The organism is Paenibacillus sp. NRS-1781 (genome assembly GCF_050467745.1).
Lineage (GTDB): Bacteria > Bacillota > Bacilli > Paenibacillales > Paenibacillaceae > Paenibacillus > Paenibacillus terrae_A.
In genome coordinates this window covers 1-45,040 of the sequence record NZ_JBITPI010000082.1, presented here as the reverse complement: position 1 = coordinate 45,040, position 45,040 = coordinate 1, and the positions used below count along the sequence as shown (strand labels likewise).

At 47.2% G+C, this 45,040-nt stretch carries 41 protein-coding genes, 1 CRISPR repeat array and 1 other annotated feature; of the genes, 7 read left to right on the top strand and 34 right to left on the bottom strand.

Annotated elements, in window-relative coordinates; all coding sequences use genetic code 11:
- Positions 1–55: 55 nt before the first annotated feature.
- Positions 56–423: direct repeats of the CRISPR family, unit length 32 nt; unit sequence ATTTCAATCCACGCACTCATATAGAGTGCGAC.
- A 244-nt stretch (positions 424–667) separates the two neighbouring features.
- From ACIFO6_RS23530 to ACIFO6_RS23490, 9 genes are all read right to left on the bottom strand, one after another.
- Entirely contained in the window at positions 668–1,477 is an 810-nt protein-coding gene (locus tag ACIFO6_RS23530; protein WP_283655697.1) for an SDR family oxidoreductase, read from the bottom strand.
- A gap of 249 nt (positions 1,478–1,726) precedes the next feature.
- The gene (locus ACIFO6_RS23525) at positions 1,727–2,563 is read right to left on the bottom strand and encodes a hypothetical protein (protein WP_430044406.1); all 837 of its coding nucleotides are present in this window, start codon (positions 2,561–2,563) and stop codon (positions 1,727–1,729) included.
- A 12-nt stretch (positions 2,564–2,575) separates the two neighbouring features.
- Positions 2,576–3,328: a vWA domain-containing protein gene (locus ACIFO6_RS23520; RefSeq protein WP_430044405.1), complete on the bottom strand. Its 753-nt coding sequence runs from the start codon at positions 3,326–3,328 to the stop codon at positions 2,576–2,578.
- A 74-nt stretch (positions 3,329–3,402) separates the two neighbouring features.
- Positions 3,403–5,427 carry a hypothetical protein gene (locus ACIFO6_RS23515; protein WP_430044404.1) on the bottom strand — a complete coding sequence of 675 codons (2,025 nt, stop codon included), beginning with the start codon at positions 5,425–5,427 and terminating at the stop codon, positions 3,403–3,405.
- A 208-nt stretch (positions 5,428–5,635) separates the two neighbouring features.
- Positions 5,636–5,911, bottom strand: a complete 276-nt coding sequence (locus ACIFO6_RS23510; RefSeq protein WP_013309990.1) for a WXG100 family type VII secretion target — start codon at positions 5,909–5,911, stop codon at positions 5,636–5,638.
- A gap of 118 nt (positions 5,912–6,029) precedes the next feature.
- Complete coding sequence (locus tag ACIFO6_RS23505) at positions 6,030–6,566, bottom strand: WXG100 family type VII secretion target (RefSeq protein ID WP_430044402.1); 537 nt, start codon at positions 6,564–6,566, stop codon at positions 6,030–6,032.
- 5 nt (positions 6,567–6,571) lie between these two features.
- On the bottom strand, positions 6,572–7,414 hold the full coding sequence (locus ACIFO6_RS23500; protein WP_430044400.1) for a hypothetical protein: 843 nt from the start codon (positions 7,412–7,414) through the stop codon (positions 6,572–6,574).
- A 16-nt stretch (positions 7,415–7,430) separates the two neighbouring features.
- A complete protein-coding gene (gene essC / locus ACIFO6_RS23495; protein WP_430044399.1) occupies positions 7,431–11,426 on the bottom strand; it encodes a type VII secretion protein EssC in 3,996 nt (1,331 codons plus the stop codon).
- 67 nt (positions 11,427–11,493) lie between these two features.
- On the bottom strand, positions 11,494–11,814 hold the full coding sequence (locus tag ACIFO6_RS23490; protein WP_430044398.1) for a hypothetical protein: 321 nt from the start codon (positions 11,812–11,814) through the stop codon (positions 11,494–11,496).
- A 393-nt stretch (positions 11,815–12,207) separates the two neighbouring features.
- Between ACIFO6_RS23490 and ACIFO6_RS23485 the strand changes: the two genes are divergently transcribed.
- Entirely contained in the window at positions 12,208–12,447 is a 240-nt protein-coding gene (locus ACIFO6_RS23485) for a hypothetical protein (protein WP_081473730.1), read from the top strand.
- Between the two features lie 112 nt (positions 12,448–12,559).
- Here ACIFO6_RS23485 and ACIFO6_RS23480 read toward each other — a convergent pair whose 3' ends face one another.
- The 4 genes from ACIFO6_RS23480 to ACIFO6_RS23465 all read right to left on the bottom strand — a co-directional run bounded on the left by ACIFO6_RS23480 (position 12,560) and on the right by ACIFO6_RS23465 (position 15,676).
- Complete coding sequence (locus ACIFO6_RS23480) at positions 12,560–12,727, bottom strand: hypothetical protein (RefSeq protein ID WP_430044396.1); 168 nt, start codon at positions 12,725–12,727, stop codon at positions 12,560–12,562.
- A gap of 383 nt (positions 12,728–13,110) precedes the next feature.
- On the bottom strand, positions 13,111–13,449 hold the full coding sequence (locus ACIFO6_RS23475) for a L,D-transpeptidase (protein WP_430044393.1): 339 nt from the start codon (positions 13,447–13,449) through the stop codon (positions 13,111–13,113).
- 86 nt (positions 13,450–13,535) lie between these two features.
- Positions 13,536–14,633 (bottom strand): ribosome small subunit-dependent GTPase A, encoded by a 1,098-nt coding sequence (gene rsgA / locus ACIFO6_RS23470; RefSeq protein ID WP_430044392.1) that lies wholly within the window; start codon positions 14,631–14,633, stop codon positions 13,536–13,538.
- A gap of 446 nt (positions 14,634–15,079) precedes the next feature.
- Complete coding sequence (locus ACIFO6_RS23465; RefSeq protein WP_430044389.1) at positions 15,080–15,676, bottom strand: metalloregulator ArsR/SmtB family transcription factor; 597 nt, start codon at positions 15,674–15,676, stop codon at positions 15,080–15,082.
- Between the two features lie 320 nt (positions 15,677–15,996).
- Between ACIFO6_RS23465 and ACIFO6_RS23460 the strand changes: the two genes are divergently transcribed.
- From ACIFO6_RS23460 to ACIFO6_RS23450, 3 genes are all read left to right on the top strand, one after another.
- A complete protein-coding gene (locus tag ACIFO6_RS23460; RefSeq protein ID WP_430044387.1) occupies positions 15,997–16,968 on the top strand; it encodes a YpdA family putative bacillithiol disulfide reductase in 972 nt (323 codons plus the stop codon).
- 22 nt (positions 16,969–16,990) lie between these two features.
- The gene (locus tag ACIFO6_RS23455; RefSeq protein WP_430044385.1) at positions 16,991–17,434 is read left to right on the top strand and encodes a DUF441 domain-containing protein; all 444 of its coding nucleotides are present in this window, start codon (positions 16,991–16,993) and stop codon (positions 17,432–17,434) included.
- 204 nt (positions 17,435–17,638) lie between these two features.
- Positions 17,639–18,151 carry an ADP-heptose synthase gene (locus ACIFO6_RS23450; RefSeq protein WP_430044383.1) on the top strand — a complete coding sequence of 171 codons (513 nt, stop codon included), beginning with the start codon at positions 17,639–17,641 and terminating at the stop codon, positions 18,149–18,151.
- Between the two features lie 133 nt (positions 18,152–18,284).
- Here the strand turns inward: ACIFO6_RS23450 and ACIFO6_RS23445 are convergent, their stop codons facing one another.
- Entirely contained in the window at positions 18,285–18,587 is a 303-nt protein-coding gene (locus tag ACIFO6_RS23445) for a HesB/YadR/YfhF family protein (RefSeq protein ID WP_014281172.1), read from the bottom strand.
- 590 nt (positions 18,588–19,177) lie between these two features.
- On the opposite strand from ACIFO6_RS23445, the gene ACIFO6_RS23440 reads away from it, so the two are divergent.
- On the top strand, positions 19,178–20,935 hold the full coding sequence (locus tag ACIFO6_RS23440) for an ABC transporter ATP-binding protein (RefSeq protein ID WP_430044381.1): 1,758 nt from the start codon (positions 19,178–19,180) through the stop codon (positions 20,933–20,935).
- A complete protein-coding gene (locus ACIFO6_RS23435; RefSeq protein ID WP_430044380.1) occupies positions 20,935–23,127 on the top strand; it encodes an ABC transporter ATP-binding protein in 2,193 nt (730 codons plus the stop codon). Before ACIFO6_RS23440 ends, ACIFO6_RS23435 begins: the two co-directional genes overlap by 1 nt.
- Before the next feature lie 110 nt (positions 23,128–23,237).
- Here ACIFO6_RS23435 and ACIFO6_RS23430 read toward each other — a convergent pair whose 3' ends face one another.
- The 3 genes from ACIFO6_RS23430 to ACIFO6_RS23420 form a co-directional block, all read right to left on the bottom strand.
- Entirely contained in the window at positions 23,238–24,206 is a 969-nt protein-coding gene (locus tag ACIFO6_RS23430) for an S-layer homology domain-containing protein (RefSeq protein ID WP_430044378.1), read from the bottom strand.
- Between the two features lie 105 nt (positions 24,207–24,311).
- Positions 24,312–26,036 (bottom strand): arginine--tRNA ligase, encoded by a 1,725-nt coding sequence (gene argS / locus ACIFO6_RS23425; RefSeq protein WP_430044377.1) that lies wholly within the window; start codon positions 26,034–26,036, stop codon positions 24,312–24,314.
- Between the two features lie 60 nt (positions 26,037–26,096).
- Positions 26,097–26,351, bottom strand: a binding site (T-box leader).
- A gap of 78 nt (positions 26,352–26,429) precedes the next feature.
- Complete coding sequence (locus ACIFO6_RS23420; RefSeq protein ID WP_283655681.1) at positions 26,430–26,759, bottom strand: four-helix bundle copper-binding protein; 330 nt, start codon at positions 26,757–26,759, stop codon at positions 26,430–26,432.
- Between the two features lie 261 nt (positions 26,760–27,020).
- Between ACIFO6_RS23420 and ACIFO6_RS23415 the strand changes: the two genes are divergently transcribed.
- On the top strand, positions 27,021–27,536 hold the full coding sequence (locus ACIFO6_RS23415; protein WP_430044375.1) for a MogA/MoaB family molybdenum cofactor biosynthesis protein: 516 nt from the start codon (positions 27,021–27,023) through the stop codon (positions 27,534–27,536).
- A gap of 70 nt (positions 27,537–27,606) precedes the next feature.
- Here ACIFO6_RS23415 and ACIFO6_RS23410 read toward each other — a convergent pair whose 3' ends face one another.
- The 17 genes from ACIFO6_RS23410 to ACIFO6_RS23330 form a co-directional block, all read right to left on the bottom strand.
- Entirely contained in the window at positions 27,607–29,070 is a 1,464-nt protein-coding gene (locus ACIFO6_RS23410; protein WP_430044414.1) for a nicotinate phosphoribosyltransferase, read from the bottom strand.
- A 119-nt stretch (positions 29,071–29,189) separates the two neighbouring features.
- Positions 29,190–29,756, bottom strand: coding sequence for a cysteine hydrolase family protein (locus ACIFO6_RS23405; RefSeq protein ID WP_430044373.1), 567 nt, complete (start codon positions 29,754–29,756; stop codon positions 29,190–29,192).
- Between the two features lie 67 nt (positions 29,757–29,823).
- Positions 29,824–30,612 (bottom strand): NUDIX domain-containing protein, encoded by a 789-nt coding sequence (locus ACIFO6_RS23400; protein WP_430044372.1) that lies wholly within the window; start codon positions 30,610–30,612, stop codon positions 29,824–29,826.
- A gap of 65 nt (positions 30,613–30,677) precedes the next feature.
- Complete coding sequence (locus ACIFO6_RS23395) at positions 30,678–31,100, bottom strand: PaaI family thioesterase (protein ID WP_430044412.1); 423 nt, start codon at positions 31,098–31,100, stop codon at positions 30,678–30,680.
- 123 nt (positions 31,101–31,223) lie between these two features.
- Positions 31,224–31,676 carry a RicAFT regulatory complex protein RicA family protein gene (locus tag ACIFO6_RS23390; protein ID WP_044644809.1) on the bottom strand — a complete coding sequence of 151 codons (453 nt, stop codon included), beginning with the start codon at positions 31,674–31,676 and terminating at the stop codon, positions 31,224–31,226.
- 83 nt (positions 31,677–31,759) lie between these two features.
- Entirely contained in the window at positions 31,760–33,313 is a 1,554-nt protein-coding gene (gene miaB, locus ACIFO6_RS23385) for a tRNA (N6-isopentenyl adenosine(37)-C2)-methylthiotransferase MiaB (RefSeq protein ID WP_430044370.1), read from the bottom strand.
- Positions 33,314–33,608: 295 nt separating this feature from the next.
- On the bottom strand, positions 33,609–34,181 hold the full coding sequence (gene pduL, locus ACIFO6_RS23380; RefSeq protein ID WP_013309962.1) for a phosphate propanoyltransferase: 573 nt from the start codon (positions 34,179–34,181) through the stop codon (positions 33,609–33,611).
- A gap of 111 nt (positions 34,182–34,292) precedes the next feature.
- Positions 34,293–35,396: a low temperature requirement protein A gene (locus tag ACIFO6_RS23375; protein ID WP_430044368.1), complete on the bottom strand. Its 1,104-nt coding sequence runs from the start codon at positions 35,394–35,396 to the stop codon at positions 34,293–34,295.
- 254 nt (positions 35,397–35,650) lie between these two features.
- On the bottom strand, positions 35,651–36,664 hold the full coding sequence (locus ACIFO6_RS23370) for a dipeptidase (protein WP_430044366.1): 1,014 nt from the start codon (positions 36,662–36,664) through the stop codon (positions 35,651–35,653).
- Between the two features lie 126 nt (positions 36,665–36,790).
- Positions 36,791–37,051, bottom strand: coding sequence for a stage V sporulation protein S (locus ACIFO6_RS23365; protein ID WP_007430104.1), 261 nt, complete (start codon positions 37,049–37,051; stop codon positions 36,791–36,793).
- A 130-nt stretch (positions 37,052–37,181) separates the two neighbouring features.
- The gene (locus ACIFO6_RS23360) at positions 37,182–37,976 is read right to left on the bottom strand and encodes a TIGR00282 family metallophosphoesterase (RefSeq protein ID WP_043922434.1); all 795 of its coding nucleotides are present in this window, start codon (positions 37,974–37,976) and stop codon (positions 37,182–37,184) included.
- Positions 37,977–38,052: 76 nt separating this feature from the next.
- Complete coding sequence (gene rny / locus ACIFO6_RS23355) at positions 38,053–39,597, bottom strand: ribonuclease Y (protein WP_430044410.1); 1,545 nt, start codon at positions 39,595–39,597, stop codon at positions 38,053–38,055.
- Between the two features lie 377 nt (positions 39,598–39,974).
- Positions 39,975–40,724: a regulatory protein RecX gene (locus ACIFO6_RS23350; protein ID WP_430044364.1), complete on the bottom strand. Its 750-nt coding sequence runs from the start codon at positions 40,722–40,724 to the stop codon at positions 39,975–39,977.
- Between the two features lie 195 nt (positions 40,725–40,919).
- Entirely contained in the window at positions 40,920–41,981 is a 1,062-nt protein-coding gene (recA, locus tag ACIFO6_RS23345) for a recombinase RecA (protein ID WP_430044408.1), read from the bottom strand.
- Between the two features lie 246 nt (positions 41,982–42,227).
- A complete protein-coding gene (locus ACIFO6_RS23340) occupies positions 42,228–43,496 on the bottom strand; it encodes a competence/damage-inducible protein A (protein ID WP_430044362.1) in 1,269 nt (422 codons plus the stop codon).
- Between the two features lie 95 nt (positions 43,497–43,591).
- Positions 43,592–44,179, bottom strand: coding sequence for a CDP-diacylglycerol--glycerol-3-phosphate 3-phosphatidyltransferase (gene pgsA, locus ACIFO6_RS23335; RefSeq protein ID WP_430044360.1), 588 nt, complete (start codon positions 44,177–44,179; stop codon positions 43,592–43,594).
- A 208-nt stretch (positions 44,180–44,387) separates the two neighbouring features.
- Positions 44,388–44,879, bottom strand: a complete 492-nt coding sequence (locus ACIFO6_RS23330; protein WP_430044357.1) for a YajQ family cyclic di-GMP-binding protein — start codon at positions 44,877–44,879, stop codon at positions 44,388–44,390.
- Between the last annotated feature and the right edge of the window lie 161 nt (positions 44,880–45,040).

Sequence of the window (45,040 nt, the reverse complement as noted above, 5' to 3'; positions counted from 1 at the left end):
ACTCATATAGAGTGCGACCAATACCAGAGTTAGAAAAGCCCACTTTGTCCTGACGATTTCAATCCACGCACTCATATAGAGTGCGACTATGATCAACGAAACCGAAGCCGTCGAGAATGTAAAATTTCAATCCACGCACTCATATAGAGTGCGACTTTTTTTGTTTTTGTTAATCATATCACCCAAATTATTTCAATCCACGCACTCATATAGAGTGCGACGCGCCTTCACAGGACGCGGAGACTGCCGAAGAATGAATTTCAATCCACGCACTCATATAGAGTGCGACTTGACCTGGGAGCCGAATCAAAGGAACAATTTAATATTTCAATCCACGCACTCATATAGAGTGCGACGAAAAGTGATCCTCATAAAAGATGCGACTGGTCCAATTTCAATCCACGCACTCATATAGAGTGCGACAGCGAAAATACAGCAATTGATACTCTAATGATATCAATTCCATACATTTTAGCAAAAAACGATGCCAAAAAAGCTTGAATCAACCATTGACTTCTACCGAAGTAAGCTGGTTGAATACTTTTCGACAAATTTCGAGGTGCGAAGGACCCGGGGTTTTTATGTGAGCTTCACATTCGCACCTTAACCAAGACGTTACACTCAGGATACCACAAAATATTTTTCCCTCACAGAGAATTCTTTAGTGCTAAAACAATAAGGACTCTGCCCCATCAATCACAATTTGTGCACCGGTGATATGACGCGAATGATCGGAGGCCAGGAACGTTACCAAATCAGCTACCTGCTCGGGTTGCCCGGGACCATCAGCCAGCGGCTGCCCTCCTTCGGGAAACTGAACAGGGATGGTAATCTGCTTTAGCCTTTCGGATTTCTCCGTCGTTTCGTCAATATTGGTCGAGATAGCCCCCGGATAGATGACATTGACACGGATACGGAACTTGGCCAGCTCCAGCGCAGCCATTTTAGCAAATCCGGTTTGACCTGCCTTGGACGTACTGTAGGCTGACATTCCAAAGCTGGTAAAACGCTGATTTCCATTAATAGAGCTGGTAATGATAATGCTGCCGCCACCGTTTTTTTTCAAATGCGGTACGGTATACTTCACCGTCAGAAAAGTACCATCCAGATTCGTAGACAGCGTCTGCCGCCAATCCTCAATGCTCAAATCCTCAATCGGTCCGACAACCCCGTTAATCCCCGCATTGGCAAAAATGATATGCAGCCCGCCAAACAACTCAACCGCTTCCAAGACCGCTTTTTCCACACGCACCGGATCGGCAATATCCACGTCAAAAGCCCGAGCAGCCCCTTCACGTATAGCATTAATCTCTCTCTCCGTCTCTACAATCCGTTCATTACTGACATCAAAAAGTGCGACATTCGCTCCCTCTCTGGCCATTTGAATAGCCGTTGCCTTGCCAATACCAGAACCAGCCCCCGTGATCAGAGCCGTTTTGCCTTCAAAGCGTGCGCCTCCTGCCAGTGTATAGCTCATATGATCGCTCCCTTTCAGTATCCTGTATAATCACAAGATTACCCAAAAAGGGTTACTTTATAATCACCACTTTTGCGCATTTTTTTGTTATTCCTTTGCGATATTTGAGAAAAAGACTAATAAAACATCAATTATCGCAGTATTTCTTCTGCTTTCTTGCTGACCGTTAGTTTCTTTCTATAGTATTCATCCAAAAAGGACGTTTTACAACCATCAGTATGGATGCATAACGTCCTTGTCTTTTTCCGTTTACCACTGCAATTCAATAAATGCAGCATCATCATCAAGCCCTCCGGTATGGGAGGCATCCAGCAAAACCTGTACCTGCTCATCTGGGACAGGCTCACGAATAGGGTCCAAATCGGATAATCCGTCACTATATACCTGTAATCTCATCGGCATATCTGCGGGTATGCTTCTTTCGTACCAATGAGGCTTACCTCCAATCGGCCCACGGCTTGTGGACCAGCGTTCCGCTGTGGAAAAGGTATGATTAAATAATTCGCTGATCTCCTCCGTCCCGTTCCACAGCCGCAATCGTGAATCTCCTTGCCAGGCAAGTCTGAGACGCCCACGGGTGCCGCGCTTTGGCAGTTCGATTTTACCGCAAATATACATCGACTGGCTTCCCTGACGACGTTTATCCTCCAACACCGAACGCATCAAGCCCGATTCATGCTGCAAAGGCTGCCGATCCAGTTCCTCCGCAGCTGTGCCTGCCAACCGTTCGAGGTATAGCCCCAGTTTATCCGCAGACAGCTCCTGCCCCTGTTCCATCCAATCCAGCAAAGAGGAACCCAAATAGCGGGCTGCAAAATCTCCCTGGTAACTAAGTCCGACACCATCACACAGAACAAAACAACAGACAGATTTATGAATACGCACTGCGGCGAAATCCTGTCCGCTTTCACCCATACTGGCAGATTCAGCAGATCTCCCGTAACCGTAACGGCACATAAAACGGCTATGATGAGTCGATAGTGGCTGATCACCCGTCTGAGAGCTGATGTAGGCAAAACGCTGCGCCAGCCGTGCATTTATTCCCTTCCTTTTGCTCGTGGGGAGCAGAGACAGCAGTGGATTCATGCGTTTTCCTCCTTACCGTACAGGCGTTGCGGCCGACATTTGAAAACCGATGGACACCAGTTCTGGACAGGTTCCAGGCAGCATCATAACTGCTCCCTCACCTAGCTGATAATCTGCCTCATACAGCATTTCCCGATAGCTTTCAGGAAGTACAGAAGACATATTACGCAATTTCACAGCATGTTCATCCTGTAACGGCGTATTATGCGTAAGACCTTTCCAGCGGCGGGGGTCCTGAATAGGCGTTTCCAGTAGTCTGTCCGATAAAAATATGTTTTCCACCAGTACATTGCCGTCCGGTACGCTCATACTCATAATACGCTTGGCAATCGGTTCTGGATCATCACCTGTAGAAACACCATCCGTCATATGACAAACCAAAGGCGCAGGGCAATCCTGCATCCCCGGCAGCTCCGTTTGTAAAATACGCTCGGCTTGCAAGAAAGCCTTTGCCGAATCTGAAAAGCGTTTGGGCGTCAAATCGGGCAACGAACCCAGCGCCGCAATTTCATCAATCCCCTTCACACCGTTGAGCAGATCATATACGTCGTCACTATAAGCCAAAATCGCAATCCGATAGCGTGCAGTCAGCCGGTTCCCCTTAGTCGAACGGAAAACCATCTGCCGAATCGCCAGTGATATGGCTTCGTAGACGACATCAATTCGCCGCCGCCCGTCCATAAGCATGTTCATTGACGCGCTAATGTCAATCAGGTAAATGATCAGGGCGGGGGTACGCTGTGAAGCCTGTATGGTATAATTCATCGTTTGCACACGCTCCCCTCAGTTAGCTTCTATCAAACTTCTGCCATTCAATCCATATCTTAAATTATGAATAATTAAATTTTAGGTAGTCTGAAATTCGTATCGCCTAAAAAGTTATAGATAGAGGAAGCGCGATACCCGACTTCGCCTACCGAACGATAATAGGATGGATTACTATCATATAATGCTCTAAAACGATTGGCAAAACCCTTCGCCTTCGCCGTGCTCCCGCCCTCCTGAGAGGCATATGCCTTGTTATACAGGGAAATAAGCTGGAGAACATTTTGTTTGTTACTTGCATGAATGGATGTTTTTTGCTTTTTCTTCGCCTCTGCCGCCGCCTTACGTGCTGTCTCTTCCTGCGCTGCTCGGGCAGCCTGACCCTTTTTCCAAGCCAAATATTTTTCGTACTTTGCCTGCTGATCATACGCTTTTTGCTTTGCCAGTTTGGCGCTTGTCTGCTTGTTTTGTTCCTTTTGAGCGAGGTAGGCTTCATATTTTACCTGCTGAGCTACAAGGGCCTGTTGTTTTTTCTGCTCTTCCTGCTGCTTTTGGGCAGTAAGAGCCTGCTGTTTGGCCTGATGTTCAGCTTCCTGCCGTTGCTTCTCCGTCAGTGCCTTTTGAGCAGCCTCCTGTTCAGCAGCCAGCCTCGCTTCCGCCGCCTTTGCGGCTTCTTCCTGTTTGACTGCCTCGATTTGTCGCTGATTGGACTGATCCGCCAGAATATTCACGGCTGGAATGCCAACGGCCAACAGAACGACAGCCGCCGCCGTTGTGACAATGAACGTTTTGGAGCGAAACCAGGCTGCTGATTTTTCCGGCTGCTCAGGCGGCTTGGGGTTCAACTGCTCCTCCAGCCCCATAATGGCAGCCGATACCTCCACATGCAGAGGGCTGTCGTCTTCTACAAAATGATACAACGACCGATATACCTCCAGGGCCGCAGCAGGCTTGTTTTGCTTCTCCAGTTCACGCGCCTGCCGGAACAGCTTGTCCGTCACCCCACGCTCACCTTGCTCCTGGGCCACCTGGTTCAGTATCGCAGCTTGTTCCGCTTGGAGTGGTGCAACCAAGGAGGCTGCAGCTTCCCCGGACTCACCAGTAGCTAATGCTGCTGCCTCTGTCGCCTTGGTTTCCACCGTGTCTACTTCAACAGGAATCTCTTGCTCGGTAAGTGCATTGAGTACGACCAGCCATTCACCAAAGGTAGGGCAACTGCTCAAATCCTGACTGTCCCAGGCACGGCTAAACAGCTCCACCAGCTTGCTTCCCCAGCGTGATTCCAGCGACTTGCGCAAAATATAATAACGTTCGCAAGGCGTCTGCATTTCATGCTGGTCAAAATAGCTTTCGCCCCATGCTTTATCGACCACCACACGGTCTGACCATCCCAGCATTTCACCGATAATAACGGCCCCTGCAAAACGATCCGCATACGCGCTCCATAACCCGCTGTGAACGGTACGGTGCGCAGCATACCCCGGCGATCCTGCTAATAGAGCATCCGGACGATCCATTTTGGTACTGTACATTTGCTCCACATCGACCCATTCTACAGCTGATGTGCCTTCAGGCAGTTCCACTTCAGAAAAAAACGGAAGCATGACATTCGGCGCAGATAAATCACAGTGCGCCAATCCTTTTTGCTCCATAGCTGAGCCGATCCCTGCCAGCGCTCTGGCCAAAGCCAGACTATCGGAAGCCTCAAGCTGCTGCTGAGCTATGAGGCAATCGAACCATGTTGTCCCATGAATCCATGGCATCAGCACTGCATATAGCAAATCAGGCTGCTCGGCGATCAGACTTCCGTTTCTTTCTGGAGTGAGCACAACACGCTTGCATACCTGCAACCCGGGGATATCCCCGTACGCTTCCATATGCTCTGATTGATAAACCATAGCCGGGATACGGAACTTTGGAAAAAACACTTTAAGGGCTTTAGCCTCATGTGGCACTCCGCTTTTAGCATTCAGCTGGTATACGATCCCCTGCCGCCCTGCTTGAGCATAAGCCAAACCGGGTGCAGCAGGATGCCGCCCAACCACATAGGCTGTGCCGTTTATGATCAATTCGTCTCCCGGATTCGGTTGAAAAGACATGGAACATCCCTCTCCTTACATCGTTCAGTATGCTAGTTTCCTCACCTTATTATATGCAATCTGTGGATGGCAAGAAAACCGGGTGTCCGAAGATCGCCCGGTTTTTTCCTGATAACCACTATACCAAATGTACAAACCACAAGAAATGGTTCATATATATTGCTTCTTCATGGAGTGGTATATTATAAGGTGATGCTTATCTCGCATCTTACTTCGTTTGGTCAACCGTACGGAATTTATTAGCGATAGCCGTCAGTTCTTGGCTGATGCTGTTCAAAGTCGTTACGAAAGCTTGCATTTGTTTGCTGGCTTCCTGAAACTCTTGAAAGAAGCGTTGTTTGGTCATACCTTCCCATTGACCTTCCATGCCTGAGATGGATTGTGTCAAGCTGGAAACGATCTGCTGGCTTTGTTCACCGCTTTGTTTAAATTGATTGGCTACCTGATCGACCTGTTCCGGGGTAATTAAAATACGTCCTGCCATATCATAAGTCCTCCTTGATGATAATAAATGTTTTGTTTAACTGGTTCAAATTGTACTATGTTTATTTAATTTTCCACAAAAGGCGAAGGTCCTAATTATAATAAGTCCCGAGAATCTACTAAGCGACAGGCTGATCCCTAACTATAGCCGGGTCAACAAAATACCATTCCTGCGGATTGCTGGAAGACGCCTGCTTCAAAATATCCTGATTCAGCGTAACTGCATCCGACGACTGTACACCAGCAATGGCATGCACGACAGACTGCGGGTCCGAAATCGGACCGCTTCCTTCTGAAGGTTGCCCGGGCAAAATAGACGGCGACTGCTGATTCGACCAATCCAGCATTGTGACGGGTCGTCCTAATGGCTGGCTCGCAAATGACAGAATTGTATGATGGTTGTGGTCAACAGACTGGAACTGTTCTGCCTTTTGGTTCAATTGTGCACCTGATGTATGGAGGTAAGCATGTATCTGCTCCGACATTCGCTTGGCCTGCATCCAATGATTCAAGACCGTCTCACGTGTAGATACATCCCAATCCATGGATTGTAACGCCTGCTCCAACCCTGCTGTTAACTGTTGAATTTGCTCCGCCGCATGCTGTAGCTGCCCGCTAAGCCCCCGAAGCACATCCGGTTCAACTCGAATGCGCATATCCATCACCCTTCTTCTGTCGCTTCTTCAGTTACTGCTGACTGTCGCAGCCAATTTAATAATAAATCCACAAACTGATCTCTTGATGCCATGGCTGCAATAAGCCAATCTCCGTTCCCATTAGAGCTCATACGAAATATCCAGTTCATCGTTGGACACAGGACAAACGCAACCCGCTGTGATTCCCACTCCCTGCCGTTCCAGACCAGCAATTGCAGTTCTCCTTCAGCTATACGGGAACTCAATGACTGGGCAAGTCTCACAGACCCCTCTGCATCTCCGCTCGCCTTGGTCAGTTTGCTTTTAATCTGAGCAACACTGTCTTCTGCAGATTGCTTGTAAATTTCATGAAATGCCTGCTTGGAGAACATAAGCGCGGGAGATTCAGGCACGAGCCGATCTCCCCAGCCCATTTTATCAATCACTGTCTCGCAAGCCTTCTCCACATTACCCAGATCATACAGGCGGTACTCATCGGGTTCATCAACGGATTTTACTAGCTCCACGACACGCTCGTTTGTGCAATGGAGGTAACCTTCGAACTGCTTACCGCCCCGCGAATAGCGTATATGGCAAGCCCGGTTAGATAATCCCGCGATAGCAACCCTCGAAAAAACGGTAGGGGGCATGGCCAACTCAGTTCCCTCGTCTACCCGCTTTAAATAACCCTTTTCCAGAAGAGAAGCTTTTACCTGCTCCCACTCTTCTGCCAACTCTTCTGCCAGATAGCCCTTAAACGGATCTTCCACCCCAAGCAGTCTGTCAGAACCCAGAACGCCTGCCAGGAAAAACAGTTCCTTCGACTTGAGGGTTATTAACTTCTGCTTGGAAGCTTGAAACGTTAACATTATGAGCCACCTCCCTTCAAACTACAACATGCCATCGGTCACGAATTTCCGTTATCCAATCCTCACAGTTCACTTGCTCTGAGAAGGGAATTGCCGCTTTTATCCTGGTAAATTTGCGTCGTACGTAGTATCCCTGCCCAGGGGGTAGGACTTTTAGGCCACCAGCGGTGGTATTCGCTTCTGAATAGGGGATACGAAAGAACGATAAATCATTCGAATCCAGTGTTCCGAAAAGCATACCGCTTTGACTCGCCTTAACATCATTAAACCAGTCTACGCCAAAGGTTGGGAAATCAGATGGCACGCCCGACAGCACGACATGCACATTGCGATCACGCCCCAACCGTACAATGGCGGAGAGCTGATCCTTTATCGTAAAATCGTTCAATTGCTTGCTTAGCATATCCGCATCATCAATGACCAGCAGCAATTCGGGATCATTCCCCTCCTTGTTCCGCTGTTGAACGATATCATACATTTGCTGTACCAATGGACCAAGCTCTTCCTCGCTTTCAGCAGCAGCCTTGACATGAGGAAGATGCCGCAATCGTGATAGTCCCCCGCCTCCGTAGCGGGTATCGACCGTATAGACTTCCAATTGACTTGGCGATGTGTAATAAGCCAGCGATATGATCCAGCTCATCAGGAAAGAGGTTTTCCCTCCTTCCATAGGACTACCGACGATAAAATTAGGACCTTCCTTGAGATTCAGTAAGAAAGGCTCCAGATCGTCACTCTGTAGCCCTACAGGCACCTCATAAGGAAGCGCGCCCGAAGGCCCGCTCGTCCGGTCCCATTGCTGAAGCAGTTCCGCCAACGGGATTCGCTCGGGCAACGGAAGAATGGCTGGAGCGTTTTTGCCCTTCCATTCCTGTACGATACCAGCTATGTTGCGGCGCAACATAGCTGAACGCTCCGTTTCATCTTCTCCGGGTGAAGGCAACGCCGTCTGGAACTCCAGCGGCGGGATATGCCCTTTGACCAAAGCCCGACCCGGAATTAAAGGCCCCAGTGTTTTGGCTGGTCGTCCTACTGCATAATAATAATCACTCGGGTCAGACATTTCAAAAGAAACAGCGTTCGCAATATTACTGCGGAACTTCTCAAACACATCGGTAATCCGATTCGCTGTAATGATAAATGTAATACCGAGACTGCCACCTTCACGCAAAAGAGATTCCAGCAGCTCATTTTCATCTGGATAAGCATTACGGAAATTAAGGTAGCCATCAATGACTACGATAATTTGTGGCACATCCTCCACAGCAGAACGTCGATAAGAGCTTATTGTTTTGACACCAGTTTCGGAAATCATTTCCATACGTACAGCCACCTGCTTGAACAGATAACGGAACAACCGCTTGATCCGGTCGTCCTCCTCTGCCATCATAACAGCACCGATCTGGGGAAGTTCCCCAAAGTCGCGCATCGTTCGCCCCATATCAATGATGTAACCGTTCCAACGGTTCGCATGAAAGCGCTGAGCCACCGACATTAGCATTGTTTGCAAAAAGGTCGTTTTACCCATTCCCGGCATACCATACACTGCCCAATGACCATGATCCAGTGATGCATAAATCGGCTCCTGTCGCTGGTTCGGCAAATCATCAACCAGACCCATGACCGCCTTCAGCTCTTGAGGCGATGTTGGACTGTCCGTTTCTGCGCATGGAGACAAGTCAGTTAAATCCAGCAATTCAGGCAGCGGTGGAAGCCACGGTCCCTGAAGCCGTTTGATCCCTGCCTTGACAGCTTCTTCTGCAATATAATCAATGAATATCTGAAGCTGTTTGGGAGCTTCTTCCCCTTTTAAGCCTGAGTTTGCCCGTTCGCCGCCAGTCAGCAGCGCTTCACGCTTGCCGTTCAGTCTCACCTCATGAACGGGCAGTGCGGAAGAAATATCACTGTTGCCTACATACGGGGCACCACTCCAGGCAAACTGCATTTCTTCAAACACCTCATCACTGCCGACCTGAAAATACCCTCGTCCCGGCTTCGTGATCCATGCAGCATTCGGTATTTTCAACATATCACGGCTGTCGCCTTCGCTCTGCACCCGTAAGCAGATACGGAACCTAGAGTTACTCCAGATTTTATCGTCCACAACACCAGCAGGCTTTTGGGTCGCCAAAATCAGATGGACACCCAATGTCCGTCCAATGGCGGCAATACTGATTAGCTCATCCATGAACTCGGGTTGATCCCGTTTTAATTGTGCAAATTCATCAATAATAATAACCAGATGAGGCAGCGGTTGTGCGTGCCGCTGCCGGAGCAATCTGTAATATTCATCAATATGCTGCAAATTGCCCGCATCGTTTAATATTTTTTGTCGGCGGACCAGTTCTGCTTTTAGTGATATTTTGGCGCGTTCGATCAGGTTATTGTCCAAATTCGTAATCGTGCCCACCACATGCGGCAAATTGACGAACGTATTGGACATGCCGCCACCCTTGTAGTCAATCAGCATAAACGCAAGATCATGCGGGTGAAACTCAGCAGCAAGGGAAGCTACGATGGACTGAATAACCTCACTCTTCCCTGAACCTGTCGTACCGGCGATCAAACCGTGCGGACCGTGTCCCTGGCGCTCGATTTTATCATGCAGATTAATCATGATCTTCTTGCCGCCTGCCCGCACACCCATAGGTACAGGTAATGTATCAGGATAGCGGTTGCGCCGCCACCGTTCTGACACGTCCAGTTCTTCCACACCCGCTACGCTCATCATATCGAACAGTGGCAGCACAGAGGGAATATCCGAAGCCGAGGAACGCTTCAAGCGAATAGGAGCCATATACCGCGCCAATGCATCTGCTTCCTCTCTCGACAGACGATCAGGTTTAAAACTTTGCTGTTCAACCTCCGGTGACTCCGATTTGCGAGCATATACGCCCTGCTCCTTGGAAGCCTCCACGATAAGCTGACATTGCATCGGCAAAGCTTCCTTTCGGGAAGCCAGAACGATGGTACACGCATCAATTGCCCGTCCGTCCTCCAACAGCAACGGGAGCAGCGGTTCTTCTTCAATGAGCTGGCTATCTGATAAAACAACCACATAACAAGGGACCTCCATCCCTTTTCCATGACGTTCGTTGCGGTTGTTTTTACGGCGGTTCAATCTGGCAAACAGAAAGTCGGCCAATTGATGGGCGCTACTGCTGCGGTCTGACATCATCCGCCCAGTTCTGTCATCGTCCCACACATGCGGAAGCCAACGCATCCAATTCCATTCACTTTCCTCACGCTCATCATAAAAAGAAGCGATTTTCACTTCATCTGGTGAGTGACGGACAGTCACCTGTGCCAGAATCACTCTTAATGCTGCAAGAGTATGCTCTCGCTCTCCAACCAGTCCAACTACCTTGGATTGAAACAGCGGCAAGGCAATGGAAGCAGCATCCACCAGACGAAACTCTTCCCCCAATTCATCCGCAGCTCCCAGCAACGGGTCTCGGTCATAGCCGTCCGGGCGTGGGATTTGCAGCTTGATATGAAACGGAACTTGTCCGGTTCCAATACGCACTTGCAAAAAATCCTCATCTTCCGGCGAACGCTCCCAGAGAGAGCTGCTACGGTTTTTTACGATTTGAGCGCAGATTTGCGGGTCACCGTGAATTTCATATAGCGTGCGAATCTGCTCTTCGCGCTTCAATTCAAGCTCTTCCCGATGCTTCTGGAGCTGTTCCCGATACATCCGGTCACGTTCCTCCAGCTTGCGCTTATACTCCTTCTTATTGCTCAAATACACAAAAAAAGGAATGGTATAGGATGTAAGCATCATGACCACAGTAACCATCTGGAACATCAGGTAGTTACTGTTGCCCATCTTGCCTGTTTTGCTCATATATACGTAAAAACCAATCGTTACCAACGTCATCATTAACGGAATAAGTATAGATATAATGGAAAAAGACGGCTTACTCGGCTCAGCCGGAGGCCGTAAAATCTCCAGCTTCTCCTCTCGGAGCGCCGGTCTTAATCTCGGGGAGCGCTGGTATAATACATTCAAGACAAAAGTCCCCCTTTTTGCTTACTATTTCATTTTACCAAGGTTTCATATAATTTCATGTGTGTATTTACCCATTTTTTTCACTTTGAAACAACGAACGCCGTCCATATACAGGAGCTTCGTCCCGGGTTGTCGAAAAAGCACGCTGAATACGCACCGTACAGCCTTCCCGCAGACCCGCTCCGATCAGCAGTTGGTCGTCATCCACTCTGAACCAAAGCCCCTCCGGGAATTTTGCTTCCATAATATATTGCATTCCTTCTGCCGGAGACTCACCAAAAATACGCACACCCAGCATCAGCTTCAAATGATCTACCGAGTATTCATCAGCCACCTCGATGTCAAACCACTCTGTTTCCTGTCGTCCCGAAAGCACGGTCAGGATCATCTGTCATCCCTCCCGATCCTTAATATAAACAGTAAAGCTCACACAAAGAGCCTATTTTCTATGAAAACATGGCTATCGTAACTGTAGCATCCACCTATTAGACTGTCAATTTGTTACAAAATACCCACTCGCACTATAAAATCATGACTTTAGTTGTATTTTTATATCTTAAAAGAGTCATATGAATCAATAAACTATATTTTCAGAGTTTTGTAGAATTCGCATATACGTCATTTTGTCGATGGGTTAAACCAAATTCGATTGTTTACCAGAGTATTGTGAACACTTTGTAAATTTTTCAGACCTTTATGTTTTTATAAGGTGTTTTTAAGGTAATTTTAAGAAACGGGCTCTACAATAAAGCCATGAAATAACTCAAGCGAGGTGATTTTTGTGAGAACATTAATTACATTTCAAAACAAACGTATTCCCGTATACTTCAACCAAGAAAACAAACAACCTGTACAAAAAACATTAAAACTTCTTAGCAACACTTTGGAGAACAAAATCTCCAGAGGCAAGCGTGCCCTTCAAAAATGTCTTAACTCTTTGATCAGTATAGAAATTGTTGGTTGTGAAGCCATCCTGCATAGCGTTAGTGAAAATGATTCATTGGCACTGTCCCTCTACTAAGAGGGACTTTTTTTTGTTCCGAAATCATAGCAAAAAAGAGAGAGTGACTTTGCACCCTCTCTGTATCAGCGGCTTTGAATCATGATACATGTAACTAGCCGAACCTATCTTTTTATAGCAATCTGCTTATAGTTTTCTTTTGCGATAACCTTTTTTTGCTGCCTCGTTCCAACTGCTGCGCCTTCTCAATTCGTATTCTAAACAGCTCCACTAAATTAGCGCGTGTATGCTCTTCCCGGCAGTTGTCCAGCTTTTTCAGGATAAAACGGTCAATGGACATATGACTCAGGCTCCTTTACAACATGCTACCCCTGCATTTCAAGGGAATGATCAGACTATCCATTTTTAACCATTCCGCTTGTGGTTTAAACATGTAAGCAACCTGTTGGATAAAGTAGGCTGGAACCTTTTATACACTTTGTTGTTGCTGACAATTCTGTCTGCATGCAGCAGAGAAAAAGCCTCTACCCGCAGTATAGCCCAACATGAGGCTGAGGCCCGCGCCTACACTTACCGGCAACCCGAACCAGAATATGTCCTCCCTGGATGAGCGAGCTGCCAATCGCACCCCTGTACATCTACAAAGCGACAGTTATGTCGAAATAACAGGCAATGAAATATAGACAGAAAAACCGTAAAGGTCACAGAGCGGCTTGTCGGTCACTAAGGCTGTATGGTGACCGGCGTGCCAATGCTCACCTTTTCCTGAAGCTCCAGCACATCCTTGTTCTGCATACGTATGCAACCATGCGACACCAGCTTGCCAATGGACCAAGGCTCATTGGTGCCGTGGATGCCATAATGCGGCTTGGACAGCCCCATCCAGAACGCTCCGAAGGGGCCGCCAGGATTGGGCTGTTTGTTGATGATGGTAAATTGTCCATACGGCGTCTGTGTAGCAATTTTACCAATACCGACCGGATAACTAAGTACAGTCCGATCTCCATCTTTTAAATACAGACGACGATCCGACAAACTCACCACAATACTATAATTCGGCATATACTCACCCCTCTACAGGATATGCCGACCACACCGCAGATTCTCTTGTGATTTTTACAAATAACCTTTCTTCATCTCATCTCATCTCACCACTCCACATCACGTCTCCAGCCACTTCGATTACCGACTCGGCCCTGATTTGTGCTTGAACGTTGATCCTTTTTCCGCCGATCTGCTTCTTTACGTGCCTGATACTCCAGCTCCCGCTGCATTTTGCGATAGCTGTTCACCCTAGATTCAGATAGCTCACCACGCTGCACAGCTTCCTCTACCGCACATCCCACTTCTCCCTGATGCTTGCAGTCTGCAAAACGGCATTTTTGTGCCATTTCCGTAATATCCGCGAAGGTATTAGCAACCCCAGTGGAATCATCCCACAGATTCAGTTCACGCATTCCCGGCGTATCCAGCAGAACGGCTTGCTTTAATATGGGGAACAACTGTCGGTGGGTTGTCGTATGGCGCCCCCGACTGTCCTCTTCCCTCACATCCTGTGTAAGCTGAACTTCGGCCCCGGACAGCCAGTTCACAATTGTTGATTTGCCGCTGCCGGATGAGCCTGTCAAGGCAACTGTGCGTCCGGGTTGAAGAAACGCCTCCAACTGCTCTCTCCCTTCGTTCTGCAAAGCGGAAATAACGATGACAGGCACACCAGGCGCAACCCCCTCCGCTTCTGCCACCCGTTCTTCCACATCGAAACAAAGATCGCTTTTGCTCAACACAACGACCGGATCAACCCCACTGTTCCACGCCATAATTAGATACCGCTCCAGCCTGCGCACATTAAAATCGTGATTCAGTGCATTGACGAGAAAGAGGGTATCTACATTAGTCGCAATCAGCTGCTCCTTCGTCTCAAGGCCCGCAGCCTGCCGAGATATCCGGCTTTTACGTGGCAGCACGGCATGAATCACTGCGTCCGAGACTCCATCAGGCAAAGTGACAGCTACCCAATCCCCTACAGCCGGCATTTCCGCCGGATCGACAATAGCATGTCTCAGCTTGCCGGAAACAGCTCCCCAGCGTTCTCCATCCATAGTCATAAGCTTTACTTTTTGACCGTAATCGGCAATCAGACGGGCAGGGCGTACCTGTGTATTTTCTGCGTGTTCTCCAAAGCTTTGCTTCCATTGATCCCAAAAACCGTTCCAGTAATCAGACCAACCGTATTCATGTATGCTCATTGTTCTCCTCCTGTGAATCATCGTTTATTGCTGATGTTAAAAGTTGATGCTTTTTTATTTTCGTGTTACTCGGTGCTTGTAAATGTTCTCTCCCGCGAGCAAAAAACGCAAAAAATCCGCAGGGAAAACCCCTGCGGAGGGTGTATAATTCAAGCCAAGGCTATCCCAAGACCCTAATCATAAAAAAATCCGCAGGGAATCACTCCCTGCGGATTTCATCGGTCTACTGCTCAACCGAATGCCGTGTAAAAACTATACTTATTCCATATAGTCTTCTACTGTGCATCATCCGTGCGGGAGACAACGTCATACTGCTGCTGAACCCATCCATTCATGTTCGTACGCATATAACATCGCCTCCTCCTAAAATTTTTTTAATCATATAAGTCCACAATTCGTCTGTCAAGTATGCCGCAAACCTTTTTTTTAATCCTTTCAAGTTTCTTTTAGCGCACTTGATCCCAGCGTGTCCACATCTCATGTGGATTCAATTCATACATTTCACGTTCCCTGTACATAAACTGATGCATAATCAGCTCACGCCGAATTGTCGCAAAATCCTCATGATACTGCTTAATCCACTCGTTTAGCTCACGTTCAGGATACACGCGGCCCGGCTCCAGCTTTTCTGCCAGCATTTGAAGCACGATCAGCTTTTTCTTGTATTGGAAGGGAATTTGACGCAGCTTGCCGTCCTTGGAAAAAAAATTACGCGAGACTGTCGCTTCCAGCGTTTCATTAACCTCTGACATCTCTTCCTCACCCTCTCCTTTTTCAAAAATAAACCGCACTGTCGCCTCGGCATGCTGCCGGATCAGTTCAGGATTCAGTGTGAAATATAACGTATTCTTATCACGTCGCTCCTTGATTAGCCCCGCCTCACGAAGCTTGGAAGCATGATGCGTGACAGTCGGTTGGGATAAATTCAGTTTTTCCGCCAACGCCTGACCATGCATCTCTCCACGTGACAAGAGCAGCAATATACGCATACGCGTAGGATCGGCAAGCGCTTTATGATAATTTACCATTTTATCCAGTTGCATCGTTAACCCCTCTTTTCATCACTACATATTTTCCGTATGTTTACCGTAAAAATAAAATAAACACATCATAATAGATATATATCTAATTATATGTTTATTAAAAATGTATGTCAATCATATCAATCTTTTACTTCTTTCTGAAAACGGCTGGATATTGTGTACGCATTGCGGTAGGATGATATTACTTGACTTTTGTGCAGAGATTGCATATATTAAATCGTTCCACCTTTTCAATTTTTTTGTGAATTAGCGCTTTGAAACTTCTTACATACTACTGCAAAACTGGCGCTACAGACCAATACAACGGGAGGTTCATCGAGATGCACGACGTAGTCATTATCGGAGGCGGGCCTTGCGGGCTGTCCGCTGCAATCGAATGCAGTCGCAAAGGCTTGCAAACCGTCATTATCGAAAAAAGTAACATTGTTCACTCCATTTTTCTGTACCCGACGAACATGCAGTTTTTCAGCACGGCTGAGCTGCTGGAAATTGGCGATGTCCCGTTTAGTACGCCTAATGACAAGCCTTACCGTCATGAAGCACTGTCGTATTACCGCAAGGTAGCGACACATTATAACCTGAGCGTCCGTCATTACGAGGAAGCAAAAACGATCACACGACAGGATGATGGTACATTTACTGTACATACGGTGAGCAAGCAGGGAATAGCCAAAACGTATTCGTCACGCTATGTCGTCGTGGCTACAGGATATTTTGATCACCCGAACTATTTGGGCATTCCCGGGGAACAATTAGATAAAGTTACTCATTATTTCAGTGAAGCCCATCCCTACACCGGCACGCGGGTCGCAATCATCGGCGGCAGCAATTCTGCGGTGGATGCAGCGATGGAACTCGTACGTGTCGGGGCTTCCATTGACATGGTGTATCGCCGAACCGAGCTGTCTGAATACATTAAGCCGTGGGTTCGTCCACTGTTTGACAGTATGGTGCAAAAAGGGAAAATCACGCTCCATCTGGGCGCCCGCATCACTGAGATTCATCCGGATCATGTAGTGGTCACCCCGTTGGAGACAGCAGCTTTCCGACTCGAAAATGATTTTGTACTGGCACTCACCGGGTTTCACCCGGAACGGAAGCTGCTAGAGTCTGTCGGTGTCCACATGGCTGAGGATCTGGACAAACCGGAATATGATCCTTCCACGATGGAGACCAATATACCGGGTATATATGTGGCGGGTGTCATCGCTTCCGGCAGCAATGCCAACGAGGTGTTCATCGAAACAGGCCGCTGGCACGGTCGCCAAATTGCTGAGCATATTCAAAGCTAAATGAACTAAGGAGAACACATATATGGATTACAGTTCACTCATCCTGCTGGTACTGGCTGGTCTTGGAATTATCAGCGGCAACTCCACCGTCACCATTGCCATGGTCATACTACTGCTACTTCGGGTAACCCATTTTCATACTGCTTTCCCCTGGCTTGAAAAGTATGGCTTGACGATCGGGATCATCATTCTAACCATTGGTGTGATGACCCCTCTGGCCAGCGGTAAAATCAGTATTAGCCAGGTGATGGAGTCCTTCCTGCACTGGAAGTCGCTGCTCGCTATTGCCATTGGCATCCTGGTAGCCTACCTTGGCGGCCGCGGAGTAACCCTGATGTCTGGACAGCCCATCATTGTGACCGGTTTGCTTATTGGAACTGTAATTGGTGTCGCCTTCTTCAAAGGCGTTCCTGTGGGGCCACTCATCGCCGCTGGGCTGCTGTCGCTGTTAATTGGACGCACTTAGGCTTCCCAGCGTATCCTTTGTCTGGCCGCTGGCAGATGCTATCCATAAAAAAACGTATTTGACCAGCGGCAGACATAAGATCGAAAAAGACAGTCAACGTAAAAAACGAATGAACCGGAGCAATCTGCATGAAGGACTGAATTTCAGTCCCACTTTGTGTTATACTCTTATCGCATAATTTGGTAAATGCAGGAGGCCTGACCGATGTCCCGACAATTTGTAACGGAAGCTGTAATGGTTGCCATATATGGCCAACTGCTTACAACTCCCGCCCCTGTGGAATATATAGTGCCTTACACATCGTTGCTGGAGCTATACGAATTTCAGGATAGCACGGAACCGCTCATGGATAATCCTGCGGACGATCAGCATGTGAAGCGAAAGGTAAGCGAACTGATCAGCTATTTTGAGGAACCTTTGAATCAGAAAAAAATCCGGCGTGCGCTTCAGATGCCCTGGGCCAAAAGCTTGCCCATCCTGTTCGACGCCAACACCTCGCTGATCGTCATTAATGCCGTCGATACTGCGCATTACGGAGAATATTTTGATCCAATCGAGACTGAATTGGTGCTAACAGCCCAGCGTGAGGAATTACCTATTTTGACTGATCAACTGGACTGGATTCACCGAATTATTGAAGCTTCCGTTCCTGTACATGTGTACGACATAGATGATTTTGATTTTGCGGTGGATGGTCCGATGCTTAACAACCCTTAACATGCAGCACGCGCGCCCCAAGGACAACAAAGCGGCGGAGTATCACACAGGTTAAACCCCTGTAATGCGATACCCCGCCGCTTTTTCATGTCCCTAAACGGTTAACCTACACGCTATTTCTAACGTTAGAGCTTTAAGACTGCTCTTCCTCGGCATACGTGTAAATAATGTCGTCATGTTCCTCCAGATACTTCACTTCCAGATGATGCCCCTTCAAGTACCAGTAATCCTGATCCTCCATATAAAACGTAATGCCAGCCGCTTCATGTTGTAATACGGGGTGCTGCGGAGGCTCTACGGCAATTCCCAGAGAAAAGCCCGGATGTAACCCGCCGCCCGAACTATAGCGGGCAAAAAAACGGATCGTATCTCCACGGTTCAGACCAAGCTCCTTGATGTACCACTGTGCCGCTGGTTCAGTTACCTGTATGCTCATGCGTTAGCTCATCTCCTTGTACAATTACATCCTGTTAACTATATCATAGCATGATTTAGAATGACCACCAACCACCCCTTACTCAAGTGAAAATCTCCAGCGAGCGATATACATTTTTTTGAAAAAGGTTTGACAATTCACAAAAGACGGTGTTAAGATTCAACCATACGAGATCCATTTTGAAATTAATTACCAAATTGAACGATTACTCAAATGTTCAGAATGAATCCAATTCAAAGAAGAAAGGAGTGCTACCGATGCTAAACATTCATCTCGCCTTTTACCCAACTCTACAAACACAACAACTTCATACCGGAGCATCTCCCCTGACACATCCTTCTGAATTGGGCCATTCACGTTGTATGGTTTAATACGAGTGGCTGCCTGCGTTTGAGCAGTTTTTCAGCGGTGAGTGTGCTGAATATACCTGCGCGCCATATGATATTGAGATTTAAGGCATATCGTCTGCGGACGGTATGCCTTTTTTGCGCCTGTTACCGGATTGAAGCTAGTGGTAGCAAGCCTTATTGTTTATTCAAAATGGTACAACAACTCTCGCATGAGCTTTACATGAAAGGATGGGATTCCTCTTGTTTTCGGTACTCAAAAATTTAAGCTGGTTTTTTAAAAGAGAACGAAGCCGGTACTCGATTGGGCTGTTTATGCTGATCGCCGTTGGCGTTTTGGAGCTGGCTCCTCCTTGGCTGCTAGGCAACGCTATTGATGAGATCGTACGCGGTTCAATTTCATGGTCCTCGCTCTGGCGTTATATTTTTTTCATTTTTGGCATTATTGCCGTCATCTACTACATTACGTACATATGGATGCACAAGCTGTTTGGGGGTGCAAATCTGGTGGAGCGCCTGTTGCGCACACGCTTTATGAATCATCTGCTGCGGATGACACCTCCATTTTTTGAGCGCAATCGTACGGGTGACCTGATGGCTCGTGCTACGAACGACCTTCGCTCCGTCGCTAGTACTGCGGGCTTTGGCATGCTGACGCTAACGGACTCCACAGTTTACCTGAGCGTCGTGCTAGTCGCCATGGGTACCCTGATTAGCTGGAAGCTGACACTGGCGGCGGTCCTGCCGCTGCCATTCATCGCACTGGCAATGAGCATTTACGGCAAAGCCGTTCACGAGCGCTACACGCTGGCACAGGATGCATTTGGCGATATGAACGACCAGGTGCTGGAATCCGTGGCAGGTATCCGGGTTATCCGCGCCTATGTACAGGAACGGATGGATGAAAAACGGTTCGCCGATATTACCGATGACGTATTTCGCAAAAATCTAGCGGTCGCCCGAATGGACGCTCTCTTCGAACCAACGATCCGCTTATGCGTAGGGCTTAGCTATGTGATCGGACTTGGCTATGGTATTTATTTGGTATTTCATAACGATATTACACTGGGCGAGCTGGTATCCTTTAACATGTATCTGGGGATGATGATTTGGCCGATGTTTGCCATTGGCGAACTGATCAACATTATGCAGCGCGGTAGCGCTTCCCTCGATCGGGTGAACGAAACTCTCCATATGGAGCCGGACGTACAGAATGCAGCTCAGCCTGTAACGGTTAACCACCCCGAGTCCATTACGATGAAAGATGTTACCTTCCGCTATCCAACCTCATCTGTTGACAATCTGTTACATGTGAATTTGGAGCTGAAACGTGGGGAAACACTGGGTGTCGTCGGCCGAACAGGCAGCGGGAAATCCACCCTGCTCAAACAGCTACTGCATGAATACCCGACGGGCAGCGGTGACATTTTAATCTCTGGCACTCGGCTGGAGGACATTGCTGTTGAACAACTGCACAGCTGGATCGGCTACGTGCCACAGGAGCAAATTCTGTTTTCCAAATCAGTGCGTGAGAACATCCAGTTCGGTAAACCGCGTGCAGATGATGACGATATCATGGAAGCGATCCGTACCGCAGCCTTTGATCAGGATTTAGGCACCCTGTCCGATGGACTGGACACACTCGTCGGAGAAAAAGGCATAGCACTGTCCGGCGGGCAGAAGCAACGTGTTTCGCTGGCACGCGCCTTTATCGGCGATCCCGATATTCTGGTGCTAGACGATGCACTGTCCGCGGTTGATGCTCGAACAGAAGCACGTATTATTGACAATATCCGGCGTAAGCGCTCGGGTAAAACAACTCTGATCTCCACTCACCGTCTCTCGGCTGTAGAACATGCAGACCGGATCGTCGTGCTGGAGCAAGGACGCATTATTGAGGAAGGAACCCACAGCGAGCTGCTTCAGGCAGATGGATGGTACCGTCAACAGTATGAACGGCAGCAAGTGGAATCTGTTCTGACCTCAGGGGAGGTTTCCTAATGAAATCCAATATCGGCAAAAGACTATTCCAGTATGCCCTGACGAGCAAAGCTGGCTTTATCGCGGCACTCATCGCATTGACTATCGGGGTAGCCGCCGAGCTGGCCGGACCCTTCATCGCCAAAACGATGATCGACGACCATATGCTCGCTATTGAAAAACCATTTTACGAGACAACTAGCGTGGACAGCACCGTAAGCTATGCCGGAACCCATTTCAAGCGTGAAGACCGCTTTGAGACCGGGGAGGCCAAAGGGCGTGAAGCGAGGATTTTACAAGTCGGCAAATCCTTCGTATTTATTGATGGCTCGGTGCAGGTGGCTGACGGTAACCGCTCCTTTGCGAACGGCACGCTGACGGTGACACGCGGCTCCGGCACCTTTCGCTATGATGCCAAGGCTTTGACAGCCGATGAGCTGTATAGCTTTTACAAACCGGAAATGCCCGGTATCTTTCAACTGATTGGCTGGTATTGCTTCTTTCTGGTCATTTCGATCTTTGCCGAATTTGGCAAAACGTACTGGCTGCAATCCTCGGCCAACAAGGTCATTCAAAAGCTTCGGCTTGACCTCTACGCACACATTCAACGGTTGCCAGTTTACTTTTTTGACAATCTGCCCGCAGGTAAGGTCGTATCCCGTGTTACGAATGACACAGAAGCGGTAAAAGATTTATTCGTGGCCGTACTGTCGAACTTCACTTCAGGTATTGTCACGATGGCCGGTGTATATGTCGCACTCTTTTTGCTGGACTTCAGACTGGGTCTGATCTCTCTGTTCATTGTACCGCTGCTGATCTTGTGGATTGTGCTGTACCGCAAGGTCGCCACCCGCTTTAATACGATCATTCGGTCCCGGCTCAGTGAGATTAATGCGATTATCAATGAATCTATTCAAGGTATGTCCATTATTCGCGTGTTCCGGCACCAGAAACAAACGCAACATGAGTTTGAAGAACTGAACGATGATTATATGAAGCATCAGAATAAAATGCTGAATTTGAACGCCTTCACTTCACACAATCTGGTCAATGTGCTGAGAAATCTCGCCTTTGCCGTGGTGTTGTGGTATTTCGGAGCCGAGGCGCTTGGCACGACAGGCAGTGCTGTATCACTAGGCGTACTATACGCTTTCGTCGATGTACTGGGACGACTGTTCCAACCGATGACTGGTATGGTCAACCAGCTTGCGGTGCTGGATGCTTCCATCGTATCCTCGGGACGGGTATTTGAACTGATGGATGAAACTGGAGAACTGGTAACAGACGGCACGATGCCGCGTTACAAAGGTCTGGTGGAGTTTGACGACGTAACCTTTGCCTACAAAAAGGATGCTGTCCTTAAGCATATTTCCTTTACTGCACATCCCGGCCAAACGGTTGCTCTCGTCGGACATACCGGATCAGGCAAAAGCTCAATTATTAACCTGCTGTTCCGGTTTTATGATCCGCAAAAAGGAACGATCACCATTGACGGAACCTCTGTCAAGGACATTCCGAAGCAGTGGCTACGCCATCATATGGGAATCGTTCTTCAAGATCCATATTTGTTTACAGGTACAGTAGCCTCCAATGTCAGTCTGGGAGACAGCCGGATTACCAGAGAACAGGTGAACAAAGCACTGTGTGATGTCGGGGCTGACAAACTGTTGGCCCACTTGCCGCAAGGCTTTGACGAGCCAGTGATCGAAAAAGGAAGTACTTTATCAGCCGGGCAGCGTCAGCTCATTTCCTTCGCCCGCGCGTTGGCCTTTGATCCGGCTATTCTGATTCTCGATGAAGCTACCGCCAATATTGATACCGAAACTGAGGCGCTTATCCAATCTGCGCTGGAGGTGCTCAAGAAGGGACGTACTACCTTCATCATTGCTCACCGCCTGTCGACCATCCGCAGTGCGGACCAAATTCTGGTACTGCATCGGGGTGAGATTGTCGAGCGAGGCAACCATGACGAGCTTATGGCTCAGGGTGGTCGCTACTTCCAGATGTATCAGCTCCAGTCAGGAACGGCGGGAACAGATACAAATGCATCCTCTAGTGCATCGTCGGAACAAGAAGCTTTACTTGCAGAGCAAACTGCTGTACCAGCAGGAGCTGCCACTTCTGGAAAAGCCGGTACCCGAGCAGGTACCAGCTCCTTGCAGAAACCGGGCACAGGTCAAAACGAACCCGGCTTGGCTGGCGGAAGCGCATAAAGTAAGCACACAAAGCATGCATAAAAAAACAGCAAGTCTCCGGATCAATACAAAGGAGGCTTGCTGTTTTGCTATTTCTAAATAGTTGTTTCGTGTGTACGCTACAAGTATTATTGGGCTACCGAGGTGCCTGATCCTGTAGGAGGAAACACAGTTCCCTCTACCGCCTTAATCGTAACTTTATACTTGCTGTCCACCAGTGTACTTGTATGGGTATCCGTAATGACCTGGATATTCATTTCCCCCGGCTTTGGACTTGTAAATTTATAGTAAATTACTGCATTGGCGTCATCTACGTAGTCGATATGATCCACTTCAATGCCGTAACCGGGATTGGGTGCCTGCAAACGGGTTAATGTTACCTTGTTCTGCTGGTCATTCACCTTCTCTACACTCATACTAATCCCATTTTGCTGGCCCGGATCTGAAGGCTCAGCCGGATTTTCTGGAGTGGATTCAATCGGTTTATGATTTTGCACAAATTCGGATGCATGATAGACCATCTCTGCTGCCTCCATTCGGGTTACTTTACGTTCCGGATTAAAGTTGCTCTTTTCATCTAATTTAGCAATTTTGGTCAACAGCAGGAACTGAACCGCTTCGCTTGAATCTTGGTCCAGCTTCTTGCCATCCGCCACATTAATGTACATGCGTACTGTTGGATATTCTCCGGTTGCACTAACCGCTTTGTACAGTATATTCGCGAATTGTTCTCTTGTCATCTGAGTGCTTGGATCAATATCCGGTGATAACGGAATTTGGTGTTGAGCCGCAATCCGGTAAGACTTGGCATACCATGCCGAAGACGGAATATTTGCGAATGAACCCGTCGTGAAATCCGGCATAACCTGAAGATCCATCGCATTAACGACCATATGCACCCCTTGTGCATACGTAAGTGATTGATCAGGCGCAAACTTATCCTTCGTGATGCCCTGAATAATACCTTTGTTCTGAAGCGAACTTACAATCTTCTGCTGCTCTGTTCCTTTTATATCACGAAATGCCGAAGCTGACGTAGCCACTGCCAACGAACAGATCACCAGCAAAGCTGCTGTCACGCTTTTTTTTTTTTTCATGAGATGCACCTCCATATTTACTATGTTTCTTCTATACTTATCGACGCAATACTATCAACAAATGTTTCAGATACTCAGAAATTGATTGTAAAAGGGTATATTGGGCTACATCCGACAGGGTGCTTTCAGGCCAAGAAGATGCAGCGTATGTGCCAAAATATCAGCAGTTTGTTCAGCCAACTGAATGCGCCACGCCCCACCATCGACAATCCGTTCCTTGGCGTAAAAGCGGTTGAACGCCTGCGCCGTATCCAGCGCAAACCTCGCGATAACCGAAGGTTCCAGTTGTCGAGCCGCACGTACCAGTTGTCCCTGATAACGAACCAGTTGCTTAAGCAGAGCCCAGCCTGCATCCCCCAGCATTTCAGCCAGTGCATAGGTTGGATCAGGTGCATGACCGTCCCTTGTAGGAACGTCGATACCAGAACCAACCACCGTTCCAGCACCAGCATGCGCTTTTTCCAAAAGACTGCGTATACGTGCATATGTGTATTGTACATAAGGCCCTGTCTCACCTTCAAAGGTTAATGCATCCTCCAGTGAGAAATCCACTTCGTTCAGGCGGTTATTTTTTAAGTCACCAAAAATGATCGCCCCGATGCCGACGTCCTCGGCTATTTCCTGTTGATCCTGTAAATCGGGATTCTTCTGAGTGATGATAGTTAGAGCGCGGGCCACCGCTTCATCCAGCACCTCCTCCAGCTTCACGACCTTGCCGCGTCTTGTGGACATTTTTTTACCTGCAAAACGCATCAGACCAAACGGTACGTGCTCACACTGCTCCGCCCACGTCTCCCCTGCACGCTTTAGCACCTCAAACACCTGCCGGAAATGCAACTGCTGCTCTCCACCTACCACGTACAGCAACCGATCAGCTTTCATCACCTCATGACGGTAGATCGCCGTAGCCAAGTCACGTGTCGGATAGATGGTAGTCCCATCCTTTTTCAAAATCAGACAAGGCGGCAGCCCTTCATCCTCCAGACGCACCACAAGCGCACCGTCACTTTCTTCCAGCAAACCTTTCGTCTTTAATTGTTCAACAACCGCCTGCATTTTATTATTGTAAAAGCTCTCTCCCAGTACATGGTCGAATGTAATGTTCAGACGCTGGTACATGCGATCAAATTCTCGCAGGCTGACTTCAACAAAAAACTCCCATAGCCGCTGAGCCTCAGTATCTCCATGCTCCAGACGACGGAACCATTCTCGACCTTCGTCCTCCAAAGACGGGTCATGCTCGGCTTCCTCATGAAAACGCACATACAGCTTAAGTGACTCTCCAATCGGATCTTGCTGTAGCTGCCCCTCATTTCCCCATCTTTTATAAGCCGCAATTTGCTTACCAAACTGTGTTCCCCAATCCCCCAAATGATTCACACTAACTGGAACATACCCCGTTTCCCCGAGAATGCGGTACAGTGCAGCACCGATGACAGTAGAACGAAGATGGCCGATACCAAACGGTTTGGCAATATTGGGCGAAGACATATCAATCACTACCCGCTGTCCGTGTCCGAGATCTGGCTTGAAAAATTCGGGTTTGCTCAATTCAGCCAGCATCAGTGGAATATGAATGGAACGCCCCAGTGTTATATTGACATAGGCTCCTGATGCCGAAGCAGTCAGTCCTTCCTTACGGGTTATGGCCTCCGCCAGTTCCAACGCAATTTGCTGCGGAGCCTTCCTAAACTTTTTAGCCAGCAAAAAACAGGGAAACGCTACATCCCCCCATTCCGGTTGTGGCGGTACCTCCAATAAAGAGGAAATCTCCTTTTCCTCCAAGCCCGTATGGGCAGAAATAGCCTGAGTAGCGATCGATAACAGCATGGCTTTCTCTCCTTTTTTTCATTAGAATCTAACAAAAAAAGCTCCCGCCTCTTGAATTATTCAAGAGACGAGAACTTCAATATCCCCGCGGTACCACTCTTCGTAAATCGGATTGTGCAATGAACTATGCATAATCGCCGATTTCACTCCAATGACAAATAACGGTGTCTGCCGGGCTGAACTACTAACGGAACTCCGTGTTGGAACAACCGTCTCCCGGGTGCGCTTCACGTTGGGCCTCATACCGGCTTCCACCTTTTCCGGCTCGCTGTAATGATATGGCTCCCCTGCTACTCTCCCGTTCCAAGACGTTAATTCCCATCATTATACAAACCTATCCTGTAGAAAGCAATGTTTTATTTTCTGTTCAGGCGCTGGCTCGATTATATGTAATTACACAGCCACCATTTGGCGGCATGCCTGAACACAACGGCGGCAGGCTGCTGCACATTGCTTGCAATGCTCATGAGCGTGCTTACCGCATTCAGCAGCACATACTTCACAGGCTTTGGCACACAGCTCACAAATTTGCTCGGCAAATTCCGTTCCGCGTTCCAACATTTGAGCAGCAAACCCGCATATTTCTGCACATTCCCGGCTCACTCGAATACACTCGCGCAGCATAGCCAAATCATATTCCTTCAAGCTCGCCACGTAACAGACGTTGCAAGCGTTCATACATTCCAGGCAAGCATCCACGCATTGTTGGTATGAATGTTTCATAATACATTACCTCCCTGTTGTTGACCCTGCTGTATTATTACCCGTCGACAATTGAGATTAATCAACCGTTGTTCACGCTTTCAACTTGACCAAACAAAAAATCCCGGCTTATGTAAGGAAGTGTACTATATTCCATCCCATCCGTGCAAGGGGATAAATCACACAACTCCCTAATGCCTGCTCCTGACTTGCACACCGACAATCATTCCTCTATTGTAAAAAGAGTATGTCTAACCATAGATCGAGGAGTGAGCATTGCAAATGAATATATCTTCTGTAGAGGAGCATCGACGGGAGGCCCCACAGCAGGTTAGCTGCATGGTTGTAACCGTCTCCGACACCCGCACCGTGGAAACAGATACCGGAGGACGTCTACTGGTGGATCTGTTGGAAACGAACGGCTATCAGGTGGCCCGATATGTTATCGTCAAAGACGACTATGATGGCATCCGGCAACTGGTATCCGAAGCAGCGGAACGCGATGACATTGAGGCTGTTCTTCTGACAGGCGGCACCGGTATTTCCCCGCGTGATACAACGTATGAAGCCGTATCCTCTCTGCTGGATAAGGAACTGCCCGGATTTGGGGAAATCATCCGTTATTTAAGCTTTGCCGAGGATATTGGTTCTGCAGCGATATTGAGTCGTGCTGTAGCTGGCACTGTCGACCGGACAGCCGTGTTTTCTATGCCAGGCTCACGTGGAGCCGTCCGTTTGGCGATGGAGCGCATTATTATACCTGAGCTGCGGCATGTCATGAGGGAAATTTACAAATAACACACAGATTTTCCTCTTATGCTCTGAAACACAAAGAGGCACCCCATTATTTGCAGGGTGCCTCTTAAAACTATTCCTTTTCTTCCACTTCTGGCTGCATATAGCTGTCGATCAGCTTTTGTTTCAGCCCCCATACCTTTTCACTGAGATTTACACGGTAAATTTCCGGGTTCATTTTCCGCAAATATTCCGGCCAAAACAGTTGCAGCTGGGAAGTATGGTATGCGCGAATTTCATCCAGCCCGGGAAGTTCATACACTTTCTGCCCATTTACGAAAATAGGCTCCAGCATCGGAACTGCCTCGTAATTTTCCACATACTTCTTCATATACGGATGCAACGGGTTAAAGAGTTTCAGCCGCTTTCCATTGCGCGGACGGTCTTCGTCTGGAAAAGAAATATAATCGGCGACAGCTCTCCCTTTCTTCTTATCTATAATACGATATACATCCTTCTTACCCGGTGTGGATACCTTTTCTGGATTGCCTGAAATTTTAATCGTCGGCAGCATTTCGCCTTCTACTTCCCGTTCGACCAGCTTGTAAACCCCGCCCAATGAAGGTTGATCCGAAGCTGTAATGAGTTGCGTCCCCACACCCCATACATCGATACACGCGCCTTGGGCCTTTAAGTTGAAAATTGTATTTTCATCCAAATCATTGGAGGCTACAATTTGTACGTAATCCAGCCCTTCAGCATCCAGCATTTCCCGAGCCTGAATGGATAAATAAGCCAAGTCGCCACTATCCAGCCGGATCGAATTCATCCGTTTACCCTGACTCTCCAGCATCTTCGCTGTTCGAATCGCATGGGGAACGCCACTCTCCAGCGTATCAAAGGTATCCACCAGCAGTGTGACCTGATCCGGTAAAACCTTCGCATACACGTCAAAAGCCTCCTGCTCGCTCATAAAGGTCTGCACCCAGGAATGAGCATGTGTTCCCTTGGTCGGAATACCAAAGTGCTCACCTGCCAGCATATTAGAAGTTGCGTCAAAGCCCGCTACATAAGCTGCCCGTGCTCCCCAAATCGCCGCATCTGCTTCCTGCGCCCGCCGTGTGCCAAATTCCAGCAGCGTATCTCCGCTTGCAACCTGCTTGATGCGCGACGCCTTCGTCGCAATCAGCGTTTGGTAGTTCATAAAATTCAACAACGCTGTCTCAACCAGCTGTGTTTCCATAATCGTTCCTTCGACGCGTACCAGAGGCTCATTCGGGAAAACAAGTGCCCCTTCTTTCATCGAATGAACGGTTCCGCCAAACCTAAACTGGCGCAATGCCTCCAGAAACATAGGATCATACTTCTCCTCTTGCTCTGAAAGGTAACGGATATCCTCTTCTGTAAAGCGCAGATTTGCAATATAATTCACAATGCGTTCCAGACCTGCAAACACCGCATATCCGTTGCCAAAAGGCAGCTTGCGAAAATATGCCTCAAACACAGCTTTGCGTTTGTGACTTCCGTTCACCCAATGGGCGTACATCATATTAATCTGATATTTATCTGTATGTAATGCGAGGCTCGTTGACTGCATCGTAATCATCCTCTCTGACTGTCCCCGGTTTTGCAACGGCGTAACGCCTTGTCCATCCATATTCAGCAATATCCGACTCCATTCTGTTATCGGATATAGATACACAATCGTTAAGTAATTTACTTCTTCTGGCGTAAAATCGTATCCTCAGCCGACCAAACGGCGGCTCCGAGACTTCCCTGAAAATGACCCAAAGCCCAATCATGTCCAGCCTGATTAAAGCTCGCCACAGCGTCCTTGTACACCGTAATCGCAAATCCTTTGTTATAAGCGTCTACAGCCGTATGCAGTACACATATATCCGTACACACACCGATCAAATGAACTTCCGTAATACCACGTTCACGCAGCCTGAGCTCCAGATCCGTGCCAGCGAAGGCGCTGTATCGTGTTTTATCCATCCAATAGATGGAATCACTCTGTGTGGCATAGAGGTTATGGAGCTTGCCATACAAATCTCGTCCCCCGGTTTCACGAATATTATGTGGAGGAAACAGCTTGCTTTCCGGGTGATAAAGATCATCTTCTTCATGCAGGTCCACTGCCATTACGACAAATTCCCCTTGATCCACATACGCCTGCGTAATGGCTGCCATCCGTTCATCCAGTTCTATTGCTGGTGCTCCAACAGGTAGACTGCCATCCACAAAATCATTCGTGTAATCAATAACAATCAATGCCTTCATCGTTCAGTCAGCTCCTTCATCCTCAAATTGGGGAGTATGCATTCTTTACGTGACCTACTAACATACATTAGGTGTAGATAGACAATCGCGGCACCCTGTCACTAAAACGATAAAGCTGTGCCGGTCTCTGTGAATACTGGTTGGAGCTGAGCGGTTTGCCATTCTCGTCCCGTACCTCTTCCAATATTCCCTGTCTGCTACGAGTCGACGTTATTTTGCGAATAAAGTTCGGTTCTTCAAAATCCGGTACGACACTTTGAATGACCTGATACAGCTCGCCCAATGTAAAATGCTGAGGCAAAAACTGCTTGGCTATCGTCGTCTGGAGCATTTGCAACTGGATCTTCCGGTAGGCGTCCACAATAATGTCCCGATGGTCAAACGCCAGCTCTAATTCCTCCAGCGCTTCACGGATCGTGAACAGCCCAACCTCGGAAGCATCATCCGCCGCTTGCCGCTGCTCCAGCATCCATTCCTCTACCAGTGCAAAAAATGCATGCGATATAATCCACCCACGCGGATCGCGCCCAGGTCCACTATACACACCTAGATACTCCAGATGACCGCCATCCACGCCGGTTTCCTCTAACAGCTCGCGCTTGGCAGCTCCGTAAATGGATTCATCTTCCTGACAAAAGCCCCCAGGCAACGCCCAACGTCCAGCAAACGGCCAACTACGACGCTTGATAAGCATTACCTTCAGCTCACGGATTGGCAACGTCTTTGTCACCGTCTTGCGCTCCCGCTTGGTTAAGGTGAACATGACGATATCTGCTGGAGCACCATCGGGGGTGCGGTATTTCTTAATGTTATATGACGCTTTCTGCGTCTCTTCGTTTATACGTTCGTTATCCATTGGCATCACCACATTATATCATTTTGATAAATTCATTATGACATAATAAAAACTTTTGTCAAGAGTTAGGCATTACCCAATTGATCTGACTGTTTACGAAAGACTCGGAATGTCGCTGTAGCTATGCAGCCGAGTATCCCTTCACTATCCTTTACTTCCGCCTCAGTCGTTATGGTACGCCCCCCTTGATGGAGAATTCGTGCCTTAACCTCCAATCGCCCTTGTTTCATCGCAGACAGAAAATGAACGTTCAGATTCGTCGTCACACATAATTCCATATTGCGTGAAACCATACTAACCATCCCCATCGCCTGATCCATCAATGTTGTGAGTACGCCACCGTGAACAATACCCACCACGTTGGTATGCTGTGGTCCAGCTTGTAAAGCGATATGTACCTCTTTTGCATCAGCTTCGATCAATTCACAGCCCAAATACTCCCAAAATGTATTTACTTCACCCTCTACCAAACTACGCAAAATATCCATTCCCTTGTTTTCATCCTTTCTATGATACCCCATTTCCTCTTGAGGTCCGATACAATATGTTATGATTACAAGTTGCTCCTGAAAAAAAGGCGTGGAAGCTGAGCCTCCACACCATACATTATTCTAGTCACTGCAATTGGAGGAGGAAGTGCTTTTTCCCTCTTCCACATTCACCTTTTCGGCAACCGTATCACGAATCGCCATGATAACCATTTGCAGAAGCTCGTTAATTTCCACCTGACTTTGCTGAAACTCCGTTACAATCGGAATGCCGTCAAGTTCTTCCTGAAGCTCCTGAAGCTCAGCCTCTATTTTGGCAATCATGGTTTGATTCTTCAAGGATTCGAAGGCCACAATTTCCTTTTGCTTTTTCTTCATTGCTGCAATCAGTTGCTGGATGCGCTGATGATCACGGATTTTATCCTCTGCTTTACGAAATACCTGTACTTCCTCACTGTTGCCCAAAATACCCGCCAACTCTTGGGCTTTCGCCAATATCATATCGCGATTGACCAAATGATCATGCTGGCGCGCCGCCGGTTGATGCTCTGACTGTTGCAACCGCTCCTCTGTCACTGTCCATCGCTCCTTTTCTCACTTATACAGTCGTACATGCAATTCATATTTGATCCACATGCAAACCTTGCTGTGCTACTTTGTTAACCGTTGACCGCCACGGCAGTTTGAACCAAATCACCCTTGATGTAAAAGGTCATAGGCTCCGTAATTTTCACCTGCACAAAGGTCCCGATCAGATCCTTGGAGCCTTCAAAATGCACCAGCTTATTGGAACGGGTCCGACCGGCAAGCACTTCACTGTTATTTTTGCTCTCGCCTTCTACCAGCACTTCAACCACCTCGCCACGCAGTCTACCGTTAAAACGAAGGCTGTTTTGGTTCACCACATTGTTCAGACGCTGTAGACGCTCTTTTTTGACCGACATAGGAACATTGTCTTCCATGGACGCGGCTGGTGTACCTTCACGTGGCGAATAAATAAAGGTGTAGGCAAAGTCGTAGCCGACCTCGCGCACGAGAGAAATGGTATCTTCAAACTGTTCGTCCGTTTCGCCCGGAAAACCTACGATAATATCCGTTGTCAGCGAAGCATGCGGAACAGCCGCTTTGATCTTCGCCGCCAGCTCCAGAACGCGCTCACGTGTATATTTTCGGTTCATTTTCTTCAATATATCCGTATTGCCGGATTGAACAGGCAGATGGATATGCTCCACCAAATTGCCGCCCTTACCGAGCACTTCAACCAAATGGTCATCAAAATCACGCGGATGTGATGTTGTAAAACGTACACGTGGGATATTAATCTTACGCATATCGTCCATCAGATCCCCGAATCTGTAATTCATATCCTTTAAATCCTTGCCATAGGCGTTGACATTCTGACCCAGCAAAGTAATTTCCTTAAAGCCCTGACGTGCCAAATCCCGTACCTCAGCAATAACATCCTCGGGACGACGACTTCTTTCCTTACCGCGTGTGAATGGAACAATGCAATAGGTGCAAAATTTATCGCAGCCGTACATAATGTTCACCCAAGCCCGCATACCCTCACGCTTCTTAGGCAGGTTCTCGATAATGTCGCCTTCCTTGGACCACACCTCGACCACCATTTCTTTGCTGAAGAGTGCTTCCTTGACGAGCTGCGGCAGGCGGTGGATATTATGGGTACCAAAAATCATGTCGACAAAACCGTGCTTTTGCAAAATCCGGTTGACGACACTCTCTTCCTGCGACATACAACCACATACGCCGAGCAGCATACCTGGCTTCTCTGTTTTGAGATGCTTGAGGTGACCCAGCTCACCAAATACTTTGTCCTCCGCATTTTCACGGATCGCACATGTATTCAGCAAAATGATGTCCGCTTCCTTACGATCCTCTGTCGCCTGATAACCCATTTGCTCCAGCAATCCTTTAATCGTTTCGGAATCATGCTCGTTCATCTGGCAACCGAATGTGTACACGATGTAATGCTTTCCCTCACCGATATGCTTCAGCTCATCCGGAACTGCATTATCGTACAGTACCTGTACATCCTCTTTACCGCGTTGCTTTTCTTTTCTATGATTCGGCTCCGCCATAATATTGATTTCACGTCCGCGAATGCGGATCTTCTTGCTATGCTCATCCTGAGAAATGATCTTTGCATCCGAGAAATCAAAATATTTGGAGTAATCTTTCGTTTCCTTGTCCATTCCTTTGGTCACTCCTTACACCATCTATTTCACGCCAATTACGCTTTTACTGTATCTTTGCATATGGATAGATCTCTTTTAAGCCCGTAAAAACTCCTTTGAAAAACGCATTACACTAAATTATAGCATGATTTATAAGCCATCGCCATATATCCCCGTGAACGCATAATGGGTACGCTGAGAATCTAATGTCCATATTTTTATGGATGACCATTTTGAGAATCCTTAGTATGTAAAAAAGCCCGACTCTTTAGCAAGAATCAGACCCTTTGCCTTTCGGCATTATATACGTATATTAGTCTACGATTTCAGCGTTGTCACCGTTTTTCACGCCGGCTCCGTTCGCTTCATCTGTATCAATGTGCATATCCAAAGCAAAAGAATCGGACACACGCGCAAGAACATTTTCGAATACAAGACCACGTTCGCCGCCGACACGTACTTTAAGCAACTGCTTGTCCTTAATGTCCCATTTCGCTGCATCAGACGTATGGAAATGAATATGACGGGCAGCTACGATTACGCCCTCTTGCAGTTCCACTTCTCCAGCTGGTCCTTTTACTGTGATTCCTGGTGTTCCGTCAATGCTGCCAGATTCGCGTACAGGCGCTTTTACACCGATAGCAAAGGAATCTGTGCGAGAGATTTCAAGCTGGGAAGCCGGACGAGCTGGTCCCAAAATACGAACCTTATCAAATTGGCCCTTAGAACCAATTACGGCTACCGTTTCATTTGCAGCAAATTGTCCTGGCTGGGATAATGGTTTAAATTCCGTCAGTTGATATCCTGCTCCGAACAAAATTTCAATATGCTCTTGAGTCAGGTGAATATGGCGTGCGGAAACGCCGACAGGTACGATTTTACTCATCGTATGGTCACTCCTTTTCTCTATACAATACTTTACACATCTATGCTATTATACGCCTACTTTGCCAAGAAAGAAAAGGAAAGCGGGACAAAGTTCCGTTTTTCGCCCTATTCAGCCTTTAATATCGTGAACTGTCATTTTAGCGAACAGAATAAAGAACAGCATGATTTCAGCTACGATGAGATGAGAGGGAACAACAATAAATATGTTAAGAATAAACAAGACACAGAGGACCCCAGTTAAGAAAAAAATGACTCTAAGACTTGGTTTAAGATGACTTAATCTGTAGCGATGGAATACCAGCAAAACCGACAAAAAGTAAATAAGTACAGAAGCAAAGGTAAAGCAAAGTACAAAGATATAAGCTACTTGTCCCAAAAACAAGAGCTGTATCGAAGCTGCTAGCATGCTAAGTGAAAGATAAATAAACAAATGACCATACATAATCGTCTGCCCTGCTGTTTGTTTTGATTTATCTACGTGCTTCTCCATATTCTCAAAATATTGCCACCAGATTGCGATGACTAATACAAAAGCCAAGGCAGCAAATACAACGGAAGAGACTGTGAAATGATCAGATTGTAAAACAGAAAGCATACTGATTACCGATTCGCCAAGCAGGATTAAGGTGAATTGTGCAAAGCGCTCTAATAGATGCTCCGTATGGATAGGTGTGATCACCAATTTTTTACGACCCATCAAAGGAACCAGGATATCAACAGCAATGCCGACATATAAAATCAAATATCGAACCCAGGATTCAAAAAAGAGGGAGAAACTGGAGATGACTATTCCGATCCAAAAATAGGTACCGAAAAAACGAGCTGTTTCCTGTTTATGACCCGTTTCTTTGGGTGCCGATAGTAAATATTGAACGGCAGTCAAGCCTCTTAAACCAATATAGCCAACAAAAAAAGATACATAATACGCGTCAAAATCTATATTCAGGCTGGCGGTCATAATTAACACGAAAAACAATTGCAGGATCATAAAGATTCGATGCGTCATACTGTCTTGACCAAAACGGTTGTTGTAGACCGTTTGCCCCACCCAAGCCCACCATATCGGAATAAAAATCAAAATAAACTTTGCCAGATGCTCCAAAGAAATACTACCATGTTCAACGTGTAGTAAAACATGAGTGGCCTTGGAGACAGCGGCTACAAACAATAAGTCATAGAAGAGTTCAAGCCAGGTAACCTTTTTTATCAACATTATGTAATGGAGCTCCCCTCTGACAAGGCGGTACAGCATGGTGACTCGTCAGGCTCATCCCAAGGTATGTCATATTTCAGCAAGCGTTGTTTTAGCACCATGCAATACTAGGATGCTCCAATTATTTCGTAATATAACTCACATTGTCAAGGGTATTAAGCAACCAAATGTATATTACATATAGACAAATAATCCATTTTTATCTATATGTACTCTTGATTAAAGCTACTGAGGGTATTATGAAATTGATTCATTTAAGAAGGCATTTTGGAAGGCAGATTTGTTTGTAAATATTCCAGCGCATGTCCTCCCAGCCACCCCTTGACCAGCTCCTCAGAATAATGCTTCAGCAGCAGTTCTGCAAAACCCGGATATTTCCCCGGATGCTCCAGCCCTTGCACATGATACTCAATACCGTCAAAATCAGATCCGAACATCAAATGACGTTCGCCGCCTAGTGAACAAATATGTTCAATGTGTGGCAACAAATCCTCAGCGGTCACCGTACCCTGCTCTTTGAGAAACATTGTGACGAAAGTCAAACCAATCTGTCCGTTACGCGCGATCAACGCACGAATCTGTTCATCCCGAAGATTACGTGTGTGAGGACATACAGCGAAGGCGTTGGAGTGCGAAGCAATCGGCGGTTGAGCTGCCTCCTCCAGCACCTCCCAGAAGCCTTGTACAGACAAATGCGATACATCCAGTAGCAAACCTAATTCATTACAGCGCTTGACCAACTCATGCCCCTTGCGAGTCAGTCCGCCACCCCTCTGCTCCATAATGCCGTCAGCAGCCCAATTTGCATAATTCCACGTCAACCCGATCAATCGGATTCCCAAGGCATAGCACAGTTCAGCATAAAACGGATTTCCTTCCAGCGCTTCCACTCCCTCCAGCGATAGCAGAGCCCACGGTGATCCTTGATGTTGTTTTATTTCATTTCCTTCCGGATGTCCCACTGATGTATCCTTACGTTCTTCCAAGTCTTCCCTCCACAATAGCGGCTTCAACCCGACAGATGGGGATATTATATGCTGTCTGAACAGTTCAACCTGACGAATTATATGCTCAAATCTTGGCGTACCCAGCACCTGGGAAATATATATAGCGAATGTCTGCAAGTTCACATGGCCTTCTAACAAACGCTCTCTTGTAACATCAAGCGAGGGATGACTGAAATCCACCTGCGGGTTAAGCTGCATCTTACACAACACATCACAATGCAAATCGGCAACCGACCATTTCGTGTGTGGTTTACTGTTCATGCATCTTACCTCCATTCATAGATTACAGCGTGATGAAGTTATCTTACAATCTATGTAATAAAGGGCGACTTCCATGCAAAAAAGCCCGTTTACACCATCGTAAACAGGCTCAACAACTAACATTTATTATCTTGGCTCTACAATCAGCTTGATTGCAGTCCGGTCTTCTCCGTCAATAACAATATCCGTAAAAGCAGGAATACAAATCAAATCCACTCCGCTTGGTGCGACAAATCCCCGGGCAATGGCTACAGCTTTAATGGCTTGGTTCAGTGCACCCGCTCCAATCGCCTGCAATTCGGCATTTCCGCGTTCACGCAGTACTCCTGCGAGTGCGCCTGCAACTGAATTAGGATTGGATTTTGCTGATACTTTTAATACATCCATAGTAAGTACCTCCCCTGGGAATGATGATGGTTTGATTCCACTATTAGATGTTATTCGAGGGTCAGCAAAAAATTCCTGCTTTTTGGTGACAGTTTTTCTTATTCTTTCCTTAAGCAGTTTTCAAAAAAGGTTAATCCATCCGCCATTCATCTTCTTTGAGTCTAATTTTCTGAATTTTACGTGCCATACCGTCGTTGTCATTCAACTCTACGCTAACTGCGTGAAAATGCCATTTTCCGTTGTCCGGTTGAAAACGTACCGGAAGCTGAGTCTGAAACTTCTGCAACACGGCGTCTCTCTGCATGCCAAGTACTCCTTCATAGGGACCTACCATGCCTACATCTGTCTGGTACGCAGTTCCTTGCGGTAAAATCGTATCATCGTTGCTCTGCACATGGGTGTGTGTACCAACAACAATTGAAGCACGGCCATCTAGATGCCAACCCATAGCGATTTTTTCCGACGTCGCTTCCGCATGAAAATCAACCAAAATGTGCTTATGCTTCTTGCGCAATTCATCTACGATCTCATCTGCTGCGCGGAACGGGCAATCAATGGGTGGCAGAAAGGTTCTGCCCTGCAAGTTAACGATCGCCAGCTCCTTGCCTCCACCTTTCACCACGGTGTAGCCTCGCCCCGGCGTTCCTGGCGGAAAGTTTGCCGGACGTATGATACGCGGCTCATCATCTATAAAATCAAATATATCCTTATTGTCCCATGTATGATTACCCATAGTAATACCATGTACGCCCCAATCAAAAAATTCTCTCGCGATGGCTGGAGTAATACCTCTTCCTGAAGCTGAATTTTCCCCGTTCACGATAATGATATGCGGGTTGTATTTTGATTTTAGCGAAGGGAGATTTTCCCTTAATGCCTTTCTGCCTACACTACCGAAAATATCTCCAATAAATAGTACGTTGATAGAAAACCCTCCCTGGTATGCCTTACATAATGAAAAGTGGCCCTACAAACAGCGGCCACTTTTCGTTAAATTGCTTTTATTTTGCGTATTCTACCGCGCGGGTCTCGCGAATGACGGTAACCTTGATATGCCCTGGATAATCCAGTTCATTTTCAATCGTTTTCGTTATATCACGAGCCAGTCGGAATGCTTCCGCATCATCAATTTTCTCTGGCTGCACCATGACGCGAACTTCGCGTCCAGCTTGAATGGCGTACGATTTTTCCACGCCTTCAAAAGACTCGGAAATGCGTTCCAGCTTCTCAAGACGACGGATGTACGTCTCCAGTGTTTCACGCCGCGCTCCCGGTCTTGCTGCCGACAGGGCATCTGCCGCCCCAACCAGCATAGCAATCACTGAAGTCGCTTCGCAGTCGCCGTGATGTGAAGCAATACTGTTGATGACGACCGGGTGTTCCTTGTACTTCTTCGCCAGTTCCACGCCAATTTCAACGTGTGATCCTTCCACTTCGTGATCCAGCGCCTTCCCGATGTCATGCAGCAACCCTGCTCGTCTTGCCAGTGTAATGTCCTCGCCCAGTTCTCCGGCCATCAGACCTGTCAAGTATGCAACTTCCATCGAGTGCTTCAATACGTTCTGTCCGTAGCTTGTACGGAACTTGAGACGTCCCAGGATCTTGATTAAATCTGGATGCAGGCTATGCACACCCACCTCGAAGGTGGCCTGTTCGCCATACTCGCGGATTCGTTCATCCACTTCTTTACGAGATTTTTCCACCATTTCTTCAATACGAGCCGGATGTATCCGTCCGTCCGCTACGAGCTTCTCAAGCGCAGTACGCGCAATCTCTCTGCGAATCGGATCAAATCCGGACAAAATAACTGCTTCCGGCGTATCATCAATAATGAGGTCAATTCCCGTAAGGGTTTCAAGCGCACGGATATTACGGCCTTCACGTCCGATAATCCGGCCTTTCATTTCTTCGTTCGGCAACGTGACCACGGAAACCGTCGTTTCCGCCACATGGTCCGCCGCACAGCGTTGGATGGCCAGTGTGATGATTTCACGAGACTTTTTGTCCGCTTCCTCTTTGGCCTGTTGCTCAATTTCCTTAATCATCTGAGCGGTTTCATGACGAACTTCCTGTTCTACGTTGGACAGAATAATACCTCTCGCATCTTCCGTCGTCAGATTGGAAATACGCTCCAGCTCAGTTACCTGACTCTTGTAAATCAAATCAATCTGCTGCTGGGTTTCATCGATTCGTTTCTCTTTGTTGGCCACTTGTTCTTCTTTACGTTCCAGCGATTCCAATTTTTTATCCAGCGATTCTTCTTTTTGCAGCAATCTTCGTTCCTGTCGTTGAATTTCATTCCGACGCTCACGAGTTTCTTTTTCAGCTTCGGCACGGATGCGGTGAATTTCATCTTTCGCTTCCAATACCGTTTCCTTCTTCAGTGCTTCTGCCTCTTTTTTCGCGTTCTCCACGATTTGCGCGGCAGCTTCTTCCGCACTGGAGATTTTAGCTTCTGCAATAGATTTGCGAATAAAATAACCAATCCCGAACCCAAAGAATAACGCGGCTACAGCAACGAGAACGAACCAGATCGCAGTCATCATCATACTGTTCACCTCCTCGTTGGTTCCTCCAAGGCATTCCTTGGGACTTTTTGCAATTGTCACATTAGCTTTGATCGTCAAACTAAGATAACGGCATGCGGCCGTTTCATTTCATATGCACATGCTTTCACATGTACAATTCCGCTTGGCATAGCGGCATCACTTGTTATTTGGCGATGAGAACGTACCCGTGGACTCCACTTTTTTGGAAGGAAAAAGGGTGTTCCACAAGCATCGTTTCATATATATTTTATTATTTGACAAATGGCATTGTCAAGGGAATGCAAACTTTAGTAGATTACCATGTGGCTTTCCATGTGATAACCAGCTTATCCTATTCGCTTATTCCAGCTAATGGATGCCCGGCTGTTTAACAGCTATTCATCCCACAGCGATAATTCCTCGTCATCGGAAGCCCCGTCTTGCTCGGCCATCGTAAGATGATTGACTACGCGGCGTGTCATTTCCCCCGAATATCCGCGTCTCATGAGAAAGGGGTACGTTTTCCGTTTCTTCTCCATTATATCTCCACGCACCTGATTCCATTTTTTGCGTCCGACTATCAAAGCGCTCTCCCATTCCTCTTGATCGCTGACCTCACCTAAAGCTTCCCCGATAGAGGCTTTAGAGATGCCCTTTTGACGCAGTTCCTGTCTTACCCACATCTTCCCCTTCCGCTGGCTCGTTACGCGCTGCCTTGCCCACTGACGAGCGTACAGATCGTCATCCACAAGTTGCTCCCGCTCCAAACGGTTCAATACTTCATCAATAACAGCTTGACCCATTTCCTTTTGCGTCAAACGCTGCTCAATCTCCTTACGTGTACGTGGCTTTCGTCCCAAATAACGAAGCGCGTGCACGTATGCCTGTTGCTTTTCGTCCGCCAGAACGATTTCTTCCAGTTCCTTTTTGACGAAAGTCGTCCCTTTGAACATATTGTACTTGATCATTACATCTTCCAGTACAGACAATGAATACAGGCCAAAATGAATCGTGTATCTTCCGCGTTTCCTCCCCTGCCCCTGTTCCACCCTCGTAACCATCAATTCCTCATGATCAGGAAAAAGGGAAATTCCTTGCTGCTCATTTTCCTTCGAAGTGTGTTCACCTTCAGCTTCCAATTGCAATGTGTTTCCCCCACTTTGATATACACGAAAGCAAGCTGAGAACGCCCGCCACGCTAAAGTAAAATGTAGCTGACACCGCAGGCCACATTCGATGCAAAAATGCCCTGCACAACTGTGCAGGGCATCAGAATCATGCTATTCAAACGGCTGTGTCATACCCCTGGCTCCAGTTCACAAACCAGGATTCACCAAGATTTACTCGAGCTCCAGCAATTCCTGTTCTTCCTTGGCTTGCTGTGCCAATTCTTCTTCTGTCGGCGGAGCTACCGTCGCAATCAAATTGCTGGCCACCCGAATTTTTTGTTCGATCGTACTAGCAATGTTCGGATTTTCCTTCAAAAATTGCTTCGCATTTTCACGTCCCTGACCTAGTCGTTCACCTTCATAGGAATACCAGGCTCCGCTCTTATCGACAATGTCATACTCCGTACCAATGTCGATCAAACTGCCTTCCTTGGAGATACCTTCACCGTACATAATATCCACTTCCGCCTGACGGAAAGGAGGTGCGACTTTGTTCTTCACCACTTTAATACGTGTGCGGTTACCTACAATGTCATTACCACTTTTCAAGCTTTCAATGCGGCGAACATCCAAACGAACTGTAGAATAAAATTTCAGAGCTCGTCCACCTGGTGTCGTCTCAGGGTTACCAAACATAACACCTATTTTTTCACGTAATTGGTTAATAAAGATAGCAATGGTATTCGACTTGTTAATAGCACCGGACAGCTTACGCAATGCCTGCGACATTAAACGGGCTTGAAGACCAACATGGGAATCTCCCATTTCACCTTCAATCTCCGCTTTTGGCACAAGTGCCGCTACAGAGTCAACAACAACAATGTCTACCGCTCCACTACGTACAAGCGCTTCGGCAATCTCAAGTGCTTGCTCTCCTGTATCTGGCTGCGATAGCAACAACTCATCAATATTGACACCCAACTTGCTAGCATACGACGGATCAAGCGCATGCTCGGCGTCGATAAAAGCGGCTTGTCCGCCTGCTTTTTGTACCTCTGCTATAGCGTGAAGAGCTACTGTTGTTTTACCAGATGATTCTGGTCCATATACTTCAATAATTCGGCCTCTCGGGAAGCCACCCGTTCCTAACGCAATATCCAAAGCAATCGAACCACTGGGAATTGTTTCCACTTGCATGTGGGTGGACTCACCCAACTTCATAATGGAACCTTTACCGAATTGCTTTTCTATTTGACGGAGCGCCATATCCAGCGCAGCACGACGATCTGACAATAAACTCACATCCTTCGTTGTTTGTACTTTAATAATACCTTGTTTTGACACGCTTGCCAAGCATTTTTTCGAACATACATTCGTTTTTTTGTTTACGCAGTTCTCTTCTATACTTCCATCTGTCTCTTAAATCAAAAAAGAACCGCAGGCAAAAAGGCTTTTGCAACGGTTCTTCCGATAGTATGATTATATCATTAATCGTTTACCTAAAACAACTCTATGAAAACTCGTGTCGGATACAGATCATTAAGAGAGCTTCTCATTTTCCACCAGTCTGCGCCATAATCTGTACAGGATTGCTTTAACAGACCGCAGACGAATCGTTTCACGGTTCCCACTCAGCTTCAGCTCGTATACCTCAGTCTCCTTATCACGCTCAGCAATACCGATATAAACCAGACCAACCGGCTTCTGCTCAGAATATCCGGGTCCAGCTACACCTGTAACCGAGAGTCCGAAATCAGTGTTCATGACCAATCTTGCCTGTTCAGAAAGCACAAGGGCTACTTCCTCGCTTACTGCGCCGGGCGCATTGTCCCCCTCCAAATAATCATGAGGCACGTTGAGCAGCTTTTTCTTCAATTCATTGGAATAACACACGATACCGCCCTGAAACATAACTGAGCTGCCCGGAACGGAAGTGATGTGCTCCATCAGCATTCCACCTGTGCAGCTTTCTGCCGCGCTGACAGTCAGTCCGCGATTGGACATCAAATCCACAATAACCTTCTCCAGCGTGACGTCCTCGCTCGCATACATGTATTCCGAAAGGCGCCGCTGAATTTCTGCTTCTGTAGCCCCTAGCTTGACCAATGCCTCGCTCTCGTTGGCCGCCTTGGTGGATATACGGATTGTGACCTCTCCCTCCTTGGCATAAGGAGCAATGGTCGGGTCTGTCTGTGATTTGATCAGATCCAATAAGCGGGTTTCGAGAGCTGACTCGCCGATTCCTGCAAACTTTAGCATTTTCGAATAAATCGGCAGTTCCTCACCACTCAGTGCTTGCTGGAGCAACCAAGGTTTCGCCTGATTCTTAAACATCGGTTTGAGTTCCTTCGGCGGTCCAGGCAAAACCACATAATATTTACCATCCTGTGCAATCGCATCGCCAACAGCCAGACCTGTCTCATTTTCAAGAGGGGTAGCCCCTTCAATGGAAAGCGCCTGACGCCGATTATTTTCGGTCATTTCCACCCCGCGATTACGGAAAAACTGTTCCAGCTTATCCATAGCGAGACGGTCTATATGCAATTTACGCCCCAGCACAGCGGCGATTGCATCTTTCGTCAAATCATCCTGAGTCGGTCCCAAACCGCCCGAGAACAAAATAATATCCGCACGCTTCTGAGCCAGACGCACCGCTTCCTGAAGTCGATCCATGTTATCGCCAACAACCGTCTGAAAATATACATCAATCCCAATCGTAGCCAACTCTTGCGACAAATATTGGGCATTTGTGTTCACAATTTGTCCGAGCAATAATTCAGTTCCTACTGCGATGATTTCAGCTTTCATCGTTTCTGCCTCCTGTAGAGCGAATGTTGTGGGAATTATGCAAAGAAACAGCAATAAGCAAACTCCCTATCGCTGTTCCCATGAAACTTATCCTATTAGACCTTGGAGGAGCGGAGTAAATGACTGTTCTTTACAAAATAGTCAATTCCCGAGTAAATAGTAATAAACGCAGCCGCCCATATCGTTATTAAATCAAACGGAATACCCAGAAAGACAAACGGAAAATTATTAATGAGCAACGCTACAATGGCAACAATCTGGATAATGGTCTTTAATTTGCCCCAGTTGCTTGCAGCGACCACAGAGCCATCCAATAAAGCAATTTGACGCAGACCAGTAACCGCAAACTCACGGCTAACAATGACAACAACAATCCACGAATCAATCTTGCCCATTTCCACCAAAGAAACCAAAATAGCAGTTACCAGAAGCTTATCCGCAAGAGGGTCCAGTAATTTCCCCAAGTTGGTGACCATGTTATTTTTACGGGCCAAGTATCCGTCAAGACCATCCGTGCTGGCGGCTACGAGGAAAATGATAGCCGCCATCAACTGATTATACGGCAGCTCGAAAGCTCCGATCTCAATCGGCGGCGGATAGAAACCAAAATCCACCAGCAAGGCCAGCATCATCACCGGGATGAGGCAAATCCGCGTTATTGTAATTCTGTTGGGTAAATTCACAACACACTCTCCCCTGATTATCGTACTTGATTAAAAATGGCAGTTTTCGGATTGAATTCAATCCTATGTAAATCGTTTTGACTACCGCTATACACCTGATCATCTGCATTTTCGTTACAAGTATAATATGGTGCAAAACGCATGTCAAAATAACCTGCCGCGCATCAAGCATCATTTATTCTTACAATATGCATGAGGGAAAACGGCTTTATTTCATATTCGTAAATTGAAGTTCCAATGGTAAATCAGCTTTGCGCAATAACTGAATGACTGCTTGTAAATCATCCTTGTTTTTTCCGGTCACGCGGATCTGATCGCCTTGAATCTGACTTTTCACTTTCAGCTTGGAGTCCCGGATAAGAATGTTAATTTTTTTGGCATTATCCTGATCAATCCCCTGCTTGAGTGTAAGACGCTGGCGTACTGAACCCAAAGAAGCTGGCTCCAGCTTCCCGTACTCCACGTTTTTAAGGGATATACCGCGCTTGGCCATTTTAGATTGCAAAATATCAATTACCGCATTGAGCTTGTATTCGTCTTCCGATGCAATTGTAAGTGCTTCCTTTTCAAGCTTAAGGCTGCTTTTGCTCCCCTTAAAATCAAATCTTGTTTCAATTTCACGCTCCGTCTGATGAACCGCATTGGTCAATTCCTGCATATCCATTTTGGAGACGATATCAAATGAATTTTCTGAAGCCATCGTTTCACTTTCCTTTCCACAACAAAGTTCAATAACTAATTATAGGCTAGTCATTTACAAAAATCCAATAATCCTATCACTAAAAAGACGCCCTTGCCATTTAATGACAAAAACGCCTTTATTTTATTCCACGGTCAACATATCTATATAAGTTGAACTAA

Bases quoted from the DNA above. Each gene is read 5' to 3' on its own strand.
- ACIFO6_RS23510 (WP_013309990.1), bottom strand. From the start codon at position 5,911: ATGGCAGGACGTATTTTAATTACCCCGGAACAGGTCGATCAGGTAGCC.
- ACIFO6_RS23365 (WP_007430104.1), bottom strand. From the start codon at position 37,051: ATGGATGTATTAAAAGTATCAGCAAAATCCAATCCTAATTCAGTTGCA.
- pduL (WP_013309962.1), bottom strand. From the start codon at position 34,181: ATGAGTAAAATCGTACCTGTCGGCGTTTCCGCACGCCATATTCACCTG.
- ACIFO6_RS23480 (WP_430044396.1), bottom strand. From the start codon at position 12,727: ATGTCCATTGACCGTTTTATCCTGAAAAAGCTGGACAACTGCCGGGAA.
- ACIFO6_RS23430 (WP_430044378.1), bottom strand. From the start codon at position 24,206: ATGAAAAAAAAAAAAAGCGTGACAGCAGCTTTGCTGGTGATCTGTTCG.
- ACIFO6_RS23375 (WP_430044368.1), bottom strand. From the start codon at position 35,396: ATGTTGATAAAAAAGGTTACCTGGCTTGAACTCTTCTATGACTTATTG.
- ACIFO6_RS23520 (WP_430044405.1), bottom strand. From the start codon at position 3,328: ATGAATTATACCATACAGGCTTCACAGCGTACCCCCGCCCTGATCATT.
- miaB (WP_430044370.1), bottom strand. From the start codon at position 33,313: ATGGACAAGGAAACGAAAGATTACTCCAAATATTTTGATTTCTCGGAT.
- ACIFO6_RS23400 (WP_430044372.1), bottom strand. From the start codon at position 30,612: ATGGATAACGAACGTATAAACGAAGAGACGCAGAAAGCGTCATATAAC.
- ACIFO6_RS23445 (WP_014281172.1), bottom strand. From the start codon at position 18,587: ATGAGCATACAGGTAACTGAACCAGCGGCACAGTGGTACATCAAGGAG.
- argS (WP_430044377.1), bottom strand. From the start codon at position 26,036: ATGCTGTTATCGATCGCTACTCAGGCTATTTCTGCCCATACGGGCTTG.
- ACIFO6_RS23465 (WP_430044389.1), bottom strand. From the start codon at position 15,676: ATGCAACTGGATAAAATGGTAAATTATCATAAAGCGCTTGCCGATCCT.
- ACIFO6_RS23415 (WP_430044375.1), top strand. From the start codon at position 27,021: ATGAATATATCTTCTGTAGAGGAGCATCGACGGGAGGCCCCACAGCAG.
- ACIFO6_RS23455 (WP_430044385.1), top strand. From the start codon at position 16,991: ATGGATTACAGTTCACTCATCCTGCTGGTACTGGCTGGTCTTGGAATT.
- ACIFO6_RS23490 (WP_430044398.1), bottom strand. From the start codon at position 11,814: ATGATCCTGACCGTGCTTTCGGGACGACAGGAAACAGAGTGGTTTGAC.
- ACIFO6_RS23330 (WP_430044357.1), bottom strand. From the start codon at position 44,879: ATGGCTTCAGAAAATTCATTTGATATCGTCTCCAAAATGGATATGCAG.
- ACIFO6_RS23395 (WP_430044412.1), bottom strand. From the start codon at position 31,100: ATGGATATTTTGCGTAGTTTGGTAGAGGGTGAAGTAAATACATTTTGG.
- ACIFO6_RS23530 (WP_283655697.1), bottom strand. From the start codon at position 1,477: ATGAGCTATACACTGGCAGGAGGCGCACGCTTTGAAGGCAAAACGGCT.
- ACIFO6_RS23475 (WP_430044393.1), bottom strand. From the start codon at position 13,449: ATGCCGAATTATAGTATTGTGGTGAGTTTGTCGGATCGTCGTCTGTAT.
- ACIFO6_RS23515 (WP_430044404.1), bottom strand. From the start codon at position 5,427: ATGTCTTTTCAACCGAATCCGGGAGACGAATTGATCATAAACGGCACA.
- rsgA (WP_430044392.1), bottom strand. From the start codon at position 14,633: ATGAGCATACATGAATACGGTTGGTCTGATTACTGGAACGGTTTTTGG.
- ACIFO6_RS23525 (WP_430044406.1), bottom strand. From the start codon at position 2,563: ATGAATCCACTGCTGTCTCTGCTCCCCACGAGCAAAAGGAAGGGAATA.
- ACIFO6_RS23500 (WP_430044400.1), bottom strand. From the start codon at position 7,414: ATGTTAACGTTTCAAGCTTCCAAGCAGAAGTTAATAACCCTCAAGTCG.
- ACIFO6_RS23340 (WP_430044362.1), bottom strand. From the start codon at position 43,496: ATGAAAGCTGAAATCATCGCAGTAGGAACTGAATTATTGCTCGGACAA.
- ACIFO6_RS23370 (WP_430044366.1), bottom strand. From the start codon at position 36,664: ATGAACAGTAAACCACACACGAAATGGTCGGTTGCCGATTTGCATTGT.
- ACIFO6_RS23435 (WP_430044380.1), top strand. From the start codon at position 20,935: ATGAAATCCAATATCGGCAAAAGACTATTCCAGTATGCCCTGACGAGC.
- ACIFO6_RS23420 (WP_283655681.1), bottom strand. From the start codon at position 26,759: ATGAAACATTCATACCAACAATGCGTGGATGCTTGCCTGGAATGTATG.
- ACIFO6_RS23410 (WP_430044414.1), bottom strand. From the start codon at position 29,070: ATGCAGTCAACGAGCCTCGCATTACATACAGATAAATATCAGATTAAT.
- ACIFO6_RS23450 (WP_430044383.1), top strand. From the start codon at position 17,639: ATGTCCCGACAATTTGTAACGGAAGCTGTAATGGTTGCCATATATGGC.
- ACIFO6_RS23505 (WP_430044402.1), bottom strand. From the start codon at position 6,566: ATGCGCATTCGAGTTGAACCGGATGTGCTTCGGGGGCTTAGCGGGCAG.
- ACIFO6_RS23460 (WP_430044387.1), top strand. From the start codon at position 15,997: ATGCACGACGTAGTCATTATCGGAGGCGGGCCTTGCGGGCTGTCCGCT.
- ACIFO6_RS23405 (WP_430044373.1), bottom strand. From the start codon at position 29,756: ATGAAGGCATTGATTGTTATTGATTACACGAATGATTTTGTGGATGGC.
- rny (WP_430044410.1), bottom strand. From the start codon at position 39,597: ATGATGACTGCGATCTGGTTCGTTCTCGTTGCTGTAGCCGCGTTATTC.